This window comes from Acidisoma sp. S159 (assembly GCF_009766125.1).
In the GTDB taxonomy this organism is placed as follows: Bacteria; Pseudomonadota; Alphaproteobacteria; order Acetobacterales; family Acetobacteraceae; genus Acidisoma.
This window is the reverse complement of the sequence record NZ_LMUG01000104.1, coordinates 27,934-85,604: the sequence shown is the minus strand read 5'-3', so window position 1 is coordinate 85,604 and position 57,671 is coordinate 27,934. Positions and strand designations below refer to the sequence as shown.

Sequence of the window (57,671 nt, the reverse complement as noted above, 5' to 3'; positions counted from 1 at the left end):
GTAAGTTCAGGACTGACACCGCGCGATCGAGTCATCATCGATGGGATCGTGAGGGCAAATCCGGGCATGAAGGTGACGCCTCAGGCGGGCTCAATATCTTATGGCGCTTCTGACGATCAACACTAAATAGGCGAGGTCGTCCGCATGCGCTTTCCGCACTTTTTCATCGACCGGCCGATCTTTGCGATCGTACTCAGCACTTTTATCACCATCGTAGGACTTGGCGCTCTCGTTATCCTCCCGGTCGCGCAGTATCCGGAGATCGTGCCTCCGACCGTCCAGATCACCACCGTGTATCCGGGGGCTTCAGCTGAGACGGTGGCGCGTACCGTCGCAACTCCCTTGGAACAGGAGATCAACGGCGTCGAAAATATGCTCTACATGAGCAGCCAATCGACCGGTGACGGGAAACTTACGGTCACGGTCACATTTAGACTGGGCACGGATCTTAACGTCGCCCAAATGCTAACGCAAAACCGGGTCGATAACGCGCTTTCCCGCCTGCCTGAAGATGTTCAAAGACAGGGCGTCGAGGTGCGAAAATCCACCCCAAGTATCCTGTTGGCCGTCCATCTTTATTCTCCTGATCGAACCAGGGACGTGCTCTATCTCTCCAATTACGCCACTCTGCATGTAAAGGACGCTTTGGCGCGCCTGCCCGGTGTTGGAGACGTCCAATATCTCGGAGCACGCGAATACGCGATGCGGATCTGGTTGGACCCAGGCAAGGTCGCCGCGCGCAACCTGAACGCGGAAGAAGTGCTGAGTGCCCTGCGCGCCCAAAACCTGCAGGTTTCAGCCGGCGTCCTCAACCAGACTCCGGTTGTCTCTCACCAAGCGTATCAACTGAACGTTGAGACACGGGGACGGCTGGCGACTCCTCAGCAGTTCGAGGACATTGTGCTGAAGTCAGGCGCCGATGGCCAGGTGACCCGGCTGCGGGATGTCGGTCGCGCGGAAGTCGGGGCCGCTGACTATGGCTCGACCAGCTATCTGGATCGAGGGCCCGGACTTCCACTTCTGATCTTCGCTGAACCCGGGGCAAACTCTCTGGCGGTCAATAGCGAAGTGTTGGGGACGATGCGGACACTGTCGCAGCAGTTTCCCGCCGGCGTCGCGTACAAGGTCATCTACAATCCGACGATTTTCATAGCGAAGTCGATCGACCACGTCGTTCATACGATCTTCGAGGCCGTACTCCTCGTGGTAGTGGTCGTCGTCGTGTTCCTTCAGACCTGGCGCGCTTCGGTGATTCCGGTCATCGCTATCCCGGTTTCCTTGATCGGCTCATTCGTTATACTTAACATTTTGGGAATCTCGCTTAACAACCTCTCGCTCTTCGGCTTGATTCTGGCCGTGGGTATCGTGGTCGATGACGCCATCGTCGTGGTCGAGAATGTCGAGCGCAATCTGCGGTTGGGCATGTCGCCGCGCGAAGCTGCACACAAAACGATGGACGAGGTTGGCGGCGCGATCATCGCGATCGCTCTGACGCTTTGCGCCGTCTTCATACCTTCCGCATTTATCTCAGGAATTTCCGGGCAGTTCTTCAAGCAGTTTGCGGTTACCATATCCGCATCCACGATAATTTCTTGTTTTGTTTCTCTCACACTGAGCCCAGCGCTCTGCGCCCTCCTACTCAAACCGCATGCATCGAATTCAGGTGTTCGCCGCGGCCTTCTGAGGCGAGCCATAGAAGGAGGTTTCGCCGGTTTCAATCGCGGCTTCGAAGCGACCTCGGACGGATATCGTGGCCTAACGCGCCGCCTTCTCCGCCTCAGCGCGTTTGTTTTGATCGTCTACTGTGGATTGCTGGTGACAACCGGGATCCTCTTCTCCCGCACACCTACTGGCTTCATTCCTGAGCAAGATCAGGGATACTTGATCACGATCATTCAACTGCCGCCCGGGTCAACCCTTGCACGCACCAACGCAGTGGTCGAGCAGGCGATAGAGATCATGCTTGACACGCCAGGCGTTCAGCACGTCGCGCCTTTTTCGGGCCTTGACGCCACGACCTTCACAATATCTCCAAACGCAGCGACCATATTCTCCGCGCTTCCATCACTATACGACATGCCCACACATGGTATCACGGCAGATGCGGTACTTGCGAAGTTGCGCCAACGCCTTGCAGTGATCAAGGCTGCATACGTCCTCACGATCCCGCCACCTCCCGTCCAGGGTCTCGGCAATGCCGGCGGTTTCAAGATGATGCTGGAACACCAGGGGGGGCTCGGTCCCAACGCCTTGTCGCAGGCAGCACAGGCACTCGTCGCGGCGGCAAACAAGGACCCCGCAATCGTGGGTGCGTTTACACTTTTCAGCACGCGCGCGCCCTCACTCTATCTGAATTTCGATCGTGAGAAGGCGGAGATGGTGGGTCTTACACCAACCGACGTCTTCAACACGCTGCAAGTCTATCTCGGTTCGCAATACGTAAACGATTTCAACTACCTCGGACGGACTTACGAAGTCATCGTCCAGGCAGACGGCAAATTCCGCCGGAGCACGGGCGACATATCCAACTTGAAAGCGAGAAATAGCGGCGGAGACATGGTTCCGGTCGGCACCGTGGCTTCGTTTCGGAGCCAGACGGCTCCCTATCGCGTGCCTCGATACAATCTTTTCCCAGCCGCGGAGGTCCAGGGAGCGGCTGCTCCTGGCATAGCCACCGGCACGGCCTTGCTCCACATGGAGAGGCTGGCTCACGAAATACTACCGCACGGGATCAGTTATGAATGGACTGATCTGGCCTTTCAGCAACAGCAGAAGGGAACTCCAACTTGGCTGGTCTTCGGCGCGGCTGCACTGTTTGTGTTTCTCGTTCTGGCCGCGCAGTATGAGAGCCTGAAATTGCCCCTCGCCGTCGTGCTCATTGTCCCGATGTGCTTGCTCGCTTCCGTTCTTGGGTTACGATTGAGGGGGATGCCCATCGACATCCTGGCTCAGATAGGTTTCGTTGTGCTGCTGGGGCTCGCGGCAAAAAACGCTATTCTTATCGTCGAATTCGCTCGCCAAGCGGAAGAGGAAGGCCTGACAGTAGCAGACGCAACAGTGAAGGCGGCGCGGACAAGACTGCGGCCAATCTTAATGACATCCTTTGCTTTCATTCTCGGGGTGGCTCCACTCGTTGTATCGAAGGGAGCAGGATCGGAAATGCGTCAGTCACTCGGAACCGCGGTCTTCTTTGGAATGCTCGGTGTCACGATGTTTGGGCTCTTGTTCACACCGACCTTCTACTACGTCGTTCGCCGCATCGGCCGGAAACGCGTTCCGGCTCCGCCTCTCAAGGAGGCAGCTATTCACGAATAGGAGGCCTCAGTTCTCTCGCTCCTCGATTTCGGTCGGCGAAGCGAGCGCTGATGTCAGGTGCAGGCACGACACCTAAGTGCCCGTCGCCTCCACGACCGCAAGAAGGCCTGACGCCTGGACATCGCCGCCCCGCTTGTTTCACCATCTTGCCTGCTCTCATGTCGCGTTCTCATTGTAGAGCCCGAGAAAGAGATCGCCCATTGCATAGCGCCGGCGATAGGTGATCCAGCGTTGCGCAAGATGATGCGGCCGGTCATGCAGCATGTGACATCGCTGGCAGAGGCTTTTGAGGTTGGCCAGCCGATTGTTAGAGGGATCATTGTCAAGATGCGCGGCGGCGAGCACGACGCGAGTGCTGCGGCGCTCTGGCGTTTCCAACAGGTTTGGCCAGCGCGCAGGACGGCCGCGCTGGTCGCGCCATGTGCGCGCGTCATCATCAAACCAGCGGCCATCCGGTAGGCAACGGACCCGCGCCAGATGTGGTCGGAAACAACCTTGGCAACGGCCTCCGGCCCGTTCGAACCGCACGTATCGACTCAAGTCGCGCCAATGCGGAGGATAGAGAGGCCGCAGGTCAGGACGGATCGGCATGCTCAACTCGTTTGGTCACAGGCACCTCGACACCGTGCGGGAGGCGAGCTTCGTTGCCGAAGCGCTGACAAATCCGACCCGATATAGATAGGCCCACTTCTTCCGCACCTTCAAATAAGTTTCGCCGACGCGCCGACGCGCGCCGGATGTGTAACCCTTGCCATACCGGCGCCTGCGCTACGCGTCGCCTGGGATCGGCAGCACCTTCGCCCACACGTAGACAGAGCAGGTGGGAGCGAGCCTCCGCCGCCGCCGTCCCGGCAGGTTATCAGGACGAGGCGAGTAACGCATGAACGATCGGGCGGATCAACGGCCAGCATTGAGCGCCGTCACGATGGCCGTGGCGGCGTCGCTGGTCCTGGAGCGTTTCGCCCGGGTATCCATGGGAAGATGCAGATACTACTGGCGCCGCAGGGACCGGCTTGTTGGGGGAGCTTCCCGAAAGCTGGGACGATCCGCGCCGTGACCTGTTCATAGCTGCTGGCGGCCGCTACCGTCGGCGGCGCTTCGGGCCCTTCGCTATGCGGGAGGGCGCCGCGCAGCACAAAGCCCATCGGTCTCTCGGAGAAATGCGGAACGCAGATCTAGTCTAAGACGTGATATAGGCACGCATTGAAGCAACTTCGAACTCGGCCTCTTCCAGCCGCGCCTTCACGAGATCGCCGATGCTCACCATCCCTACGAGGGCTTGATCCTCGAAAACCGGCAGATGGCGGCAACGCTTGTTGGTCATCAGCAGCATTGCGTCCAGGATCGAACTCTCGGGCGTGCAGGAGGCAATGAGCGTCGTCATCAGGTTCGCGGCTACCTGGTTCTTGGTATCCTCACCGAGTTCGCCAACGAAACGCATGATGTCGCGCTCTGAGAGCATGCCGAGCACGACCCCGTTATCGTCTACCACCGGCGCCGCGCCGATCCTCTTGGCGGTCAGAAACTTCGCGACTTGTGGAATCGTCTGGTTGGCGCCGAGTACAGTCGAACCCCAACCCTTCTGGTCGAGAATATGGCGGACGGTTGTCATCATTCTTCTCCGCGTTTCCTGCCGGACGCGATCAAATACCAGTTCGTGTCTCCCTCCGGCACAGACAGTTCTGGCAACCTTTTTAGAGTGATCGATCCTGCAGATAAGTGCACAACATCAATCCACTCGGCTATGCACCGGCGGCCACCCAAACGGTTTCGCCATCATACGCTTTCTGTCGCCCCTAATCTAGCACAGCAATGTTGCAGAGGACGCTCGAGTTATGCGGAATGCACTGCGGTAGATACGCCGAACCCCCAGATGAGCCTTACCCGGAAGTAAAGCCGACGGTCATCCGGATTAGCGCGATCGCCGGCGCTGGATAGGCGCCTAGCACGACCAGTAGCACCAGGAGCGCCGCGATCAGAGCATTGCCATAAAACGGCGTGGCCTTGTGAGGGGCGTCCGCACGCTCGGCCGGCACTGGCATCGCCATCGCAACCAGCACGCGCAAGTAATAATAGAGCCCGATCACGCTGCCGACCACGAGGGCCGTCACCGGCCAGAACAATCCGGCCCCGACGCCCGAAACCATGAGATAGAACTTGCCGATGAAGCCCATCGTCGGCGGTATTCCCGCCAGCGAGAGCAGCATCAGGGCTAGGCTGCTCGCCAGGAAAGGGCGGGTGCGGAAGAGGCCGCGATAGTCCTCGATCTGGTCGGCATCCCGCCCGGCCCCCGGCGCGCTGAGCAGGCCGACGATGCCGAAGGCGCCCAAAGTCATGACCGCGTAGGCGGCGAGGTAGTAGGCGGCCGCCTCCTGCCCCAAAGATCCCGTTGCAAGAAAGGCGACCAGGAGATAGCCGAGATGGGCGATTGATGAATAGGCGAGCAGGCGCTTCACGTTGTTCTGCAGCAACGCGAGCAGGTTGCCCCCGAGCATGGAGAGGATCGCGATCGCGGCAAGGCCGGTGCGCAGCGAGGTGTCGGCATGGCCTTCAGCGAGAACGAAATATCGCAGGATCACCGCGAACACCGCGATCTTCGAAACCACCGCGACGAAGGCGGTGACCGGCGCCGGCGCCCCCTCATAGATATCGGGCGTCCACATGTGGAACGGCACGAGCGAGAGTTTGAAGGCGACCCCGGTCAGAATCATGGCGACGCCGATCACACGATAGCGATCGAGCGGGTCTCCCGCATGGATCAGCGCGCCGATCCGCGCGAAAGACATGGTGCCAAGATCGGCATAGATCAGCGCCATGCCGAACAGGAGGAAGGCGGAAGAGGCGCCGCCGAGTATGAGATATTTGGTGCCCGCTTCGGCCGCTTCCCCGCGCGGGCTCGCATAAGCGATCAGGCCGAGTAGTGAGATGCTGAGCGTCTCTAGACCGAGGAAGAACGAGGCGAAATGGACGCTTTCCGGCAGCAAGGCGGCGCCGAGCGTCGCAGTCAGCAGCAGCAAATAGTATTCCTCGCGAGGCCCCTGCGTCCATCCGTCGAGATAGATGTAGGAGAGGATGGCAACGATCACCGCCGAACCGAGCACCAGCCCGGAATAGAAGAGAGCCGTGCCATCGACGACGAAAAGCGGCGTTACCGCCGTGGGTGACGCTGGTGCCGCGAGCGGCAGTGCGATGCAGCAGAGCAACAGGCCGACGATGGTCGACAAGGCTATGAAACGATGGTCGCGGCGAACCGCTATCAGCAGCATCACCACGATCGTCACCGTGCCGAGCAGGGTGAAGGGCGCGAAGGCCGCGAAAGCCGCCGCGCTCATTGTGACCCCTGCGCGGCTGCGCCCACAGACGGGGCGCCGTTGTGCTGCAGTACCGCCAGCCCCGGCGCCACTTGGTCGAAGATCGGCTGCGGATAGAGACCGAGCCCGATGATCGCGATCACCAGCACCGCCATCACCGCCAGATGCGGAGCAGTGAGATCGATCGGCTTCGCCGCGTCGGGGTGCGGTGACGCCTTGCCATGAAAGGCCCGCTGTACCAGGAGCAGTGCGTATGCCGCTCCCGCGACCAGGCCCCCGGCCGCAATCACCGTAAGCGGCACACTGACGCGGAAACTTCCGAGCAGAATGAGGAACTCGCCGATGAAGTTGCCAAGCCCGGGCAGCCCAAGCGAGGCAATCGCGAAGACCATGCCGAAGGCCGACAACCGTGGGACCGCGCCCCACAGCCCGCCCATGAGCCGCATGTCGCGGGTGTGGATACGCTCCTGCAGGGCACCAACCAGGATGAAGAGCGCGCCAGTGCTGATACCGTGCGCCAGCATTTGCACCACCACTCCCTGAAGCGCGAGTGTGTTCCAGGCGAAGACGCCGAGCAGCACGAAGCCCATGTGGCTCACGCTGCTATAAGCGACCAGCCGTTTCATGTCGTTCTGTCCAAAGGCCATCAGCGCGGCGTAGAGAATTCCGATCACCCCAAGCGCCATGGCGACCGGCGCGAAGGCATGGGCGGCATCGGGGAATAACGGCACTACGAAGCGGATGAGACCGTAGGCTCCGGTTTTCAGCAGGATGCCGGCGAGTAACACGGAGCCCGCGGTCGGCGCCTCGGTATGGGCATCGGGCAGCCAGGTGTGAAACGGCACCGCCGGCAGCTTGACCGCAAAGGCGATGAAAAAGCCGAGCATCAGCCAAAACGCGGTGGAGGGGCTCATCTTCGTGCCGAGCAGCGCCAGATAGTCGAAGGTGAGGTGTCCGGTCGCGTGCTGGTGAACGAAGACGAGCACCAGGATCGCGACCAGCATGATGAGGCCGCTGCCCTGGGTGAAGATGAAGAACTTGATCGCGGCATAAAAGCGGCGCTCGTGGCCCCACAGCGCGATCAGGAAATACATCGGCACCAGCATCAGTTCCCAGAAGAAGAAGAAGAGGAACAGATCCAGGGCGAGGAACACGCCGATCACGCCTGTCGTTGCCCAGAGCAAGTTGGCGTGAAAAAGGCCAACCCGATCGGTGATCTCGGTCCAGGAGATCACCACCGAGACGAAGCCGAGCGCGATCGCGAGCAAGATGAGGACCAGGCTCAGACCGTCGAGACCAAGCTCGAAGGAGATGCCCAGCTGAGGAATCCACGGTAAGTCGAGACTCGCGATCCATGAAGTGTGACCGGAAGCCACGGCGGGGCCGATGAGGGTCAGCGCGAGGATGAAGTCAATCGCGAGCACGAAAAGCGCGATCCAGCGCGGCCAATCGGGATGGCGCGCGCCCGCGATCCAGGCAAGAACGCCGCCGGCCGTCGGCACCAGGAGAAGCCAGAGCAGAATCATCGCAACACCGCGATAGCGATCAGGCAAATCGAGCCGATGGCAAGACCGGCGGTGTACCAGCGGACGCGTCCATTCTGGGTCCGCCGCACCTCCTGATGGGCCACCCGCGTCGCCCAGACAATGCTGTCATAGACCCTGTCGACGACGTCATTACGACCGACCCGAGCCGCCCACAGCACGGGCCGGACCAGCAAGCGATCGTAGAGCCAGTCGAAGCCACCGGCGGCATGCCAGAAACGCCAGAGTGGCGTCTCGGCCGGCGCGCGCGTAGGGCGCCAATAGAGCACCGCGGCAAGCGCGATGCCGAGAAGGGCGACGAGGCTTGCAAGCAGCAGCGGCGTCAGGTTGGTGACCTCCCGGGTTGCCGGCAACACCGGGGCGAGCAGATTCGAGAGCAGCGTGACATGCCCGAAGACGGGCGGCAGCTCGATCAGCCCACCCACCACCGAGAGCACAGAAAGCACAGTGAGTGTCACGATGACGCGCCAGCCATAGGTTCCGCTGACATGGGTGTGCTCCTCGCCGAAAAAGACGATGAAGACTGCGCGAAAGATATAGAGGCCGGTGATGAAAGCGCCGAATATGCCAGCGACCCACAGCACGCGCCCGCTGGTTCCGTCCGCCCAGGCACCAGATAGAATTGCCTCCTTGCTGTAGAAACCGGCCGTGACCAGCGGCAAGGCGGCAAGCGCGGCACTGCCAATAAGGAAACTCCAGAAGGCGGCGGGCAGGCGCCGCGCGAGGCCACCCATCTTGAAGATATTCTGCTCGTGATGAATTCGCATCGTGATGGCGCCCGCGGATAGGAAGAGCAGCGCCTTGAAAAAGGCGTGGGTCATCAAGTGAAACAGCGCAGCGCTCCACGCGCCGACACCAAGGGCCAGGAACATGTAGCCGATCTGGCTCATCGTCGAGTAAGCGAGGATGCGCTTGATGTCATTCTGGGCGAGCGCGCTGAAGCCGGCGAGCAACAATGTCGCCCCGCCCACCACGCCGACCGCGAGCTGCGCCGACGGAGCGATCAGAAACAACGCGTGGGTGCGGGCGATAAGATACACGCCAGCGGTCACCATAGTCGCGGCATGGATCAGCGCGCTCACTGGTGTCGGGCCGGCCATCGCATCGGGCAGCCAGGTCTGCAGCGGCAGCTGCGCCGATTTGCCGACCGCACCGCCGAGGAGGAGGAACGCGGCTACCGTTGCGACAGGGGAACCTACTTGCCAGGTCTGCGACGCATTCTTCATCGCGCCCGCGATGTCGAGCGTGCCGAGGCGGCTCGCGATCAGCAGCAGGCCGATCAGGAGCGCGGTATCGCCGATGCGGGTCACGATGAAGGCCTTGCGCGCGGCTAGGCCGTTGGCGGGGTCGCGCCACCAGAAGCCGATCAGCAGATAGGAGCCAAGCCCGACGCCTTCCCAGCCGGCGTAAAGCGCGAGGAAATCATCCGCCAGCACCAGCAGAAGCATGGCGGCGACGAATAAATTGAGATGGGCGAAGAACCGGCCATAGCCTTCCTCGCCTTCCATGAACTCGGTCGCGAATAAATGGATGAAGAAACCGACGCCTGTGATGACCAGCATCATCACCAGAGAAAGTGCATCGAGGCGCAGGCCGATCTCCGCCGAGAACCCGCCGACATCAAGCCAACGCCACAGGGTTTGCTCATAAACCGTGCCCGCTGGCGCATAGAGCAGGAAACCGGCGGCGATCGTGAAGGCAATGATGGCTGCAAGCCCGACCGAGAGCGCGCCGATCATGGCCTCCACACGGGTGGAAAGCCGCCCGGCGCCGAGCATGAGAATCGCTGAACCGAGCAGCGGAAGCGTGGGAACCAGCCAGAGGAGTTCGCGCATCGCCTACCCCCTCAGACGATCGCCGGCATCGGCATCAAGGGTGGTGATCCGCCGGTGCATCAACAGGATCAGGGCAAGGCCGACCGAAACCTCGGTCGCGGCGAAGGTGAGCACGAGGATGAACATGATCTGGCCATCCGGCGACGCCCAGCGCGCGCCGGCAACGATGAAAGCAATGCCGGCCGCGTTCAGCATGACCTCCAGCGACATCAACATGAACAGGAGGTTGCGCCTGACCAGAACGCCGGCGAGGCCCAGCGCGAACAGGATCGCGGCGAGCAGCAAACCCTGATCGAGCGGAGCCGTCGCCACCGCGCTAGTCTCCCCTCGTTACAGAGCGGCCAAGATGGAACGCGGCGACCAGGCCGGCCAGCAGAAGGAAGGAGGCGATCTCGACCGCGAGCATATAGGGGCCGACCAGCGCGATGCCGACCGCTTGGGCACCGACCACCGAGCCTGCGGGACGAGCAAGGCCGCCAGTCACGGCGAGCGAGCCGAGTTCAATCGCGAGCAGCAGGGCAAGAACAGAGGGGCCGATCCAAGCCGATGGTTTCAGCATGGTGCTTTCGAAGGCCGCCGCGGCTTCCCCGATATTCAGCATCATGATCACGAACACGAACAGAACCATGATCGCGCCAGCATAGATGATGACCTCGAGCGCGGCGGCGAAGGGTGCGCCGAGGACGAAGAACACCAGCGCGGCCGCGAGCAGGGAAACAGTGAGGTAGAGAAGCGCGTGCACCGCCGAAGGGCGTGTGATCATCATCAGGGTTGCGAGCACCGCGACGATCGCCGAGATCTCGAAGGTGGCGTTCATGACCTGACGTGCCTCCCCTGCGGTCTCTCGTTCACGGCATCAAGCTGCGAGTGTCGATCGGCTTCCGCTCGTGCTCAGCCTCGCCCTTGTCCTTACCCGGAATCGCAAGGCCGGCGACGCGATAGAAGTTGTAGTCCGGATATTTTCCGGTGCCGCTGATAAGCAGATCTTCCTTCTCGTAGACGAGATTCTGCCGGTCATATTCGCTCATCTCGAAGTCGGGCGTGAGCTGGATCGCGTAGGTCGGGCAAGCCTCTTCGCAAAAGCCGCAGAAGATGCAGCGGGAGAAGTTGATGCTGAAGAACTCCGGGTACCAGCGCCCATCTTCCTCGGTCTTCTGCAGGCTGATGCAGTCGACGGGACAAGCGACCGCGCAGAGATAACAGGAAACGCAACGTTCCTCGCCGTCGGGATCACGCGTGAGCACGATCCGGCCGCGCGTGCGCGGCGCGAGATAGGGCATCTCCTCGGGATAGGAGACCGTAACATTGCGATGGAACAGGTGCAGGAAAGTATACCAGAGTGTACGGACCGAACTCAGCACCACTTCCTCCTCTATGACGGCGCTGGTCCGGCAAGCATGAGCGCGCCGGTAACCAGGATGTTGAGCAGCGTAAGCGGCAGCAGCAGCTTCCAGCCGAAGGACATGAGCTGATCGTAGCGCGGACGCGGCAAGGCGGCGCGCAGCAGGATGAAGAAGGCGATGAGGAGGCCGGTCTTGATGCCGAACCAAAGGAACGGCGGTAGGATCGGCCCGTACCAGCCGCCCAGGAACAACACCGTCGTCATCGCGGAGACCAGCATGATGCCGATATATTCGCCGATGAAGAACATGCCGAATTTCATGCCCGAATACTCGGTATGGAATCCGGCACCAAGTTCGCTTTCGCCTTCGGGGAGATCAAACGGTAGCCGATGCGTTTCGGCAATGCCGCCCAGGAAGAAGATGATGAAACCTACGAACTGTGGCACCACATACCACAGATGCCGCTGGCTATGGACGATATCGGTGAGGTTGAACGACCCGGCGAGCATCACCACACCGACCAGCGCGAGGCCCATGAACACCTCGTAGCTCACCATCTGCGCCGCGGCGCGCACACCTCCCAGAAGAGAGAACTTGTTGTTCGACGCCCAGCCCGCGAGCACGACCGAATAGACACCGAGCCCACCCATGGCGAGGAAGTAGAGCAGCCCGACATTGAGGTTGCCAATGATGCCAATTACAGGTGTGGCTGGAATCACGGCCAATGCAAGCATGACCGTGACCATCGAGATTGCCGGCGCAAGAACGAAAACACCGGGATCGGCGAAGGGGGGAATCCAATCCTGCTTGAACAGGAGTTTGATGCCATCGGCGACAGCCTGCAGTATACCGAAGGGCCCGGCCCGGTTCGGCCCATAACGGTCCTGCAAGAAGCCAAGCAGCCGTCGTTCAACCCAAGTAAGCAAAGCCGCCATCGCCAACGCGAAGGCAAGGCCAAGCACGATATTTAGCAGGCCCCCAATGATTGTGTGGGGATGGCTCATGCAGCACCCCGCTCGGCTTTGGTGATGCGGATCCAGGCCGGCAGCGCGTGGGCCTTCGCCGATAGACCTGCGATCCCCGCCATGCCACGTGGCAGCTCGGGATGAATCTCGAGCGCCAGGCTTTGGCGCCCACCGTCGATCTCACACTCGAGCACTTCGCCAGAGACGGCGCCCATGAGCGTCGCATCCTCGCCATTGAGTACAAGCGCCGGTGGCGCCATACGCTCGCGGACCGGTTTCGCGCGCGCGCTCTGTTCGTCATCGCCGAACACTCGGGGCAACACGACTGCGAACCACATCCCTTCGCGTCGAGCAAAGGTCTCGGGTACGCCGGTATAGTAGGGAAGCGCCGCTTCCGCGCGCGCCTCCAACAGGCGCACTCCGGGATCGCCTCCCTCAAGCGCGCCGCCGATCTCGGCCTGGAATTTGTTGACCGACTGCACCGAGTTCCAGCTCGGCGCCCAGAAGAACGGTACCAATGCTGGGGGCACTTTGCCGTGGAAGCCTTCCATGGTGGCGCTGAATGGCGAATCCGCGCTCACCGGCGGCTTCGGCTCCCGAACGTTGCGGACCGCGTTCATCGCTGTGCGGCCGGAGAATCGGTGTGGCTCGCTGGCAATCCGGCGACCCGTGATGCGGAACTCTTCGGACGGCGCAGCGCGGGGAATCGCCGCGAAACGGGGCAAGGCGCCGGCCAGAGCGGCGACGATATCGTCCTCCGTGCTCCAGCCTTCGCAGGTAGTGCGATCGGCCGCGCGGCCGGCATCGCGGAGCCAGCGCCAGGCCTCGCTTATGTCGTTCTCGGCGAAGATCGGCTGGTAGAAGCGCTGCGCTCGCCCCTCGCTGCTCACCAGCGTACCACCAGACTCGGCGAAACTCGCGGCCGGCAGGACGAGTTCGGCGCGATGCGAGGTCGGGCCCTCACTATGATCGAGCACCACCAGGTGCGCGGAGCCCAGCGCAGCCTCGATCGCCGGCCTCGCCGCGCGCCGGTAGAGATCGTTCTCGAGCACGATCACCAGCGCGGCCGGCTCACCAAGCGCCGCCTCGAAGCCAGCCTGCCCATCCGCCATCAGCGCAAGCCCAAGGCTGTTGCATTCGGGAACGTTCAGCATCAGCGAAACAGACTTGCCACGCGCGCGAAGCGCAGCGGCGATGTTGGCGGCGGCTCGGATCACGTTCTCGTCGCCGGTCTCGACGCCGGAGACAATCAACGGACGTTCGGCCGCAAGAAGCGCCGCCGCACACACGCGTGCATGCGCCACAAGGTTGTCGGACAGATTGGCAACCGCGGGCGCCGCGGGATCGATGACGGCGGCGATTGCGAAACCCAGCCGTGCGATATCAGCAGGCGCGGCGCGCAAAGTGGCTTGCGCGACATCGTCGAGCCGCGTCGCCGTCGGTGTCGCGATAAATAGCGGGCTGCGCACCCCGCCCGCGAAGGTGCGAACCGCGGCATCCTGCCACTGCGGAATCTTCACTGTGGCGGCATGCGCGAATCCGGCTCCACGCACCGCCTGGCGCAGCGCGAGAGCCGCGCGCGGCGCCGCATCGGGCAAGTCCGAGCCAAGCACCAAGGCGGCATCCGCTCGCTCCACTTCGCGGAGCGACGGCACGTGCACCGCACCGCAGCCCAGAATCTCGGCGACAAGACGCAGCAAGCGATCTTCGCCTGCGCCGACTCCAGGAAAGAAATTCTCCGCTCCGACGAGGGCGCGCAGCGCGTAGTTGGATTCTAGCGACGCGCGCGGCGAGCCGATACCAACGGCTCGGCCACCGGCGCGAAGCAACGCGGAGAAGCGCGCGATTGCGTCGTTGCGACTAATCGGCGCCTGTCGCCCATCCGCTCCACGCGCAAGCGGCGTTCGGATTCGGTCCGGCGCATTGACGAAGCCATACCCGAAGCGGCCACGGTCGCAGAGAAAATAGCCGTTCACCTCTCCGTTGTAGCGATTGACGATGCGCCGCAACTCACCCGCTCGCTCGTTCGCCGTAGTATTGCAGCCGAGCCCACAGTGCGAGCAAATCGAGGGGGCGCCGCGCATATCCCATTTGCGCGCATAACGCGCCGAGAAGGGCTTATCGGTGAAGACCCCGGTCGGACAGACTTCGACCAGATTGCCGCTGAACTCACTTTCCAAGGTACCGTCGGCATGGCGGCCAAAATACACGTGATCATGGGCTGCGAACACATCGAGATCGCGGCCGCCGGCATAGTCGCCATAGAAGCGCACGCAGCGATAACAGGCGATGCAGCGGTTCATCTCGTGCTTGATGAACGGCCCGAGATCCTGGTTGCGATGCGTGCGCTTGGTAAAGCGGTACCGCCGGTACGCGTGCCCGGTCATCATCGTCATGTCTTGCAGATGACACTCGCCACCTTCCTCGCAGACCGGACAATCATGCGGATGGTTGACCATCAGCCACTCGATCACACTAGCACGGAACGACGACGCCTCCGGATCGGCAAGTGAGTACCGCGCGCCCTCGGCGATTGGCGTCATGCAAGCCATTACCAGCTGCCCGGTCTTATCCGCCTCGTTCGCGTATTGCTTGACCGCGCATTGACGGCAGGCGCCGACCGAGCCGAGCGCCGGATGCCAGCAGAAATACGGAAGATCGAGCCCCGCACCGAGGCAGGCCTGGAGCAGGTTCTCATCCGGCTTTGCGGTATATGCTTTGCCATCGACCAGGAACGTCGTCATGCCCAGCTCTCCGCCGTGTCGTGCCAGGGGCAACGTTTCTCGCTGATATGCTGCTCGAACTCCGCGCGGAAATGCTTGAGCCCGCTGCCGAGGGGCGCCATCGCCCCTGGTGCGAGATCGCAGAAGGTGAAGTCCGGGCCGAGGAAGGTGACGTGGCGGGAGAGTGTTTCGATATCCTCGGGCTCACCCTCGCCAGCCTCGATCGCAGTGAGAATCCGCTCAACCCAGGGCAGGCCGTCGCGGCAGGGTGTGCACCAGCCACAGGACTCCTGGGCGAAGAAATGCTCGAGGTTGCGCAGCAGGCCGATCGGGCAGCGCCGATGGTCCAGCGCCATGATATTGCCAGTGCCGAGCGAACTGCCGACCTTCTGAACGGATGTGAAGTCCATCGCGACGTCGAAGCTGTCGCTCATGACAAAGGCGGTGGAAGCACCCCCTGGCAGCACCGCCCGGCACTCGTAGCCGTCTTGCATCCCGCCCGCATGCTCCTCGAGAATTTCATTGAGCGGGGTGCCGAGCGGGAGCTCCCACAGACCCGGCCGCTTCACCCGTCCGCTGAAGCCATAGAGCTTGCTGCCGCCGTCGTCGCAGCGGCTGAGGCCGAGGAACCAATCGGCCCCACGCTCGATGATGTGCGGAACATTGCACATCGTCTCGACGTTGTTGACCACGCTCGGCTTCCCCCACAGCCCGCTCAGCGCGGAGCGGGGCGGCCTGGCGCGCGGCAGCGGGCGGCGACCCTCGAGCGCCGTGAGCATGGCACTCGACTCACCACAGATATAGCGCCCGCCACTCGCATGCACATGGACGGAGACCGCGAAGCCGGAGCCCAGGACATTGGCGCCGAGGTAGCCGCGAGCTTCGGCCTCCACGACCGCACGGTTGAGCCGATCAATCGCGAGCACGTATTCGGCGCGCACGAAGATATAGACGATCTCCGCCTGGATCGCGAAGGCGCCGATGATCACCGACTCGATCATCTGGTGCGGAGTTTGTTCGAGCAGGAGCCGGTCCTTGAAGCTGCCGGGCTCCATCTCGTCGGCATTGACGACGAGATAGCGCTGCCGTGGCGCATCCGCACCTTGCGGCACCGCCTCCCACTTGCGCCCGGTCGAAAATCCGCCGCCGCCGCGACCACGCAGTCTCGAGCGTTTGACCTCCGCGGTGATCGCTTCCGGCGCCATGGTGAGCGCTTTGCGCAACGCCTGATAGCCGCCGGCACGCTCATAACCGGCCACATCGAGCGGCTTGCCGTCAGGCTGGATCAAGGCGGTGAGCGGCTTTTCCATCACTCTCACCGATACCGATCGAGAATTGCATCCAACCGCTCGGCGTCGAGATCGCCGTGCTGGTCCTCGTCCACCATCATCGCCGGCGCGTGGTCGCAATGGCCGAGGCAAACGATTGGCAGCAGCGTGAAACGGCCATCGGCTGTTGTCTCGCCCGGGTTGATGCCCAGGCGTTCGCGGATTTGCGCGCGCGCAGCCCTTTCGCCCATCACCCAGCACGCCACGCTGTCGCACAACAGGATGACGTGGCGGCCGACCGGACGCCGAAAGATCAGATTATAGAAGGTCGCGACGCCATCGAGTTCGGCCGGTGTCATTTCCAACAGCGCCGCAACCTCGGCGAGGTGCGGATCGGAGACATAACCGAAGCGCTTTTGCACAACTTTCAGCGCGTCGAGGCCCGCCGCGCGCTTATATTCGGCGTGCTGCGCGACGGCCGCGATCTGCTGCCGCAGCGCCTCCTCAAGCGGGGCTTCCGACAGATCTTGTTCAGCGGTCGACATCGGCCATCACGAAATCGATGCTGCCGAGGATCGCGATCAGGTCAGCGACGTAGGCGCCGCGACTGATCAGCGGGATCATTTGCAGGTGAGGAAAAGAGGGCGTGCGAATACGGGTGCGGTATGAGACGCTATCGCCGTCAGCCGTGAGATAGTAGCCGTTGATCCCCTTGGTCGCCTCGATGCTGACCATCGCCTCCCCCGGCGGCAACACCGGCCCCCAGCTCGCGTTGAGAAAATGGGTAATCAGGGTTTCGATGTCGTGCATCATCCGCTCCCTGAGCGGCGGAGTCGCGAGTTTGTGCTCCGACCGGTAAGGACCCGCCGGCATATTGTCGAGGCATTGCCGGATGATGCGCAGGCTTTGGCGCATCTCCTCGATATGGACGACCACGCGATCGTAGCAGTCGCCATTGTTGCAGGTGGGGATTTCGAAGTCGAGCTGGTCATATCCGGAATAGGGGCGCTGCTTGCGGTAGTCCCACTCTAGGCCGCAGGCGCGCAAGGCAGGGCCAGTGACTCCCCAATCATACGCCTCCTCCAGCGTGTAAGCACCGACGCCGATCGTGCGCGCCTTGAAGATGCGGTTGCGCATGACGAGCTTGTCGTATTCGTCGAGGCGCTTCGGTTGATAGTCCAGGTAGTCACGGATCATCTTGTCCCAGCCCTGGGGCAGATCGGCGGCCACGCCGCCGATCCGGAACCATGCCGGATGCATCCGGAACCCGCAGATCGCCTCGATAATCTGGAAAACCCGCTCGCGGTCCGCGAACATATAGAAGACCGGCGAAAGCTGGCCGAGATCCTGAGACATGGTTCCGTAGAAAACGAGATGGCTCGCCATCCGAAATAGCTCGGCGAGCATGATCCGTATCATCTGCGCCCGTGGGGGCACCGTGATGCCGGCAAGCTTCTCGACCGCCATCACATAGGGGAAGTTGTTCATCACCCCGCCGAGATAGTCGATGCGGTCGGTGTAGGGGATATAGGTGTGCCAGGTCTGGCGCTCGCCCATCTTCTCCGCGCCGCGATGATGGAATCCAATCTCCGGCACCGCGTCGATAATCTCCTCGCCTTCGAGCTGAAGGATGATGCGGAACACCCCGTGCACGCTCGGATGGTTGGGTCCGAGGTTGAGGAACATGAAGTCGGCGGTCTCGCTGTGCCGCTTCATGCCCCACTCCTCGGGACGAAACCGCAACGCCTCCTGCTCCGCGAGTTCGCGCTCTTCTGTTAGCACGTAGGGACCCATCTCGGTCGCCCGCGCGACATGGTCCTTGCGGAGCGGGTGGCCAATCCAGGTCGGCGGCGTCAGGATGCGACGCAGATTCGGATGGCCTGCGAAGCGGACGCCGAACAAGTCCCACACCTCGCGCTCGTACCAATCCGCGTTGGGCCAGATATCGGCAGCGGTCGGCACCTCGAGCGCGTCTTCCTTGAGTGGCACCTTGATGCGGATATCGTCGTTCCGCTCGAAAGAGATGAGGTGATAGACCACGGTGAAATCGGAGGGCGGCAGCCCCTCACGATGGACCCGCATCCGCTCGTCGACCGCGGTCAGATCGTAGAGGACGCGAAAGGGCCGCTCGGCGCCGCTCCGCAGATGTTTGAGCACGTCATGTGCCGTGTGCCGATCGATCCAAAAGGTCGGTATCTGATCGATCGTCCTCTGCGCGGTGATCGCGATTGGCCCGAATCGCCGGTTGAGGTCGCGCAGGATATGCTGCTCGGCTTCCGTAACGGGGATGCTGTCAGCTTCGGTCAGCATCCCGGCATTCCCTACACGTGGTCCGGCGTGGGGAGATCTGTTGCGGCCCGGCGTTCCTCGCGCTTGAGGTCGCGGAAGCTCGGCCGGTCGACCTTCTCGATGCCCTGCGGCCCGACCATCCAGCTCAACGGCCGGCGATCGGTGCCGATCGAGCGCTGCAGCAGCATCAACCCTTCGAGAAGCGCATCCGGGCGCGGCGGGCAGCCTGGTACATAGACGTCCACGGGCAGGAAACTGTCCGCGCCCTGGACCACGGCGTAGATATCATACATTCCGCCCGAATTGGCGCAGGCGCCCATCGAGATCACCCAGCGCGGCTCCAGCATCTGGTCGTAGAGCCACTTGATGACCGGCGCCATTTTCACGAACACCGTGCCGGAAATGACGATCAGGTCAGCCTCGCGCGGGGTGGCCCGCAACACCTCTGAACCGAATCGCGCGATGTCGAACTTGCTCGTGAAGGCCGTCGCCATCTCGACATAGCAGCAAGAGAGCCCGAAGTTGAACGGCCAGACCGAGTATTTCTGGCCCCAGGCAACCATGTCCTCGAGCTTGGTGAGAGCCATGTTGCGGCGCACAGCGTCGGTGAAAGTTCCCCCTTCGGCCGGCGACTCGATCTGTTTGCCGGCCGGGGTGCCGCGCAGATGGGGAGCAGTGGTCGAGACCAGACGCCCAGATGTTGCCTTCGTGATCGAGAAGCGCATGCGTCAACCGGGCCTTTGTTTGGGGAGCAATCGCGGACGCGGCCCCCAGTCGAGCGCGCCGGCTCGCCAAAGATAGGCGAGCGCTGCGAGCAGGGTGACAATGAAAATCAGCATGACGACGTAACCAGTCCATCCCGCAGCCCGCACCGCGGTGGCCCAGGCGTAGAGGAATGCGGCTTCGAGATCGAAGATGACGAAAAACATCGCGACTAGGTAGAACTGGATCGGCAGCCGGAATCGCGCGTAGCCGACCGAAACGATCCCAGACTCAAACGGCTGCCGGGTTGCATGCTTCAGGTGACGCTGGCCGAGAAAATAGGACACACCTATCATCCCCGCGACCAAACCGATCACGGCAACGGCGTAGACCAGCAAAACCCAATAACGGGCCGTATCCTCCATGGTCCGTGTCCATCTCGGCAGGTTATCTTGGAAACCAACGAGCGCGGCCGAAACCGCAAGACGACTAAACCTTCGTTGAGTATATGTGACCCTATTGTGTGAGCGCCTGTCAAGCGAGGCGGCGGCGGCGACGCGTCAATCGGCTCGGTCAGGGTCCGCGCCTCCGTCAGGCCCACGAACCCGCGCGTCGCGGCGTTCGTCCGCCTGGAGCGGAATGTCGCTCTCACAGGCGTGAGCGACAGCAACACATGTACGATTCCATTTGGCTGGAACATGCCGGGCTATTGTAACCGTGCCGTCTATGAAAAGTAGAACTGGCGCTATTCTGAAACATTTTCGAAACGATTTCGTCCGTCGTGTCTTTCAGCTATCCTCGACGCCGGCGGTTCCAGCAATTCGGCGCACAGCCACGAAGCCATCCCCGGACGGGCGCTGTCCGCAGGCAGCAGCTTCACAAGCTTATCAGATTTACGCACCCACCCGCAGTTCCTCCCTGCGACCGAAACGCGCGCTGGAGAGCCAGCGCCTGACGCGAGTCTCGATGAGCTGCGCGATCAACCAGGAGACAATGACAAGGGCGACAACCGTGAGGCCATAGGCAACCAACTTGTCGTATTTTCGCCAGCCATCGGTCCAGTTTTTGAGGATGTAGATGCACGGCATGTGAATGACGTACAGGGGATAGCTCAGCGCGCCCAGAGCTCTTGCGATGCGGGCCCGAAAGCCCTGCAACTCCCAGCCAGCTATGGCCGCGATGCTGATCGGGAAGAGTAGCACAACCATGACCGGGTCGTAGACATTGTGGATGTTTGCAGGGATCGGCAGAACCAGAACCAAAGCCACAATAATAGCGACCAATGGTCCGCCGCTTCGCAGACCTCCGGGGAAGCGCCGGTGGACTAGAACTCCAGCAAAAAACGAAAATAAACTTCTGGGCAAACCGTAGACGAAGTGGTCGGTATTCCAGCCGACATGCAGATTTCCATGGAACATCGCCACGCCAACGAGACTCATCCCTGAAAGAAAGAGGATGGCGATAACGGCTCGGCTCGTGAGATACCTAAAGAAGGTCACAAAAACCAGGTTCACGAGAAGCTCGAAGAAGAGCGACCAGGCCGGTAGGTTGAGGGGGAAGATCGGTGGATTGTCGGTGAGCGGAACCGGTAAAGGAAGAAACACCAGGGCCGAACCGAGGGAGACAAAGAGCTTGGTGGACGAGAATGGCGACCAGGTGATGAGATAGGCCGTCACGCCCAAGGCAAGACCGACGAGATAGGCGGGATAAAGTCGGATGAGGCGCAGGCGCATGAAATCGAGCGGCTGCATTCCATCGCCCAGACGCGTGCTGTAGGCCGCTGATAGGACGAAGCCACTCAAGGCAAAGAACAGATCGACGCTCAAGTAAGCGCTAGAAAATGGTAGTTTTGGGTTGGTGAAGGCAATGATGTGAAAGGCAACGACTCCAATTGCAGCAAAGCCGCGTAGGCCATCAAGCGCAAGATAATGTTGTCTCATATACAAATCCCGTGAATAGAGCCTCTTCGGCCGGGCGAATTGTTAAAACAACATGGCCGAAAGATACCCTACTGACGATCTAGCCTCGGAATATTGCAGATCGAACGGGGAGACTGTTCGGCCTTGCAATTAGACCACCAGGGTTCGAAATCATTACTCAATGCTTTTGGGCCTGGTTCAATATACCGCTTGTGGTTTCCAATGAGGGTTTTCCGTCTTCTGAATCGCTCTCGCGTACCGCTAACGCGCTGGGATGATGAACCACTTTGGGTGGCCATCATCCTTTCTCCCCTGGTCCGGCCGTCAATATTATTGGCTAGCGACTGGACGGCGTGGCCCCGCTTCCGGTCGCCGCACACTTCATTGACCTGCGGGCGCCAGCCGAGCGACTAACGGCTGCTCATATACTTTGCGAGAGCCTCTATCACGCGAACGACCGCCTCTGGCTGAGAGATGAAAACAGCGACCCATCCGTGTATTGCGACAACGAGGCTGAAAGGCATCTGGTCAGCAGCTAGAAATCCATCAAGCTCTACGTCTCGGGGCCGGTAGCAGCGAGCCCGCGCTACACTGCTTCGGGCAAGACCGCGTGCCTTAAGCTCCGCACCGGGACGTCACGATAGAGGTGCTAGCTCCGGACCGCTCGCACTGCCTCAGACAGAGTTTCCGACGAGACATGAAACATCCCAGAAAACGGGGCCCTAGCATCAAGGATCAGAAAGATGGCGCTGGCGACCGCGGTCGCGCTCAGCAACAGACCAACAAACGCGGTGACGTGGCGGGGCATGAACAGGCCGTAGGTGCCAAACAGAATTGAGAGCCAAAACACCAAGACGACTTCGCCTGCTTCCGACACCACGGTATGGCCCTGCTCCGCGATTGTCCACCGGGCTACAACGATCAGCGTCGAGACTACCAGCGCCTGTGATTGCTCCCAACGTTGTGCATCGTCTTGGGGCTCTAATTTCAAAATCTCGTCCTGGACCCGCCCCAAAATCGCTGCGGTTTGAGAATTCGATGGATTAGGCTCCCTCCCCGCGCTCCGCGGAAAGAGGTCTTCCTGCTTCTCCACGGCATAATGTATCAGGTCGGCTCTCGCATTGTTGGCCGCCGGTCCAAACCGCCGGAGCAAGTCGTCGGTTCGAACGATATCGGAGGAGAGCAGCGCCAGGTCGTTTATCATCCCCACGCGTGCTGTATTGGCGTTGCTGATGGCAAGTCCGAGCACGAGGGCGGTGAGCGTCGCTACCACAGCAATCGTCGCAGTGAAATGCGAGTGAGTGCCGTCAGTCAGATGACTCTTAGGAAGCAGACGGCTTAAGACTGTACCGAGAAGGCCGGCGGCTAAAATCACGCTCAGGACGAGCAGGCTCTCGGTAATTGGGGTCATTTCAACCTAATAGGGCTAATTGAGCGTGATGTTCGCGGTCGGCTCCGACGACACGCCTAACGTCATCCATCAAGCCAATCGCAAACCCTTGAGTAAGTCTCAGAAACACCGCCCTCAGATTGCTAGGTCGCAAATCTATCCTAGAAACAACACTGGTGATACTCTCCCGCGCAAGGAAATTGATCAGGGACGAGATCGACCGGACGTGGCGCTGCGGCGGAGGCATTGTAGAGGCAACCCATCCGCGCCGCGACACGTTTTGCCGAGAGGAACTAGCGGGGCGAATACATTCCAAGTGATATAGGGACGATATTTGCTCTCAGAAATCCATAGCGCGGTCGCGTCTGATGCCCTACCGTGTCTTTCCAAATTATATGGTTTAGGAACAGCGGCAATGAAAGCTATCTTTCTGGCCCTGCTGCTTACTGCTGGCCCTCTATCCTCGGCCGCGATGGCGCAGACGGTGATGCAGGCTTGCGGGCCCGACGTCCAGCGTCTCTGCGGCAAAGTCGAGCCGGGCAACAATCGAATCAAGAAATGCATGAAAAAGCATATGCGCGAAGTCTCGCCCACCTGCCTGCAAGCGCTGTTAAACGCCAAGGAAAGCGAGATGTCTCAATAAGTTGGAAGACTGTTGCCGCGAAATGATCTGCGACTCAAAGTCAACTTCCGGAGGTGGCACGAAAAGCGTCGCCTCGCGGAATTCGAAATGTACCCCACTCATAAAGCCCGCTTGTTGCGGCGGGTGATCTCAGCTGCCGGCGATCCTTTAGATGGAGCCAGGACATGAATCGCCTAATCGTTTTTGTCTGCCTGCTGCTTGCTACCGCACCAGCGGCATTCGCGTCGTGCGGTCAGACTGCCAATTTTGCCGGTTGTAGCGGCACGAACGGAACGGCGACATATAATAAAAACTCCGGGGCGGGCCACTCCTACAATAGGAACACGGGCCAATATCATTCGTCGCAAAGTGGCAGTTATTATCATCCCCCGCAGGGCGGCTACTATCATCGGGTTGCACCAGGTACGAGCGCGACTGGCTGGCGCGGCAATAGCGCGACCAAGGCCTTCCAGCAAGGATGCGCCTACGTGAATGGTCATCGGGAATGCCGTTGATCAAAGACGCGGTTCGGGCCAACTCATCATGCTGATACAGATTTCTAAACTTTCGGCTTGGTGTCTGGCACGAAGGCATGAGCTTGTTGTGGACTGGAACGGCGATATGAGCAGGCGAAAAAGCCTTGGCTGGCACTTGATTGGGCTAATGCTTCTTGGAGCTGTCGCCACGGCGACGCCTTGCCAAGCGCAAGGTCTTGTCATCTATCCAGCCAAGGGCCAAAGCCCCGCGCAGCAGGATCAAGATCGCTATGCATGCCATAGATGGGCTGTGCAGCAGAGTGGATACGATCCGTCTCTCGCCGCGCCCCAGCCAGCACCCTACGGTGCCACACCCATGCGAGGAGCGGTGCGCGGTGCCGCCGTGGGTGCCGTTGGAGGAGCGATCGGCGGAAATGCCGGCAAGGGAGCGGCAATCGGGGCCGCCTCCGGCGCTCTGATAGGCGGGATACGTCGGCGGGATCAAAACAGGCAACAGCAGTCATCGGCGTCTCAGCAGCGTTCCCTCTACAATCGGGCGCTTGGGACCTGTATGCAAGGACGCGGATACACCGTTGGATGAGACACTTTATGGGAGCTTTATCGTTCTTCGCTGCACTCGGTATGGCGAGCAGCAATGCTGAGGCGGCATCCCCTGCGACAGACGACTCGACCCTCATCTGCGCAATAGTGGATTTAGCCTCCTGCGTTCCGGGGGAGGGTTGCCGACGTGAGACTTCCGAGTCGATCAACGCCCCGCAACTTCTCACGATTGATCGCAAAAACCATACCATTTCTGCTCGCAGGCCTGATGGGGCGTCCCTGTCAACGAACATCGACCGCATGACTCGGGATCAGGGGCTTGCTGTGCTCGACGGCGTGCAGAATGGTTTGAGCTGGACCATCACAGTCGCGGATCAGGACGGTGCTTTTAGTCTGGCGGCAATTGGCAATGGTCAAGCCTATACGGCGTTTGGGAGTTGCGAGCCTAAGTAAGAGATACGTCAAGGGCGCAGCCCCCCGTTCCTTGCTACTCTTCCTCAGAGTGAGCGCTCTCGACGGGATACGGCTCTTGCATAACGGCGTAGCCGGTCTCCAGCAGGGACTTCAGGTTGGAGATGATTTTCGGCCAGCCGCCGGACACCGCTTCGATCAATTTTGAGGATTCGCGCTCGATGGTGTGGGTGATAGAGAGCTTGACCGCCGTGCCAATCGGCTCCAGTTCCATCGTGCATTGCGAGTAGCCCTCGGCCTTGAGTTCGGGCTTGTTCTGGTGCTGCCAGTGGATGACCAGGCGCCGTGGCGGATCGGCTTCGACGACCTCGCCGGCGTCGAAGATCTGGCCGTCAGCGGATACCAGCTTCCATGAGGCTCCCGCTGTCCATTGGCTTTCGCAGCGCATGCCGAACCAGTATTGCTTCATGAACTCCACGTCAGTCAGCGCTGACCAAAGCTTCTCCGGCGTGGTGCGGATATAGGTCACATAGACAAAGGTCGATCTACTCATCGGCTTTCTCCAGGCTTTGTTTCAAATCCGAGAGCGCCTTCAGGCGCGGTTTTTCGAATTTGGCAATCCAGCGCTCATAGATCTCCTGTAGAGGCACTGGATTCAGGAAATGCAGCTTCTCGCGGCCGCGGCGCAGGGTGGCGACCAGATTAGCTGCCTCCAGCACACCCAGATGCTGCGTCACGCCCTGCCGCGTCATATCGAGATGCTCGCACAAGTCGTTGAGCGTTTGACCGTCATTTGCATGCAACACGTCCAGGAGCTTACGCCGGCCGGGATCGGTAAGGGCTTTGAACAGCAAGTCGGTATGGTCTCGGCGCTCAGCCATCGGCAGCTTATGCAAGTGATTACCTGCATATAGATAGGCAAGCATCGACTTGCATGTCAAGCTTGCTTTCGGAGTCTCGCCGGGGAAATGATGGATGCTCGCATCCCACGCCTCATCTCGTATCCTGGAGCCGAACGCTAACTGTCGCGGGATGCGGCGGCCTGACAGTCTGCCGCACCAACGGCCCCGCTAGGGCGAGATAAGGAAGGAAGGCGATATGATTCGAAGGGTACTCGCATTGGGTTTCGCGGCCTTGGGACTGTCCGGTTGCGCCCTGAACGCGTCGCCTGGCTATGAGGTGCGCGATGCGACCCCAACCGCAATCACAATCTTGGCGGATCCCGCCCTGCGGAGTACTGACGAGCTGCAGCAGGTCGCACAATCGCATTGCACCGAATATGGAAAGAAAGCCGTCGAACAATCTGTCGGAGCGAATACTGGAGGCCGCGTCCCCGTGGACTTCGCATGCCAGTGAAAGCTGAGAAGACAGGGCCACTCTGGCGAGCGAGAGACCCGTCTTCTCACCAGAAACCAGGTACCATCCGGTACCTGACGCGCCGGGTGTACTCTTCGTAGCCTGCAAGTTCGCCACACAGCATGCGTTCCTCGCCCACCGCTCGAAAACCAATTCCCACGATGGCGAGTGGAACGACCAGCACCCCCCACCAGGAGCCCAGCAGCAGGGGCGTCCCCACGAACATCAGCAGGGCGCCGGCATACATGGGATGGCGAACGATGCGGTAGGGCCCGTCACTAATCACGCGCTGCTTGCGCTCGCTTTGCACGCGTATCTGCGGGGCCGCGAAAGTATTGAAACGAAACGTCTGCCAGACGACAACCATACACAGCGCGATCAACAACGCTCCGACGGCCTCCACCCAAAACGGAACGACCGACCACCTGAAGCGACGGGCGTCAAAGGCGCTCGCCACCAACCATGTGACGAAGACGAGCGCGGCGGCGGCCATGAAGGCGCGGTCCCATGGTCGCTGATCCGGCTGCACAGGCGCCGAAAGACGTGTCGCGAGGAGGGCCGGGTCATGGCGCGCCAGCCAGAAGCCCAATGCGAAACTCGATATCGCGATCTCGCCCAGGAAAACCCAGCCCTGCGGCCAGCCCCAGTCGCCGGCTGCGAGGAAAAGGATGGCCCCCATCCCCGCCAGCCAGCTGGTCGTCTGAACCACCATCCTTGTGATCATCGGCCTATTGTCCGTCACTGTCCCGCCATCGAAGCATCTGGCGATTGGCCCCCGTCCGGCAAACCCACAATAGCCTTCTCCCAGTTCGCGGGCACTGGCCAGATCACCCATTGCGATACCGCGTGGCTCGACGCACCCTCTGCCGCGAGACGAAACTCTGCGCTTCTGCGACGTGGGGTGATGGACCGGACGCGAAGAGGACTTCACCGATGCTGATAACCCCGATTGATCGGGCAACGAAGTGGGACTCTCTCAGCCGAAGCTGGCTTTTCTCCGTGCTGCACCCGCCGGAACGGGAGCGCTTGTTCGATTGCGTCAAGGAACGCCGGTTCCGCAAGGGCGAGACCATGCTGGAACAAGGCCGAGAAGGCTCGAACATGATGGTCCTGGTCGCCGGCCGGGCACGGGTCACGGCCACCTCCGCCGAGGGCAAGGAGGTGACTCTGATGATCCACGAGACCGGCGCGACACTCGGCGAGTTGGCGCTGCTGGACGGCGGACCCAGAAGCGCCAATGTGGTCGCGATGGACAATTGCCTCGTTTTACTCATCGAGCGCCGCGACTTCCTCCCCCTGCTGACGCAGAACCCGGACCTCGCCCTTCGCCTGATAGCGGTTCTATGCGACCGGCTGCGCACGACCAGTCTTGCTCTGGAGGAGGTCGCGCTGATGGACATCCCGATGCGCCTGGCGAGCCTGCTGCTGAAGCTGAGCAGCCGTTACGGCATGGAGGGCAAACAGGGTCGGCGGATCCAGTTGAAGCTCTCGCAAGCCGATCTGAGTTCGCTCATCGCCGCCACCCGGGAAAGCGTGAACAAGCAGCTGAGATCGTGGCGCGAACAGGGCATTCTGGACGAGGAGGATGGGCACATTATCCTCCGCCAACCCGATGCTCTTCAGGCGATAATGGATTGAACCCGCCAACGTTCCGACCATGCCGGCGCGAACGGGAAACACCCGCGGTTTTCGCAAGACCTGAAAGCCCTCATTGAGGTCTTGGCTATTTCATTTCGGTAGTGAGCGTCTCCCGAATGGCGACGCGGCTTTGGCCGGTGACTTGCGATCTCGACTTAATTTCGGCACTGTCCATGCGCGTGCAGCGCATGGCTCTCAACAACGCCAATCGACCAACCGCTGCCAGCGAGACAGGCGCGGTGCTATCGGAAGCATAATCATCCGCTAGATCGACGTTGAACTTGGCCGTGACTGCATCCTATGGCTAGACACCGGGCTCATTGAGCCTCCGGGGATTTGAGTGGAAGACTGGCTTAGGTCAATTGAACTGGGGCATTATATCGATTCTTTCCGCGCCGAGCGGATCGAACATGCGCAGCTGCGTGACCTGACCGAGGACGACCTCAAGGAACTCGGCCTGACCATCGGCGAACGGCGACGTTTCCGCCGCGCTGTGCTTGAGCTCCAGCCCGACCCGCCTCCCCCACCGCCCACCACGCTTGCCGAGCGACGGCCGCTAACAATCGTGTTCATCGATCTCGTCGGCTCCTCCGAACTGGGCGAACTTCTGGAGCCGGAAGACCTGATGGAGGTGATCCGCCGCTACCGCGATGCCTGCGGTGCGACGATCCGGCGCTATGGCGGCAGCATCGCCAGGCAGGTCGGCGATGGCATCTTGGCCTATTTCAGCTACCCGGTTGGGACCGAAAACGACCCAGAGCGAGCGGTGCGCGCCTCGCTCGACATCGCGCGCGACATTGCGCAACTGGCGACCCCCGCCCCGGCGCCGCTTCGCGTACGCATCGGCATCGCCACGGGCCGCGTCATCATCAGCGACATGCTGGCTGGCGGCACCGCTGACCTCCGCACCATCATCGGCTCGGCCCCCAATCTCGCGGCACGGGTCCAGGCGGTCGCCGAGCCCGGCTGGGTCGTCATCGCGGCAGAGGTCCATGAGCGGGTCCGCGACTTATTCGCCTGCGAGGATCTCGGTCAGATCGAGATGCGGGGGTTCGCGGCCCCTCGGCAAGTGTGGCGCGTGCTGCGGGAAATGCCGCGGCCTACACGGGGCGTGAATGCCTCGGGGCAACACCTCACTTCATTCTGCGCCCGGGTAGACGAACTCGCCTTCCTCGGTGACCGTTGGTCGCTTGCCATGAAGGGCGTCGGGCAGACCGTGCTGGTCAGCGGCGAGGCGGGCATCGGCAAGTCACGGCTGATCGAGACATTTCTGACTCAGCACTGCGCGCTGGGCGGTCACGTCGTGCAGCTCGGAGCCTCCCCCTTCGACGTGGATAGCCCGCTCCTGCCTTTCGCCGCTTGGCTCCGCGCCGAGGCAGGCGCCACCGCTGGCGCCGCTGGGCCGGTTTTGGAAACCGACCTTGCCGAGTTGCTTGGCGTTGCACCGGCCGCTCCCGGCATCGGCGACTCGCCAGCACAGCTCCGCGAAACAATCCTTGCGGCGCTGGCCGACCGACTTCTCGCGCTGTCGAACGCTGCGCCGCTCTGCGCGGTCGTGGAGGATCTCCACTGGCTCGATCCGAGTTCGCTCGAGGTGCTGGAGCGGCTGGCCGCCCGGATCGAGGATCGGCGGGTGATGCTGCTGGTCAGCGCGCGCGAAGGTTCCCCGGCGCCGTGGCTGTCCGATACATCCGTCGCGAAGTTGCATCTCGTCCGTTTGGATCCCCGGGACGTAGCCGAGATCCTGCGCGGCCTGCCCGGCCGCAGCAGACTGCCGGCAGCGCTGGTCGAGGAGGTTGTGCGAAAGTCGGACGGCGTGCCGCTCTTCGCGGTCGAGTTGCTGCGGGCCCTCCAAAACCCGGATGGCAGCACGATAACGGCTCTACCCGCCCCTATATTGCCTGATGAGCCCAGCGCGGAGATCCCGGCCATCCTGCGGGATTCGTTGATGGCACGGCTCGACCGCGCCGGGATCGCTAAGGAAGTAGCCCAGGTGGCCGCGGTGATTGGCCGCTCGGTACAGGCGGATTTGCTGGCGGTAGTCGCGGGCTGGCCGCGCGCGGAGCTAGAGCAACCGCTCGCCGCCCTCACCAGTGCCGGGGTGCTGCGCCTCGACCACGCGGGGCCAATCGAGACCTACACATTTACCCACGCACTGCTGCGCGACGTGGCCTACGACAGTGTGCTGCGCGATCAGCGCCGCAGCATGCATCTGCGGGTGGCCGATGCGCTGCCTCGACACGAAGCGGATTCGGTTTCACAGCGGCCGGAATTGCTAGCCCTGCATCTGAGCGAGGGTGGCCGGCCAGACTTCGCCGCGCCTCATTGGATGGATGCGGCGCGCCGCAGCCTGGCGCGCTCGGCCCTCACGGAAGCGACGCGACTTCTGCAACGAGGCATCGGTGCGCTGGGCGAGGAATGGACCGACCTGCGGCTACAATTCATGGCGCTGCTTGGCCCGGCGCTGATCGGCCTCAACGGACCGGGCTCGGCCGAGGCACGCAACCTCTACGAAACCGCGACTGGGCTCTGTGACGACCGGCCAGAGAATGCAGCCTTCTTTCCCATCTACTGGGGATGGTGGCGGACCACCAAGGAATACGCCGCGAAGCCCGATCGCGCCGAGTCGATGCTACGGCGTGCACAATTGCTCGCCGATGACGGAGCGCTGCTGGAGGCTCACCACTGCGCCTGGGCGAGCCACTATTTTGTTGGCGCGCTCGAACAATCACGCCTGCATGCCGAGGCGGGCTTGGCGATCTACTCGGGCGGGGATTATGAAGACCACGCTGGGCTCTACGGTAATCATGACGCGAAGGTCTGCGCGCATGGCGAGTTGTGCGAGGTGCTCTGGCAAAAGGGCCAGCTCACGGAGGCCCGCGCGCAGGAGCGTCTGGCGCTCGAATGGGGGCATGGCCTGAACCACCTGGGCAGCATCGTCCACGCGCTCGACTGCGCGGTTATGCATCGCGCCTACGCTCGCGACGTGCGCGGGGTGCTTTCCTATGCGAACGAGTTGGCGCGCATGACGGCTGAACACGGTTTCACCGACCATCAGGCGAAATCGCTCATCCTCACAGGTTGGGGACAGGCCGTCAGCGAAGACCTCGATGCTGGGCTGCGAATGCTTCAGGACGGTATCGCCCGGCAGCGCGACATCGGCACCGAGGAGGATTTTCCCGTTTATATGTCTCTGCTCGGAGAAGTGCTGCTCCGCGCCGGCCGCGCCGACGAGGCGGTCGCGCAGTTGAAGGAAGCGCACGAGACCTTCGTCGACAGCGGCCTGAAGGTGATGGTTCCGGACATGTTGCGCGTGCTGGGCGAGGCGACAGCCGCGCGGGATCCCACCGATGAGAACACGCCGCGCGCCTGGCTCGCTGAAGCGGCGCGGATGGCCGAAGAGCATGGCGCGAGCTTTCTCAGTCTGCGCATCGCGCTGAGCGCGGCGCGACTGGATCTGCGACGCGGCATGACGCCCGAGGCTGGCACGGCACTCGCGCGGGCGCTCGCCGAGGTGGAGAATGACGATCAAATACCTGAAATCGCCGAGGCCGCCGAGTTGCTTGCGCGCTATCGCCAGAATGCCCACGCCGCTGGGGGATTCGTGTGAAGGATTGGCTCGGCGCTGACCTGACGCCCGCAACGGTAACGGGTGGTCCGCATCGCGACGTGCCTCCCGAAGCCACGCTGGCGCGGCTACGTCCCATCCTGGGCCAATTCGGCATCACCCGCGTCGGCGTTCTCACAGGACTAGACATCGTCGGTATCCCCGTCGCCGCCGCCTATCGGCCGAACTCGCGCTCCATCGCCGTGCATCAGGGAAAGGGCCGCACGCTGGCCGCCGCCAAGGTCTCGGCGGTGATGGAAGCGGCGGAATGCTGGCACGCCGAGAATGCCGACTTGCCATTGCGTCTGGGCTACGCCAGCGAAATCGTTCGCCACGGCGCAGCGGTCACGCCGGACCGGTTGCCGCTGACTGGTCAGGGCGACCCGGCCAACGCCCGGTTCCTATGGACTGTCGCCCACGATCTCCTGGCCGGCGCGCCCGTTTGGGTACCGTATGAACTGGTCAGCGCTGACTTCACCGTGCCGGCACCTTCCGGCTTTGGCCTGTTCCGTCAGACCACGAATGGGCTCGGCGCTGGGAATACGCCGGTCGAAGCCATGCTTCAGGGGATTTACGAGGCCGTCGAGCGCGACGCCGTAGCGCTATGGCATGCCGCGTCGCCGGAATGCCAGGCGGCACGATGCATCGACCCCGCGGGAATAAATGGCGAAGTCAGTCGCTGGATGCTCGCGCGGTTCGCGGCGGCATCGGTCGATGTCCATATCTGGGACGTGACGACGGACATCGCACTTCCGGCCTTCCTCGTCTTGATTTGCGACGCGGATGGCGTGGCCGGGGTAGAGCCCGAATTCGGTTCCGGCTGCCATGCCGGCGCCGACGTGGCCCTGTCTCGTGCGCTAGCCGAGGCCGCACAGGCGCGCCTGACCCGGATTTCCGCCGCGCGCGATGATTTCTTGCCGGAGAGCTTTGACTTCGCAGGTCGCACCGCCCGAGATGATGCGGCCCGGCAACTCATGCGAACGATACCTGCCGCCCGCTTCCGCCCGCGAAACCGCGACGCGACGCCAGAAGCCGACCTCGACGCAGCGCTGACCGCACTCTCACATTGCGGGATTTCCCAGGTGGCCTGCATCGACCTCAGCCGAGCCGAGATCGGCATTCCCGTCATGCGCGTCATCATCCCCGGCTTGGAAGGCCCCTGGCAGAACGACGCGCACCCGCTCGGCCCCCGCGCGCGAGCCGCCGCGTGACGGCAATCGTCTTCACAGGCCCGACCCTGCCCACGGCCGAGGCGGCAGCACTGCTGCCCGCCACCATTCTGCCTCCGGCGCGGCAGGGCGACATTTGGCGCGCCGTGCACGAGCACCGGCCCGTGGTGATCGCCCTGATCGACGGCGTGTTCCTGCACGATCCTGCCGTATGGCACCGCGAGATTCTCTGGGCGCTAACCGAGGGAGTACACGTCTTCGGCGCGGCGAGCATGGGCGCGCTGCGCGCCGCCGAACTCGCGCCGTTTGGGATGCAAGGCGTCGGCAAAGTCTTCGAAGCCTATCGCGATGGTATCTGGCCAGGATTTGCCGAACCCTTCGAGGATGACGACGAAGTCGCGGTGATCCATGCCCCGGCGGAACTGGCCCACAAGCCGTTGTCGGACGCGATGGTGGACCTCCGCGACACTCTGCGCGCAGCTGCGGATGCGGGGCTCCTGACCGCTCCGGAGGCTCTGGCAATCACCACGCAACTCAAGGCGTTGCCCTTCGGCGAACGCAGTATCGCGCGCCTCGTCGCGCTGGCCGCCGATACTCTTGACCAAGCGACGACGACCAATCTGCGAGCGTGGCTGCCGCATGGAACAGTGGCGCGCAAGCGGCTCGATGCGTTGGCGCTGCTGGACAAGCTCCGCCAATTTTTGGCCGACCGCCCAGCGCCCTTCGCCGCGCCATTTCGGTTCGAATACAGCCAGGCGTGGCATGACTTCGTTACAGCCGGCGATGCGCTCGCGCTCGATGAGACGCTCGTGCTGGAAGAGGCACGGCTGCGGACGGATGACTGGCACGACACGGCCCGCGCCGCGCTCGGACGCCTCTGCGCCATTGCCGCCGCCCCAGAACCCCGTAGCGACGATGCCCGGTTGGCGCTCGACCGGTTCCGCCTCGCGCGGGGCCTCACCCGCCGCGCCGATCTCGATGCCTGGCTCGCCGGCAATGCCGCGACGGCCGAGTGGCTGCGGCGGGCAGTGCGTGACGAGGCAGGGATCAGCGCCTCCCTCACGCTGCCTCCGCCTGGCCTCGACAACGCCATCATCGATCACCTCCGCCTCACCTGCAGATTCGCTGAGCTTTTGCAACGGGCCCGAGCCAAGCACGCCAAATTGGCTGAACGACCGGCGCCGGAACCCGGACCGCTGCTTGATGCGGCGCTCGGCTGGTACGCGGAAAGATCAAATTGGGACGGTAGCACGCCGGCACCGTTCGGCTGGACAGACGAGGCGGCATTCCGTCTCGCTGTATGGCGCGAATACACCTTCGTCCGGGCGCAGGCATGATGAGGCCGGGGCATCTCCCTCGACGCACAAGCGACATGATACCGCGCGTCGGCGGGACCCGCTTCCGGCTGTTTCCCGCCTTCGCCGAAGACATGCCTCCCGATACTGTCGAGATCCCCTCACCTGCCGGCAGCATCGGTCCCGGCCCCTCGGACCATGCGCTTTACGTCGCCGATGCCGCCGCCAAGAGCGAGCCATATGAGCCGCCAGACTATGGCCCGCCCTACCGAGGCTCGCTGCTGCTGCCCGCCCTGCCGGACCAGGCTGGACATTTCGATCACCTCCCCCTGGACACCCCCCAGTTCCTGGCGGCGCACCAGTTCGGCTCGATGCGCTACACGCTGGATATCTGGGAGCGCTATCTGGGTCACCCGATCGAGTGGTGGGACCGTGACGAACATCCGCGCACCGAACTGATCCCGGTCGTGGACTGGCCAAACGCGCAGAGTGGCCCAGGCTTTCTCGAGACCGGCATCTGGAAGGGCCCCGATGGCAGCATGCAGCCCTACGCCCTGAATTTCGATGTGATTGCCCATGAGACCGGCCATCAGATTCTGTTCTCGCAGGTCGGCGTTCCGTCCATGGACAAGATCAGCGCGCCGTTCCTGGCATTTCACGAATCCTTCTCCGATCTCGTGGCGCTGACCGCCGTCATGCACTTCCCGTCTGTTCTGACCCGCCTGTTGGAACAGACCCGGGGCAACCTCTATGTGCTCAACCTCGTCAACCGCATCGCCGAGACTTCGGCGCATACGCAGATTCGGCTGGCCGCGAACACGACGACAATGGCCGAGGTCGCGGATATCGAGCTGGCCCCGGACGGCTCCTGGATCGATCCGACTGGAGAGAATCGCAACCAGCATTGGATCGCGGCCCCGCTAACCGGGGCGATCTTCGATGTCTTGGTGGAGATCTATCAGGATAGGCTGGTCGCGTCGGGGCTGATCCCGCATGACGCGAATGCCCAGGGCTGGACACGTGAGGAGGTGGAAGACGCCTTCACGGACTTGAATCAGGTCTTCTCCTCAGCTCTCACACGCTTCAACGAGGAGTTCGCCGCCGTAATCGGCTCCGCGCGCGACGCTGTCGGCCTGGCGCTCGCCCACGTCATGCTCAGCATCCGCCCCGAAGAATTGTCGTTCGAGGAAGTAGCGGCTCGGTTCCTCGAATCGATGTTGGAGCAAGGCTATGGCCCTCTCATGCCCGCGATGCTGGCGCATTTTCTTTGGCGAGGGATCGATCCGAGCCCGTTCCTGCAGTTCAGGCCGGTGCCTTTGCCGGGGCGGTCGATGCGCCGAGCCGGCCGATTCAGCGTGCAGATCAGCCCGTGCCATGGCGGCTGCGCCGGATGCAGTCCAGGCGGCGCGTTGCATGCTTCCCAAATGATCCGCGCGGCGCATGCCAATGGGGTGCATCGCCGCAAGGTAAGTGGCTGAATAAGACGCTTAGTGAATCCGAATTGAGCGGCTACTCTATTTAATTATGCACGATCTGGAGGCGTAATATGTCGGACTCGACTTTGGCAGAGACACTTTTCGCGGGCAGCACGGTTCGTCTGTTTGGGCACAAATTTGAGGGTCTCCAGCTAGAGACGGAAGACGAAGAACGGACACTGAAGGGCGCACCGCCAATTCTGCGCGCCTTACAGGAGCAACTAAAGTATCGAAACAAAGATGGCGATTTAAAACCAGGACTAGCCCGCATTTACGGCTTCAGCTACCTCGGCAATTACTACAAGCTCGCGCAGCCGGCGGTGTTGCTTGTGTTCGGTGAAGGCGACGCTATTCACGAGCCACTCAAGGATGAGGCGCTCAGCCTCGTAGGGGTGGAGTTTATGAACGAGACCTTCACGCCGGGCGTTCGGATGTGGGCTCAGGACCAAGCCGACTATACCGTGCGCATCGATATTTCGGCGGGCTGGTTGGCCGATGTGTTGCTGGAGCCAGAGATGAGCGACGGGACCAACATGACGACAGGCCAGACGCCAGCCACAGCCGGTCGGGGTCCAGTCGTCGGACGCGCCGCGATGGTTGGGCGGGCGGCGATGGTGGGTCGCGCGGCCATGGTTGGCCGCAACAATTCGGGCTCCTGAGGCCGGTTCTCAAACTCGGCGGGCCCCGCCGGCCACTATAGGCGTCCGGTCTGCCGCTGGCGGCCGGTTTGCGGCGTGTGGGGCGCCGCCCTGATCTCTGCGCGTAAATAAGCCTTGTCGCCGGGCGAGCGCGCCTAATGATGCCCCGCCCTACGAGTCCCCGCGCCAATGAATGCGCCGGTGTGAAGCACTTCATAGTCCGCCCTAGCCAAATGTGGCGTGATCCCCCCACGGCACCTGCCACCTAAAGGCTTATCTCTGAACAGACTTCGGTCAAGTTTTGGCATCATCCAGGCACCACATCACAGCGTAAACGGACTGCGCTGCACGAAGGAACCGCCATGAGACAAGATGAAACCTCTCGCTTCGAGGACGGCATGATCTCCCAACGCGCAGGTCTTGAGCGCGGTAGGAACCCCTACTCCCGCTGGACCTCCGAATGGATTGCGTGGCTCGCGGGATGGAATGTCAGCGCGCAGGAGCACTCCCACGGGGGAGAGCCATTGGCCTGCTGAATTAGTCGCACAACTTCCCGATGCCAGTCAGATCACTCGCCATGTCCGCAACGAAGGAGACAATGACCGTGAGCGGCCAAGTCCATGAACAATCCACTCGATATTTTGGCGTCCTGAACGGCAAGGTGTATCGAATAAGCACCAATATGGACAGTTCCGAGAAAACGCTCGAACTGGTGCCATTTGCATTGCAGCCCCCGGCGACTATCGACCAAGGCGAGCCGGAGAACGCATCTCATCCTGCGGCCGCGGATCACCAGGCCGCGTCACTGGCCATTGCTCCTCCCTTAAAAGTCGCTTCGCGACGCGTGGCGAGGACGGAACCGATTAACGATGAAGCGCGCGCAGAACAGAAGGAGCGGGCCGCCCGACTCTTCAGTCGAGAAGACAGCGATCCGCTTCCCGCCGGGCACCCCGATCTCTGGAATCTTTTGGTCGCCGGCACTTGCCTCGAAGGCAGTACTTTCAGGTCCGCGTGATGGTACGAATACTCAGCCCGCTCGATATTCTCGCTGACGAGCCCGCCGTACTTTCTGCCGCAGCGACATCAGGCGCCGCGTTATGGTGTGATCAGTCCGGAAAGCTGCTCGACAATACTATAGACGACAGCCGAATCCCGGTCGCCCTTGCCCTGCGCGCGCGCCGCACGAAGGATTTCCAGCGCGGCCGAGGCTGCCGGTGCGGCGGCGCCCACGGCATCGGCGAGCCTGAGGGCCGTGGACAGATCCTTGTGCATATTGTCTGCCGTAAAATGCGGCGAGAAGTCATTTGCGATCATCCTTGGGCCCCGCGTCTCCATGGCGCCCGTTCGCGCCCCTCCGACACTCGTGATTTGTCTCACGCAGTCGGGATCGATGCCCGCCTTTCGCGCTAGCACAAGCGCTTCCGCCACGGCCTGAATGGCGACACCCAGGATCAGGTTGTTGACGAGCTTGAGGGTGGAGCCCGCGCCCGACGGGCCCGCATAAACGATCAGCGCTGAGATCGCCTCAAGGATTGGCCGCACGCGATCGACGGCCTCTTTCTCACCCCCCACCATGATGCCGAGCTTTCCGGCTTCCGCGACTTTCGGATTGCCGGTGACCGGGGCATCCAGCATCGCGATGTCCCGCGCCTGAGCGCGGAGCCCGATTGAACGCGACATTTCGGGTGCGATCGATCCCATGTCGATCAGGATCGTCCCCGGCTTCGCTTTGTCGAGAACGCCATCCTTGCCGCAGATCACGGCTTCGGATGCCGCGGCATCTGTGACCATGGTCATGACCACATCGGCGCTTAGGGCAAGTTCGCCGATATTTTCCGCCCACCCCGCGCCCGCTGCCAAGACGCTCGCCGCCTTGGATTTCGTGCGGTTCCAGACCACCACCTCGAACCCGCCACGCATCAGATTGAGGACGATGGGCGTCCCCATCAAACCGAGACCGATGAAGCCGATGCGCATGTGATCATCCTTCTCCGAGGACTAATGGCCGACATTACCAATGAGTGCCAACCTGCACCAATTTGGTTGGCTTAGACCTGACGGATTGTCAAGCGGAGCCGTCTACTCGCCGAACATGTACCGCCGCACATAGAGGATGTGGTCGCGAAGCCGCATCCGCGCCGCATCCCGGTCGCGATCACTGAGACTGGCGACGATGGCCCCATGCTGGGCCTGAAGTGCTTCCCGGTGCTCGGTCGTCATGCTCCGGGCTTTGAGCTGGCCCCACTCGCCGCGGGTCCGCACAACGGCCAGCGCCCGGGCCATCGCAACGATGGTTTGGTTGTGGGTGGCCAGGGCGATCGCCTCGTGCAGCGCGCCGTCCCAGTGCTCGAAATCCTCGACACTCGTCGCGGCGTTTCCGCCACGCAGGCAATGCGCCAGCCGGTCAAGATCCACCTGTGTCGCCCGCGCCACCGCCAAAGGAGCGAGTTCTGGCTCGAAGATGAGGCGGCATTCGACGACACCGGCAGGACTTAGCGAGTCGGCGCTGGGGAGGAAGGCCGCCTCTGCCGAGATGGCATCACCGGCCTTGAAAGTGCCACGCCCGACGTGCCGGATGATCAACTTCTCTTGTTCGAGGACCTGTAGCGCGCGGCGCACCGTATTGCGGGCGACGCCGTAGGTATCGCCAAGCTCACGCTCAGTCGGGAGCTTGTCCCCGATACGCCAGCGGGTAGAGCCGATTTCACGGCCCAAAAGTTTGCGCAGAGCATCGGCGTCGCCCCGCGCGGGCCTGCTGTCGCGATTGTTCGGCATTGAATCGATTGAGTCGGAACTCATGGCACGGCCTTGACACACCGGACCCATATACTGCAACTTGGTTCTCGATTGGGAGCAGAAAAATTAAGAATTGGTCTAGATTGGATCACATATGAAGCTCGCGACGATCCTTCACAAGGGCCGTCCTATGGTGGCGGTGGTCGATCCCGCCGGCAGCTATTACTGGCCACTGGATGACGTCATTCCTGGGCTCCCGGACCGGGTTGCGCAGGACATGGTCGTGGCGATCACCCACCTCTCGCATCTGTCCGGGATGGACATGCCCGAGACCCCCGGTCATAGCCTGGACAGCGCCCGTATATTGGCGCCGATCCCGGCACCACCGCACAACATCATGTGCGTCGGCAAGAACTATCGCGCGCACGCGCATGAGTTCAGCAAAAGCGGGTTTGACGCGGGCTCGACGGCCGCCGACGCGATCCCCGACTATCCGATCATCTTCACGAAACCGTCCGGCTCCATCTCGGGACCGACCGACGACATTCCCTTGTGGCCAGGAACCGACGCCGCGGTGGATTACGAGGCCGAGCTTGCCGTCGTGATCGGCAAAGGCGGTCGCGCGATCTCGCGCGCCGACGCCCTGTCTCACGTCTTCGGCTACACCATCATCAACGATGTGACGGCGCGCGATCTACAACGCCAGCATAAGCAATGGTTCCTCGGCAAAGGGATCGACGGCTTCGGTCCCATGGGTCCGTGGATCGTGACGGCCGACGAGATCGACGGCAGCGACCTGCGCGTGACCTGCCGCGTCAATGGCGAACTGCGGCAGAATTCTTCGACAGCGGACCTGATCTTCGATGTGCCTTACTTGATCGAAACGATTTCGCGGAGCGTCACGCTTTGCCCAGGAGATATCATCGCAACCGGCACGCCCGAAGGTGTCGGAATCGGCTTCGACCCGCCGCGTTTCCTGGCGGAAGGCGATGTGGTGGAGGTGGAGATCTCCAGAATCGGAAAGCTGCGTAACGTAGTGCGCCGAGCGCAGGTGGAATCCACAGACTCCAAGCGCACCCTGATGGACGCGAAGTAGAGGAGTGCCGGTCATGAGCCAGAAAAACAAGGATCGTTTTGTCGAGGAATTTGGCGGCCAGGGCGAGTTGCTGATCTTCGTGCATGGACTCGGTGGAAGCACGAATACTTGGTATCCTCAGGCGCAAATCTTGAAGCGCGATCTTCGTCTGGTCGCATATGACCTGCCCGGCTCCGGCCGGACACCCGTGCGTGACAAAGTGACGATCGAGAGCTTCGTCACCGACCTCAATGAGGTGGTGGAACAGGCGGGCGGCGGTCGTGTGCATCTCGCCGGCCATTCCCTCGGGACCATCATTTGTCAGCATTACGCAGCACTTCATGCCGACCGCGTGGCGAGCCTCGTTCTGGTCGGCGGGTTTCCTGAGCCGCCGCCGGCCGCACGCAACGCCCTGCGCGACCGCGCCGCGAAGGTGCGAGCCGAGGGGATGGCCGCCATCGCGGATGCCATCGTCGCGGCCGGCACATCGGACGACACCAAGGTGAATCACCCTTCAGCCACAGCCTATGTTCGCGAAAGCATCATGGGGCAGCCCGCTGAGGGCTATGCGCGAGCCTGCGAGGCCCTTTCCGCGCTCAATCGCGCCGATCTTTCAGCGATCCGGTGCCCGACACTTCTGCTGACCGGCGACCAGGACCGAACCGCGCCGCCGGACACGGCCAAGGCGCTCGCGGCTGACATAGCGGGCGCCGACCTCCGCGTTCTGGATGGCTGTGGTCATTGGGCGACCATCGAGCGGGCAAAGCAGGTGAACTACGCAATGACTCTCTTCTACTCACGGCAGCGTTCCGCCAAAGCGGCTTAGCCTGCCGTGTGCCGCATCTTCATTTGCACGACCTGCAACCGCTACGCGCCACCCCGCGCGGATGAAACCACGCCCGGCTTGCGCCTCGCGCGAATCGTCAAGGCGGCGGCCGCGCAGGACAAGGCGATTGCCGTGCGCATGGTGGAATGCCTCAACACCTGTCCCAATCCCTGCGCCGCCGCGTTCCGCGAGCCCGGCAAAGCCGTGATCCGTTTTGGCGGGCTTGAGCCCGGCGACACATCGGCGTTGCTCGCTGCCGCGACGACCTATGCCCAAAGCACGGATGGTATCCTATCGCCGAACACGCTGCCCGAGCGTCTGCGGAGCAAGATCGCAGGCTGCATCACTTTGGGCATTCCAGAACTGGCGAGGCGCTGATCGACGAGAGAACGACGATTAGAACCATGGGGAGAAAACGAAAATGGCGAGAACGCTATTTACCAACACGATGATTTTTGAGGGAACCGGCAAGACGCTGGTTCCAGGCGAAGTACTGGTGCAAGGCAACCGCATCCACTCCGTCGCCAAACCCGGCGAGACACTGCCGCGCGAAGGCGCCCAGGTTGTCGATGCGGGGGGCGCCACGCTTATGCCAGGCATGGTCAATAGCCATGCTCATCCAACCTACAACAACGGCACGTCTGTTGCCGAGCTGACCAATCTCCCGGTTGAGGAGCATGTGCTGCTCTGCATGCATACTGCGAAACTCAACCTGGACATGGGCTTCACGGCCCTCATCGGCGCCGCATCCGCCAAGCCTCGGCTCGATATTGTGATCCGCAATGAAATCAATAAAGGCCGCATTCCAGGTCCGCGGATGCTGGCAGGCTCCCCGGAGCTGACGGTAACGGGTGGTCTGGCGGATGATAACCAGCTTGACGCCAAGCATCCCTCGATCTCGATCATCTGCGACGGACCGGAGGAATTCCGCAAGACGGTGCGTATGCTCATCCGCGAAGGTGTCGACGTCATCAAGTTCAACAACTCGGGCGATAGTTTCTGCTATCCACGGATGGCGGCATACGACAATCCGATGACTGATGCGGAAGTCGCTGCAATCTGCGAAACGGCAAATAATATCGGCAAGCGACTCGCGGCGCATGCCCACGCCGACAGCTCGGTTCGGCAATGCATCAAGCACGGCGTTGAATTCATCTTCCATGCCAGCTTCGCGACCGATGAGACGATCGGGATGCTGGAGCGCGTCAAGGACAAGCACTACATCTCGCCCGCCATCGCCGCCCGCTACAATACGACCTATGAGGCCAAGGACTGGGGAATCACCACTGATGTCGCCGAGATGATCGGCAACAAGCGGGAGCTCGAAGAAGGCATCAAGGTGATGATCAAGATGCACAAGGCCGGCATCAAAGTGCTGCCTTTCGGAGACTACGGGTTTGCGTGGCTCCCCCACGGCACTGAGGCCCGGGACCTGGAGCACTTCGTCAACCTGTTTGGCTTCGAGCCATGGGAAGCGTTGCGTGCGGCGACGGCCTATGGCGGGGAAGCCTGGGTCGGCAAGTCGGGCGAGAAGATGGGCCGGATCGCCGACGGTTATCTGGCGGACATCCTGCTAGTCGACGGAAACCCCCTACTCGACCTCAGCCTTTTGCAGGACCGGCACGCGCTTCTCGCGATCATGAAGGATGGCCAGTTCCACAAACCGTTCCAAGGACGCGTGGCGCAAGAGCAACAGATCGCGGCCGAATAGGACGTGAGGCGAAGGCGGGAACCGAAGCTCCCGCCTTCGCGCAATGCATCACCCCGGCACGGAGTCAAAATACCGCTCGACCCGCCCGATATGCTTGACCATCAGCGCTTCCGCCCGATCGGCATCCCGTTCCTCTATTGCCTTCACCATGCCCACATGCTGCTTATGCGATGCCCGGCACCGCGCAGGTTCGGCGAAGAACAGCTCACGCCGGGTTCGCGATATCATATAGAATGGGGTAACCAGCCGAAGCAGCACAGCGTTTTGGGTCGCGCGGAAAATGTCGATATGGAATTCGTAGTCCAGAGCCGAGGTGATAAGCGGCCCTGCGGATGTCTCAGAGAAAGCACTATTGGTTTGCTTTAATTTGGTGATGTCCTCTTCGCTTCGTCTTTCGCAGGCGAGTCGTATGGCCTGTACCTCGATGATTGTTCTGACTTCCACGCACTCCGCATTTACGCGCTTGTCTTGCGGCAAGCCCAAATCGCTGTAGAGCACAAGCGTCTCGAGGCTGGTCATGTGAGGCGATCGCGTGAGGAAGACACCGGAATTCTTCCGTCGTTCGATCAGCCGCATATTCTCAAGCTTTGCGAGCGTTTCCCTCAGCGCGCCACGTCCGACTGAAAAACGCTCAGCCAGTTCGCGTTCGGATGGAAGACGATCACCGGGCTCGTATCGGCGATGCTCGATCAGCGACAGCACGGCCCCCGTAACGCGCTCCTGCTCGTCGCTGTCCATTTCCAAGACTCAAATCCTCTCTGGCTCAGTTACCACGCCCGCTTCAATCGTTGATCGGTGCATGATGGCAACCACCAACTCCTCCTCGGTCACCGACTCAGCGTCAAACTCGCCGGTGACAATCCCCTGTTGCATGGTCAGAATCCGGTGACTGAGCCCCATGATCTCAGGCATTTCGGATGAGATGAGGAGCACCGCGAGTCCCTGCTCAGCCAAGTCCGAAATGAGAGAATGCACCTCGGTCTTTGCGCCAACATCGATGCCGCGCGTAGGCTCATCCAATATCAGCAGTTTCGGCTTCGTTGCGAGCCATTTCGCCAAAACGATTTTCTGTTGGTTGCCGCCACTCAACGTCCCAACCTTAGCGCTTGAGGTAGCGGATCGAATATCGAGCTTTTTTCGATAGCTCTGATAGATCGTCTCCTCACGCTCATTCGCGACGAAGCCGAATTTGCTTATCTGGCGAAGCAACGCCAAGCCTGTGTTTTGCCGGCTACCCATAGTGAGGACTAAGCCCTGCTTTTTTCGATCCTCGGGCACGAGGCCCAATCCAAGCCGCAAGGCATCCTTCGCTGATCGAACTTTTACTTCGCGCCCATTAACAAAAATTTCGCCTGAGGTTTTTGTGCGGAGGCCAAAGATGGCCTCGGCCGTTTCGGATCGGCCGGCGCCGACCAGACCGTAGAGTCCTAAGATCTCACCCGCTCGCAATGAGAAACTGACATTCCGCGCGAAGCCAGTAACGGACAGGTTTTCAACACGCAACACCTCCGCCCCAAGGCGTCGCTTCGCACGATGGAAATAGCGATCCAGCGTGCGCCCGATCATCAACCGCGTCACTTCATCTTCGTTCGTCTCACGAGTTTGTAGCGTTCCGCGAACCTCGCCATCGCGAAGAACGGTGACGCGATCCGATACGCGGAAAATCTCCTTCATCTTATGCGAAATATAGGCAATGGCGACGCCCTGGTGCCGCAGTCTCTGAATCGTCTCGAAGAGAGCCTCCGTTTCCGTTTCGGTAAGCGATGCTGTCGGCTCGTCGAAGATCACAACCTGGCATTGAAACGCGGAGGCACGGGCGATCTCCACCATCTGCTGCTTCGCGATGGATAGCTCGCCGGCAATCGCCTTTGGCGACACCCCGACATCATTGCTCTCGAGCACCTCTTTCGCCCGCCGCAAAAGAGTCTTTCTATCGACACGACCAAAGGAGAGCAGCGGCAAACTTCCGAGGAAAAGATTCTCCGCAACCGAGAGTTCCGGGACAAGCGAGATCTCCTGATGGATCAGCAGGATCCCTTTCTCCTTGGCCTCAAGCGGGCTCGCCAGCACCACAGGGCGCCCCTTGAACAGGAGCACCCCCGTATCCGGCGCCTGGCTGCCCGCGAGGATCTTCATCAGGGTCGACTTGCCCGCCCCGTTTTCCCCACAGAGAGCGTGAACCTCGCCCGCCCGAAGGTCGAAGCTCACGCCATTGAGCGCAACCACGCCCGGGAAGTTTTTCCTGATACCCTCGACCCGCATCACCACGCCGTCGCCTTCGGCGTTGGGCGACGAGCTGCGCGAAGAACTTTCCGGGGCGTTCATGTGCTAACCGTGAGCGACCCTGCAGCCCCTTCCTAGAAGCTCGGCCGGGCGACATTGCCAATGGTCGCACTCGTGACGATCGGCATCGGAAGAAACACCTCCTTCGGCACGCTCATTCCTTCAGCCGCCATGACGGCCGTGCGCAGGGCGGTCTTCGCGTCATCCTCCGGCGACTGCACCACCGAACCGTAGTAGGACCCTGCCTTGATGGCGTCGTAAACACCCCCGAAGATCGTCGCATCAACCATCTGCACGTGACCTTTCTTCAGCTTGCCCTCGGCTTCCGCCGCCTGCACCGCGCTGAGCGCACCCGCGCCCACGCCGGAGTCGACCGAGAAGACACCATCGATCTTATTGCCATAATGCGTGATATAGTTTTCCATCAAAGTTTGCGCCTTCTCCTGCGAGAAATAGGCGGGCTGTGAATCAATGATCTTGATGCCCGGATGATCTTTGACGGCATCGGTGAAGCCGTTGATCCGAAGCTGCGTCACCGTATAGCCGGGAATGCCGTTAAGCATCACCACATTGCCCTGACCGTGCAGCGCGTCGACCATCATCTTTCCGGCGAGGTTGGCCTCATGATAGTCGTCGGGCCCCGTATAAGCCGTAATATATTTAGCGCCCGAAGGATCGATGTTGGAATTCGTAATGATGACGGGTATTCCCGCCTGATAGGCCCGCTTCACAAAGGGGACCACGCCTTTTCCGTTCACAGGCCAGACCACCATTGAGTCGACTTGCTGCGCGATCAGGTCGGTGATCTGACTGGCTTGCTTCGCCGCATCCGCCTGCGAATCCAGAACCACGGTTTTGATCCCGAGTTCCTTGGCATATTGATTGAACACCTTGGTATAGGTGGCGGAATAAGCATTGACGCCAGGCCCGAGATTGGCAAAGCCGACTGTAATCTCGCCCAACGGCTTCCTCGGGGACTTCAACCAGTCCGGATCCGCAGCATGCGCTGCCGTTGCGAGCCCAAGCATGAACGCCGCCGCCGCCAAGATTTGTATCCGCATTGTCGCAATCCTCCCTTTATAACGTTTGCTTTTGTGTACTTACTCTTCCGCTCGGCCGCGGGCTCTTCGGTCGATCACGAGCGCCACGATCAACGCCCCACCCATGATGACCGGTATATAGAACGGCGAGACATTGGTCATGTTCAGGCCGTTCTGGAGAATCGCCAGCACGGCAATGGCAATAACCGTGCCTGTTACTCCTCCCGTCCCTCCCCGCAGCCGAGTGCCCCCCAGGACGACCGAGATCACAGCCCAGAGCTCATAATTCGTTCCATAGCTGGGCGTGGCAGCGCTGAGATAGGCGGCCATCGCGACACCGCAGATCGCAGCCATCAGTCCGGATATGACGAAGTTTATGATTACATGTCGCGAGACCGGAACGCCGGCCTCCAGGCTCGCGGTTCGGCTTCCTCCGATCGCGTAGGTATTTCGGCCATGCCGCGTGTAGCGCAGCATCCAGCCGATGCCGATGGCACATAAGACAAAGAGGATAATCGTCACTGAGATCGGGCCGTAGGACCAGCCAATGTAGTCCGCGAAGCGATCATCCGTGGAAGCGAGCGAGGTGTCGCCTGCATAGAGGAAAGCCAGACCCCGCACACCTATCATCCCGCCGAGAGTGACGATGAATGAACTGATCCCCAGCCGCTCGACAAGCACGCCATTGAGCAGCCCTATCCCCGCTCCTGCCGCAAGCGCCGCCATTATCGCCAACACCAATCCATAACCCTGAAGGCCCACAGCCAAGCAAGCTGAGAGTGCGACGACGGATCCGACCGTCAGGTCGATATTCCCACTGATAATGACGGGCGTGAGACCGATTGCGAGGAAGCCGGACAAAGCGGCCTGGAACCCGATATCGCCGAAGTTGAATGTTGTTAGGAAGTGTTGGCTTTTTGAGGCGAATACGGCAATCAGCACCAACCCCACAAACCAGAAGGGATTGCGCACGAGCCAAAGTCGAACCGCTCTGGCCTTTGTCGCGAAATCGGATGTTTCGTCCGCATGCCGAGGCGCCTGCTTCGAGATCTCCCGCGCAAGACCCGTCATGCGAAGACGCTCCCGCGCTGCCGCGCGACGTCACCCCACACCGCGACAATGATGACAACCCAGGTCACCAGCCATTGCGTGAAGTAGGGCAGTCCGAGGAGAACGAGGATGTTCTGCACGAAGCCGAGAATTATGATGCCGATGATCGTCCGCCCGATGCCGCCGGAACCGCCGATAAGACTCGTTCCGCCTAAGATTATGCCTGACAGCACAGCGATTTCGTAACCAGTGCCGGAATCGTTCCGCGCGGTCATAACGCGAGAGGCAAAGACGATCGCGGCGACCGCGGTCATCGCGCCGGATAGAAGATAGCTGGTAAAGATGGTCGCCGTCGAATTGATCGACGAAAACCTGCTCGCCGTCTCATTGCCGCCGACAGCAAAGACCCGCCGACCAAAGGTAGTGCGGGTCAACAGAATCCACAGCAGAACAGCGAAGACCGCCAGAATCAGGACCGGAACCGGAATGGGACCCAGGTAATCCCGGCCAAAGATTGCGAACCCGCTGGTCTCGGGATGGTTGACTGGCCAGTTTTGTCCAGCCGTGTAGATCAGCGCAATGCCGTGAAGCAGGGACAGCGTCCCCAAAGTGGCGATGAGCGAGTTCAGCCTCAGCACCGCGACGAGGGTGCCATTGACGCATCCGGCGACCACGCCAACCGCGATCGTCGCGGCGACGGCCGCGACGGGACCCGCCGCATTCTGCACATGAACCGCAACGACAGCACAAAGCGAAAGCAACGACCCCACCGACAGATCGAGACGACCGCAAATCACGACGAAAGTCACCCCGATCGCAATGAGGCCCGGCACCGCAATCTGACGCAGCACCTCGCTGATGTTGGAGGGGCTCGCGATCTGGGGAATCCAGAAGCAACAGACGACAAAGGCGCCGAGCGCGGCTGCAGCCAAAGCCACATGCCCGAACGAAAACCGGCGGAACAGGCTATTTATCGTGACCTCCCGACCGGCTCGACCTTGCATGGGCTATGCCACTCCACGAACCTCAGGCGACCTGCGGGATTCGCGCCTTTTCGAGAAGCGGCATGACCTCCTTCGCCAGAAGACGCATGCTGTCCTCCTCACGCTTGCGGTTGACGCCTTCCCAGTCGGTCAGTGCCAGCATCAGATTGTCGAAGGGTCCAACGGATTCCCGGAGTGCGACAAGCTTCTCGGCGACGGTCTTCGGGCTGCCATAGATGACAAGATCCTGCAGCAGCATGTCGATCGTCACATCCTCATCCAGCATCTTTGGATCGGCTTTGAGGATGACCGTGTAGTTCGCGAGGCTTAGAGCCTGCCAAAGATAGTCGAAATAGAAACGCTGACTGCAACGCGGATCGAACAGGAACTCGCGCGCCTCCTCATCCGTTCGCGCGACGAGCACGTTGCGCGCCACACGCCAGTCCCCCGGGCGCGGCTGCTTTTTGGCTTCATCGCAGCCCTCGAGATATTTCTGCCAATGCGTGCCAACGATATAGCTCGTGACAAAATTGGCGGACATCATCGACCAGCCACGCATGGCCGCTTTCTTTGCTGTCCCTGAGTTTGGACTCATGACAGACATAGCGATCGGCGGCATCGGATGTTGAAAAGGTTTCGGCATATACCCAGTGCCGAGATGCGGATGAATATTGTCCTCGACGAGGACGGAATAGTATTTTCCCTCAATCCGGTAAGGTGGATCCTGGGTCCAGATCTTCTGGATCGTCTCGACGCTCTCTAACAGCCGCTCCTCACGCTCCTTCGGATTCGTCATCTTGAAAAGCGCGAAGTCTGTCGCGAGGGAGCCCGGCCCGATCCCGAACATGAGGCGCCCACTGCTCATGTGGTCGAATTGCGCGAGTTCAGCGGCCACGACAGCCGGGTTGTGGCAAGGTAGGTTGATAACCCCCGTGCCGAACTTGATCTGCCGCGTCTGGTTGATGAGCGCCGCCATGAACATCAGAGGAGAGGCGATTGGCTCGGTGGTGCAAGTGAAATGCTGCCCAACCCAAGCTTCGGAAAAGCCTAGCTGATCGGCAAGAATGATTTTGTCCGAATCTTCCTTATACGTCTCGCTCACCGGTCTCTGTGGCGGATGCAAAGGCATCATGAAGAGCCCGAGATCCATGGTCATTTCCCCTTAATCGCTTCACGCGCTTTGTCCGGCTCGTGTCAGTTATGAACGATGAGCTTCTTCGTCATATAAACCTCAACGCCCTCGATCCCGCCCTCGTGGCCGTCACCACTATATTTTATCCCGCCAAACGGTGCTTCCGGTAGGGAGACCGTGACGTTGTTGATCGCGACCATCCCGGCCTCCAGCCGATCGCCGACAGCGCGCGCCGTAAAGTCGGACTGCGTGAAGGCATAAGCCGACAAGCCAACCTTCAGCGAATTGGCGCGGCCGATGACCTCGTCGAGATCGTGGAAGCGGCTCACCGGCGCGATTGGCCCGAACGGCTCTTCGTGCATGAGTTTGGCGGCGTCATCGAGCCCGGAGACGACCGTCGGCTGAAAGTAGAAACCTTCATTGCCAGACCGCTCGCCACCCAGAGTAATCTCCGCGCCGCGCGTGCGGGCATCAGCCACGAAATTCTGCATGGCATCGACGCGCCGTGCATTGGCAAGCGGCCCCATGGTGGTCTCCGCCTGTAGCCCGTCGCCGAGGCGGATCTTCGACGCGAAGGCCGTGAGCTTTTCGACAAAAGCATCATGAACCGTGTCATGCACGAGGAACCGCGTTGGAGTCACGCAAACCTGCCCTGCATTTCGAAACTTTGCCGCGGCCGACAGCCGGACCGCCAGATCGAGATCAGCGTCGGGGAAGATGAGAACCGGCGCATGCCCGCCCAGTTCCATCGTGACCCGCTTCATTGTGTCCGCCGCCAGCTTGCTCAGGTGGATGCCGACCGGAACGGAACCGGTAAAAGAGACCTTGCGGACCGTGTCAGAGGCCAGGAGATGGCGGGACACGCGATCCGGAACGCCGAATACGACCTGCAAGGTATCCGTCGGAACACCCGCCTCATGAAACGCTTCCGCGATTTCAATCGCGGTCCCGGGTGTTTCCTCGGAAGGTTTGAGAATGATCGAACACCCGGCTGCCAACGCGCCGCCGATCTTTCGCATGATGGTAAGGGCCGGAAAATTCCAGGGCGTGAAGGCCGCAACCGGGCCAATCGCCTCCTGAACCACCATGACCCGCCCGTGCCGAACCCGGCTTGGGATTAGACGCCCATAGGTTCGGCGGCCTTCATCCGCGAGCCAATCGACAGTATCGACAGATAGGGTCAACTCACCGACCGACTCCTGGAGAGGCTTGCCTTGTTCGAGTGTCAGTATACGTGCGATCCGAGCGCTGCGGTCCCTGATGAGATCGCAGGCACGCCGCATAATTATCGCGCGATCGAAAGGCGACGTGTCCCGCCAGCGCGTGAAGCCCTTCAGCGAATGCTCGAGCGCCTCGTCGAGATCCGCTGGCGTGGCGTGCGGTAGGGTGCCGAGTGACTGTCCAGTCGCGGGATTGACGACCTCCTCTCCGTCACGTTCCTCCGCAGAGATCCCGCGGCCGCCGATGAGGAGATGAAGCTTGGTGTACATGTCGCGCATTCCAATTCAGACGAAGCTATTGCCGGGAATGAATGGGTGGGCTTTGAGGAAATCCTCATCGACCGGAAGTCCGATGCCGGGTTCATCTCCGAGCTCAACCGTCCCGTCTTCCGATAGTGAGAACGCCCGCCCGGTGATCCCCTCGCGGAATGGATTGCCAGAGACGTCCGCCTCAAAATAGCCGGCATTGTCGATCGCCATGAGAAAATGGATCGAGGCTGCCATGTTGAGTCCGGTCAGAGACGAGTGTGGACAGATCGGCAGCTTCCATGCGGAAGCCATCGCAGCGATTCTCAACCCTTCGGTGATGCCGCCAGTTTTCGAAAGGTCCGGCTGAAGGAAGGCGACCGCGCCATCTTCCACCATGCGCGTGAACTCGAACCTTGTGTAGTGATTTTCTCCGGCCGCGAGGGCCAATTTTCCAAGGCTGGCGGCAGCGAGGTAGCGCTTATGATCGTGCGGAGGAAACGGCTCTTCGAGCCAATAAACCGCCAGATCCTCGAAAGCGGGCATGACGGCGCGAACGTCCTCGAGGGTATAGCCGGTATTCGCGTCGACCATGATTCGCAGGTCGCTGCCGAAGGCTTTGCGCACGGCGGCAACCCGCTCCGCGTCTCGCCGCGGCGTATCACCCACGCGGAGCTTTACGGCTTTGAAGCCAAGCTCGACCTGAACTGCGACTTCATCGACGAGACGTTCGGGTTCCTGCCATCCCAGCGCGACACCGCCGGCATAGGCCTTGATCCGCTTTCGCTTTCCTCCGAGCAGCTTGTACAGCGGCCACCCGATCGCCTTCGCCCTGATATCCCACAGCGCCATGTCGATGCCGCTCATGGCCATAACCGCGGCCGCTCCCAGACCGTGACTACGCAACTGCCAGTTATAAATCCCGGACCAGATATCGACGACATCTGCCGCCGAGGCGGGCAATATGAGGTCTCTGAGCGTGGTGTTGACGATCTGAGCGACTATTCCCGCGGAGCGCGCATGATGTGACTCGCCATATCCCACAAGACCGCATTCCGTTCTGACACGCACGACGACCGTATCGCGCTTGACAGCGGTGCCGATCGAGAGTCGCGCACCGTTCTCGACCCTCACTGAAAGCGGGAAGGCCTCAATATCCGCGATTTGCAATTCGGTTCCCGGCATTTCTCTGCCCCAGCCGCCCATCTCTGGCCTCCGAAAGCTCTCTCTCTCGGTTAACCAAAGTGGTCCTACCATAAACGAGCCTGATCTTTTGTCAACGGATGCGGTCGCCCGCTTACATGAGGAAAACGCCTTTTCCATGCGTTTGAGTATCGAATACGGAATAGGCCTCGTTTCCCTGTTCCAGCTTCCATCGATCGGTAAACAGGCTTTCCACGGGCAAATTCTTCTCGACCACCATGCGCGCGAGATCGCCAAGCCCCATGACCGAGAATGACCAGCTTCCCATCAGCGTCCGCTGCTTGCGCAGAAGGTCGGAACTTACGTCAACGGTCATCTCGTTTCCTTCACCCAGGAAGCAGGTTCGCCCCCAAGCGCCGGTACTCCGCACCGCAAGTAGCCGCCCCGGAGGGGAGCCCGAGGTATCGAGAGCGAGCTCCGTGCCAAGGCCATGCGTAAGGTCCTTGATGACGGCTGGTGCATCTTCCTGAGCCGGATTGATAACGAAGGCAGCGCCGAAATCCTTCGCACGCGAAAGACGCTCCGGGCTGATATCCAGCGCAATCACCCGCACTCCCATCGAGGCCGCGATCATCGTCGCCGACAGTCCGACCGGACCCTGCCCGACAACTGCAATTGTATCGCGGCCCGTCGCCTCAAGCCGCCGCAGCGCGCCATAGGCAGTGCCCGTGCCACAGGCCAGCGCCGCCCCTGTCACGAAGGAAAGCTCGTCTGGCAGTTTCACGATATTGGCGGCAGTCGCTCTGAAATAATCGGAATGGGAGCCGTGGGTCGTGATGCCGTAAATATCCTCAACCCCGTTATCGCACATTTGGGGCCATCCTCCGCGGCAATTCCGGCAGGTCTCGCAGCCCTGGGCATGGTGAACCATCACCCGGTCGCCCGCCTTTGCTTGCCGTGGATCGACGGCGCTGCCCACGGCGACGACGATGCCGCAAGGCTCATGGCCGCCGACGATCGGGCCAGCAAGCTTCAATCCGAAACCGGGATCCTCGCCCTTCGGCGTGCGGTAAAGCTTCAGGTCGCTGCCGCACATCCCCGAGGCCTTCATCTCGATTACGACATCCTTCGGGCCTGGGCTCGGATCGGGGAAGATTTGGAGATCCACCTCGCGGCTGCCGACGAAAACAAGACCTCTCATCCTGCGTCCCTTCCCCCCCTCGCTCTTCGCTGGTGCTCAGCGTTGCGAGGACCGATAGCACAAGGGCGGCGGATCGTGGTAGGGCCAATTTGGCCGGCGAATGTGGCTTACCCATTGCCCCGCGCAAGCGCTAGACCTGCGGCAAGCGCTCCGAAGTCACGGCACTAGGCTAAGTCCACTCGCGGAGAGCGCTTCGCAGCCGTAACCGCACCAACAGCTTTTCTGCTGGAACCCGTGGGCTTTCTTGACTGCGCATAGTAGCTCCACAGCAACAAGGCCGCGACACCCCGGTAGGGTCGCCAAGCCTCGGCTCGGGCATAGAGCGCCTTTTCCGTCATTCTGACTGTCGCCCCATCGGCCAGCCTCACTCCCTCTTGGAGCGCCAGATCTCCGGCCGGAAAGACATCGGTCCGTCCTTCGCAGCCCATGAGGTAGACCTCGGCTGTCCAGCGGCCGACACCCTTCACCGCCACTAAATGCGCGGTCGCATCGCGATCGTTCAAGTCTTTCAGCAAGTCAAAGTTGAGGCGCCCTTCTCGCTCAGCTTCGGCGATTGCCAGGACGTAGCGTGCCTTTGGGCCGGAGAGGCCGTACCGCTTGAGTTGTTCGACGTCGTGACGCAGCGCGACCTCGGCGGTAACCTGACCCAAACCGGCCTCAAGTCGCTGCCAAATCGCCAAGGCCGAAGCGATCGATACCTGTTGCTCGAGCACCAGGCGAACGAGGCCGGCGAAGCCGCGTTCCTTCACTCGCCATGCAAATAGTGGCGCCGCGTCGTGGGCACGGGCTAAACCCGTGTCAAGTTTGGCGAGTGCAAGGCGCGCGATCCGAATTTCTTCCGCAAGATGTCGCTTCATCTAAGTCGGACCCACGCTCTCCGTCGTCAGGATAAGCGTAACACCGACATCGGCTTACCCGATACTGAATTGCAATCTCCCTCTGCGGCGAAGGCGTCCAAACGTCCATTTTCCCGGCGGCGACAAAAGTCATGCTCCTCTACACGTCCGGCCGACACCAACAAGAGCACCCGCCAGAACAAAGCTTGATCGAGACAATGCGCTGGTTGTATTGGAGGCGCCAGTATAGCGCGGCTTGGCGCCGCCCACCGAGCGGATCGACCCACTCCGAGGCCACGCCATATTGCCCGCATCCGGTAATGTGGAGCTAGGTGAGGTTCTGCGATGTCGCACCATTACGGCAAATCGACCGCGCTTGAAGATCCGCCCATAAACACCTGTGATATGTGCCTATTCAGCGGCCGCCCCGGCACCACCGTCGTGGCGGCGACGCAAGGCTAGTCACGACAGGAAGCTGAGGTCTCACGACATGAAACCGCAATCCGAGCAATATGAACGATTCCGCGCTCTTCACGAGCAAAAAGGCGGTTTCATCATGCCAAACGCATGGGACGGCACCTCGGCATTGCTGCTGAAAGCGGCGGGTTTCGAGGCGATCGGAACGTCCTCCGCCGCAATTGCGTCCGCGCTAGGGAGGCTCGATGGCCGTCACACCATTCCCCGGGAAGAGCATATCGCCAATGCCGAACTTCTCGGTAGACTTACCGACCTCCCGATCAATGGCGATTTCGAGGATGGCTACGGCACGACCTCGGCTGACGTTGCAGCGACTGTCGAGATAGCCATAGCCGCCGGTCTGGCGGGGATCGGCATCGAAGACACCAGCGGCGACCCTGCGGCTCCCATCCGGCCATTCGACGAAGCCGTCGAGCGCGTGCGCGAAGCCGCGAAAGTGGCGCGAGGGCGAATTCTGCTGACCGGCCGCACGGATAATTTCCTCCAAGGCCGTCCAGACCTAGACGACACGATCAGGCGCCTCGTGGCCTTTGCTGAAGTCGGCGCGGATGTCCTCTATGCGCCCTATCCTGCGGATATGGATGCGGTCAAAGCGATCGTTCGGGCCGTAGCGCCGAAACCGGTCAACATAGTCGTCGGAACGATGGCTGGGGTCGAACCTTGGACTGAACTCCAAAAAGCCGGCGTCAAGCGCGTGAGCCTGGGCGTATCGCTCTACACGAGGGTCATGGGTGATCTGCGCCTCGCCGCGAAGCAGCTTGCTGCCGGTGATCTCGCTTCAGCATCAGCGGGAATGAGTTTTCGGGAAATTTCGAAGTTGATCAGCGAAGCGGTGAATACGAAGTCGATGTAATTCGCGCATGGACACGGAGCGATCGATGCACTGCCACCGGTCGCTTCGTCTTGGACCTCTGCGTATTCGGAAGAGGAGTTTCCAATGGACGACCTATCCAACGAAAAGTCGGTTGAACTTCACGAACTCTGTCTGTGGTCTATGCTTCCAACCCCCACCACATCCCGACCAACACGCTTCCAAACTCTAACCCTGAACGACATCATCGCTCTGCTGAACTCAGACAGGCACAAAACTTTCATATTCTATTCTGAGCAGGCAACAGCGGAAGCAGCCTTGGTAACGTCCAGCACCGCGACTGAGCAATCTGATCCTTCAGCCGCCAACGAAGATGAGACCAGCCTCGCCAACGACCAATGCAGCGGATCTTCTACAGCGTCGCGAAGCCCGCCGCTTGCGCTGCAAACATGGCGTCTGCGGCGGGTCCAGGAATATGTCCGCGCTCACATTTCGGACACCATCAGACTGACGGATTTGGCAAACGCCGCTGGCCTCACCCGCATGTATTTCGCAGCTCAGTTTCGCGCTAGGATGGGAGTTCGTCCCCATGACTATGTCATCCGACAGCGAATAGCACGCGCGCAGGCGCTGCTCATGGTGCCAGAGACGAAAATATCCGACGTCGGCTATTGCGTCGGCTTCGCAAATCAGGCGCATTTCACGACAGTGTTCCGTCGCTACACGGGGATCACGCCGCATCGCTGGCGGCTGCTGCAGTCCCCGGAGGATTTGGCCAGCCAGACCCGAGCAGGTATGCGTCTATCTGAGCGACATTACTCATCAAGGGAAAATCGCCGCTCGCAGGCTGAGCACGCTGCGAGCAACTGACTCGAGAGGCTATCCGTGGCGACGAAAAGCCGACGTGAGATTTCGTCGAAGACTAAAGAAGCTCAATCTCCATCGGATAGCCGGAGAGCAGCTCCGGCCCATCCGGTGTTACCCGGATCTGTTGCTCGAGCTTAACGCCCGCACTTCCGCCGGGTTCGCCAATATAGCTTTCCACGCATAAAACCATGTCTGCCTCGACCGACCCATCATAGCCATCGGAAGGGAAGTGCCGTGCCTGCAGGATCAACGGATATTCGTTCACCAGCCCTATGCCGTGCGCAATGGCTGGCAGCGTGTTTTGGAGGTAGGGTTCGGGTGGCAACCATGCCTTCTCCGCGATCTCGCGGAACGATGCACCGACCTGGAACAAGTCCATATTGCGCCGCACCTGCTCATGCGCCAATGCGTAAAGTCGCCGCTGTGCACTCGTTGCGGGCCGATCGCCCGCGATCCAGGAACGCGAGATATCCGCGGCGTAGCCATGCGGTCCCACAAGGTCGCTGTCGAAGGAGACTAGATCGCCGTCCTCTATGATCCGAGCGCTGCACTCCTGGTACCATGGATTCGTCCTCGGCCCTGATGTGAGCAGGCGCGTCTCGATCCACTCACCACCGAGTTCGATGTTGGTCTGATGCAAACACGACCAAAGGGCCTGTTCGGTGATCCCTGGTTCGAGCGCCGCCCGCATCCGCCGCATCCCCTCCTCGCACACACCGATCGCATTCTGAATCGCAACGAGTTCGAGCGGCAGCTTTGTTTTCTTGGCTTCACTGATCAGTTGCTGGCCATCCGTGATCTCAATGCCCAAGGCCTGCAGGGCCCAAGTGCCGACCGGGTCCAACCGATCGACAGCGACGCGGCGCTGCGCACCTCCATAACGAGATACCAAATCCGCGATCTCCGCCGCCCAGACCGATGCTTTCTCTTGGACGCGTGGCCCGGTGACGAAATAGTAGAAAGGAATGGCCGGGCGAATCTCAGCAACCCCGGGATGGCCTAGGACAAGGTGCTCGCAACCGCTAAATTCGAACAGCACCACTGGACCATTCGTCGGCACAAAAACATACCGGCAGGCATTGTGCAGGCCGTAGACCTGCATGTTGGACGTCCCCGTCGCATAGCGAATATTGGTGGGGTCGAAGAAGACGGCGCCCGCCAGATCGGCCGTATCCAACACTTGCCGGAGCCGAGCCAGCCGCTCCAGATCGAGCGCCGGTTCATCTAGTGGTAGGGGTCGAAATACCGACAGGTGTAGCCCCTTCTCTCTCGTGTAGCTGATTGCGGAACGCTTGCCTGGCAATCCTAGGCCCTCTTGAGGAAGCGCTGCAAATTTCACTGGCGACAGCGCAGGCTTCCGGGGCCATCCGTATACCCTGCCATATGCGACCAGTTCGGTGATTCCTTCGCCTCCGTCAGTACATTTGTATTGCAGGCTAAGTTTTGCTCAATAGCGGCCCCGAGGGCAGCCTCCGGTAAGGCCAATTCTTCAAGAAGAGCTTGGAGCCTTGGTGGCTCCCAGGTCCCAAAACGATCGAGAGTCATCGATCTGTGCATCGCCGCGGGACAAGCCGATGTCAGCAACCGTGCGGGCGCTCATTTCTCAAAGCTCGTCCCGTTCGCGGGAAATTCGTCTCGCGCGCATCAGAACGCCCCATAATCCTCCGCAACGATCTGCCGCGTCGCGCTTTAGCCGCATTAAAGATCGATACTCCGAAAAAAGTCCGCATGGATTTTGTGTACGATGACATGATTCTCTACTCCCTTTGGCCGGGTTCCGGCGTCTGCAGCGCAATTGAATGCCCGGGAAGTGCGGCACCGGTTCATTGTCCGGGCCGCTCCAGGCCTCATCTATTATGGGTGCCGCGCCCGGGCCTCGGCCCAATCGAGGAACACCCGGGCTATGCCTACGCCCTGCCTATGGACCGCCCGCGTGTGGGCGGAATTTCGCGCCGGAAACCTGACCCGCCACCTGCGCGACGTGCTGCTGACCTTCCGCGGCCACAGCGGCGCTTCCTGGCCGAGCCATGCCACCTGGCCAACCGCGCCAAATGCTCCGTGAAGACGGTGCAGCGCGCCCTGAAGCAAGGCGACCATCTGGGCCTAGTTGTATCGTCCCGGGTTTTGATGGTGCATTCTTTACCCGTGAGTGGAAGGAAGCGCTATGGGCCAGGTTCTCCAC

At 61.3% G+C, this 57,671-nt stretch carries 51 protein-coding genes (1 of these 51 running past the window's edge); 18 read left to right on the top strand and 33 right to left on the bottom strand.

Annotation, left to right across the window (positions count from 1 at the left end; all coding sequences use genetic code 11):
• Positions 1-126, top strand: the final stretch of a protein-coding gene (locus GSQ92_RS29575) for an efflux RND transporter periplasmic adaptor subunit (RefSeq protein ID WP_216850119.1). The gene continues 1,125 nt to the left of window position 1, outside the view; only the last 126 of its 1,251 coding nucleotides appear in the window; the start codon falls outside the window, past its left edge; the stop codon is at positions 124-126.
• 18 nt (positions 127-144) lie between these two features.
• The gene (locus tag GSQ92_RS29570) at positions 145-3,315 is read left to right on the top strand and encodes an efflux RND transporter permease subunit (protein ID WP_159014900.1); all 3,171 of its coding nucleotides are present in this window, start codon (positions 145-147) and stop codon (positions 3,313-3,315) included.
• A gap of 156 nt (positions 3,316-3,471) precedes the next feature.
• Here the strand turns inward: GSQ92_RS29570 and GSQ92_RS31340 are convergent, their stop codons facing one another.
• From GSQ92_RS31340 to GSQ92_RS29485, 17 genes are all read right to left on the bottom strand, one after another.
• Entirely contained in the window at positions 3,472-3,693 is a 222-nt protein-coding gene (locus GSQ92_RS31340; RefSeq protein ID WP_254065659.1) for a hypothetical protein, read from the bottom strand.
• An 802-nt stretch (positions 3,694-4,495) separates the two neighbouring features.
• Entirely contained in the window at positions 4,496-4,930 is a 435-nt protein-coding gene (locus tag GSQ92_RS29560; RefSeq protein ID WP_254065658.1) for a CBS domain-containing protein, read from the bottom strand.
• A 265-nt stretch (positions 4,931-5,195) separates the two neighbouring features.
• Positions 5,196-6,647: an NADH-quinone oxidoreductase subunit N gene (locus GSQ92_RS29555; protein ID WP_158803304.1), complete on the bottom strand. Its 1,452-nt coding sequence runs from the start codon at positions 6,645-6,647 to the stop codon at positions 5,196-5,198.
• Positions 6,644-8,152, bottom strand: coding sequence for an NADH-quinone oxidoreductase subunit M (gene nuoM / locus GSQ92_RS29550; RefSeq protein ID WP_159014899.1), 1,509 nt, complete (start codon positions 8,150-8,152; stop codon positions 6,644-6,646). The genes GSQ92_RS29555 and nuoM overlap by 4 nt, the downstream gene beginning before the upstream one ends.
• Positions 8,149-10,005 (bottom strand): NADH-quinone oxidoreductase subunit L, encoded by a 1,857-nt coding sequence (gene nuoL / locus GSQ92_RS29545; RefSeq protein ID WP_158803302.1) that lies wholly within the window; start codon positions 10,003-10,005, stop codon positions 8,149-8,151. The genes nuoM and nuoL overlap by 4 nt, the downstream gene beginning before the upstream one ends.
• Positions 10,006-10,008: 3 nt before the next feature.
• The gene (gene nuoK / locus GSQ92_RS29540) at positions 10,009-10,317 is read right to left on the bottom strand and encodes an NADH-quinone oxidoreductase subunit NuoK (protein ID WP_158803301.1); all 309 of its coding nucleotides are present in this window, start codon (positions 10,315-10,317) and stop codon (positions 10,009-10,011) included.
• A gap of 4 nt (positions 10,318-10,321) precedes the next feature.
• The gene (nuoJ, locus tag GSQ92_RS29535; protein ID WP_158803300.1) at positions 10,322-10,822 is read right to left on the bottom strand and encodes an NADH-quinone oxidoreductase subunit J; all 501 of its coding nucleotides are present in this window, start codon (positions 10,820-10,822) and stop codon (positions 10,322-10,324) included.
• A gap of 31 nt (positions 10,823-10,853) precedes the next feature.
• The gene (nuoI, locus tag GSQ92_RS29530) at positions 10,854-11,366 is read right to left on the bottom strand and encodes an NADH-quinone oxidoreductase subunit NuoI (protein WP_158803299.1); all 513 of its coding nucleotides are present in this window, start codon (positions 11,364-11,366) and stop codon (positions 10,854-10,856) included.
• A gap of 11 nt (positions 11,367-11,377) precedes the next feature.
• Positions 11,378-12,352, bottom strand: coding sequence for an NADH-quinone oxidoreductase subunit NuoH (gene nuoH / locus GSQ92_RS29525; protein ID WP_158803298.1), 975 nt, complete (start codon positions 12,350-12,352; stop codon positions 11,378-11,380).
• Positions 12,349-15,057 carry an NADH-quinone oxidoreductase subunit NuoG gene (nuoG, locus tag GSQ92_RS29520; protein WP_159014898.1) on the bottom strand — a complete coding sequence of 903 codons (2,709 nt, stop codon included), beginning with the start codon at positions 15,055-15,057 and terminating at the stop codon, positions 12,349-12,351. Before nuoG ends, nuoH begins: the two co-directional genes overlap by 4 nt.
• Positions 15,054-16,346 (bottom strand): NADH-quinone oxidoreductase subunit F, encoded by a 1,293-nt coding sequence (locus tag GSQ92_RS29515; RefSeq protein WP_158803296.1) that lies wholly within the window; start codon positions 16,344-16,346, stop codon positions 15,054-15,056. Before GSQ92_RS29515 ends, nuoG begins: the two co-directional genes overlap by 4 nt.
• Positions 16,347-16,351: 5 nt before the next feature.
• Positions 16,352-16,849: an NADH-quinone oxidoreductase subunit NuoE gene (gene nuoE / locus GSQ92_RS29510; protein WP_158803295.1), complete on the bottom strand. Its 498-nt coding sequence runs from the start codon at positions 16,847-16,849 to the stop codon at positions 16,352-16,354.
• Positions 16,836-18,614, bottom strand: a complete 1,779-nt coding sequence (nuoC, locus tag GSQ92_RS29505; protein ID WP_158803294.1) for an NADH-quinone oxidoreductase subunit C/D — start codon at positions 18,612-18,614, stop codon at positions 16,836-16,838. Before nuoC ends, nuoE begins: the two co-directional genes overlap by 14 nt.
• A gap of 11 nt (positions 18,615-18,625) precedes the next feature.
• Positions 18,626-19,318, bottom strand: a complete 693-nt coding sequence (locus GSQ92_RS29500; protein WP_158803293.1) for an NADH-quinone oxidoreductase subunit B — start codon at positions 19,316-19,318, stop codon at positions 18,626-18,628.
• A gap of 3 nt (positions 19,319-19,321) precedes the next feature.
• The gene (locus GSQ92_RS29495) at positions 19,322-19,720 is read right to left on the bottom strand and encodes an NADH-quinone oxidoreductase subunit A (RefSeq protein WP_158803292.1); all 399 of its coding nucleotides are present in this window, start codon (positions 19,718-19,720) and stop codon (positions 19,322-19,324) included.
• Positions 19,721-20,188: 468 nt separating this feature from the next.
• Positions 20,189-21,235 (bottom strand): acyltransferase, encoded by a 1,047-nt coding sequence (locus GSQ92_RS29490; protein ID WP_159014897.1) that lies wholly within the window; start codon positions 21,233-21,235, stop codon positions 20,189-20,191.
• A gap of 628 nt (positions 21,236-21,863) precedes the next feature.
• Positions 21,864-22,625, bottom strand: coding sequence for a hypothetical protein (locus GSQ92_RS29485; RefSeq protein WP_159014896.1), 762 nt, complete (start codon positions 22,623-22,625; stop codon positions 21,864-21,866).
• A 394-nt stretch (positions 22,626-23,019) separates the two neighbouring features.
• On the opposite strand from GSQ92_RS29485, the gene GSQ92_RS29480 reads away from it, so the two are divergent.
• From GSQ92_RS29480 to GSQ92_RS29470, 3 genes are all read left to right on the top strand, one after another.
• Complete coding sequence (locus GSQ92_RS29480) at positions 23,020-23,247, top strand: cysteine rich repeat-containing protein (RefSeq protein WP_158801494.1); 228 nt, start codon at positions 23,020-23,022, stop codon at positions 23,245-23,247.
• Between the two features lie 471 nt (positions 23,248-23,718).
• Positions 23,719-24,303 carry a glycine zipper family protein gene (locus tag GSQ92_RS32085; protein ID WP_371417947.1) on the top strand — a complete coding sequence of 195 codons (585 nt, stop codon included), beginning with the start codon at positions 23,719-23,721 and terminating at the stop codon, positions 24,301-24,303.
• 260 nt (positions 24,304-24,563) lie between these two features.
• The gene (locus GSQ92_RS29470; RefSeq protein ID WP_158801493.1) at positions 24,564-24,716 is read left to right on the top strand and encodes a hypothetical protein; all 153 of its coding nucleotides are present in this window, start codon (positions 24,564-24,566) and stop codon (positions 24,714-24,716) included.
• A 34-nt stretch (positions 24,717-24,750) separates the two neighbouring features.
• Here the strand turns inward: GSQ92_RS29470 and GSQ92_RS29465 are convergent, their stop codons facing one another.
• From GSQ92_RS29465 to GSQ92_RS29455, 3 genes are all read right to left on the bottom strand, one after another.
• Complete coding sequence (locus GSQ92_RS29465; RefSeq protein WP_216849902.1) at positions 24,751-25,203, bottom strand: SRPBCC family protein; 453 nt, start codon at positions 25,201-25,203, stop codon at positions 24,751-24,753.
• A 16-nt stretch (positions 25,204-25,219) separates the two neighbouring features.
• Positions 25,220-25,570 (bottom strand): helix-turn-helix transcriptional regulator, encoded by a 351-nt coding sequence (locus tag GSQ92_RS29460; protein ID WP_216857039.1) that lies wholly within the window; start codon positions 25,568-25,570, stop codon positions 25,220-25,222.
• Positions 25,571-26,076: 506 nt separating this feature from the next.
• Positions 26,077-26,754, bottom strand: a complete 678-nt coding sequence (locus tag GSQ92_RS29455) for an isoprenylcysteine carboxylmethyltransferase family protein (RefSeq protein ID WP_159014894.1) — start codon at positions 26,752-26,754, stop codon at positions 26,077-26,079.
• 209 nt (positions 26,755-26,963) lie between these two features.
• On the opposite strand from GSQ92_RS29455, the gene GSQ92_RS29450 reads away from it, so the two are divergent.
• The 7 genes from GSQ92_RS29450 (at position 26,964) to GSQ92_RS29420 (ending at position 36,867) form a co-directional block, all read left to right on the top strand.
• Positions 26,964-27,668, top strand: coding sequence for a Crp/Fnr family transcriptional regulator (locus GSQ92_RS29450; RefSeq protein WP_158801491.1), 705 nt, complete (start codon positions 26,964-26,966; stop codon positions 27,666-27,668).
• A gap of 340 nt (positions 27,669-28,008) precedes the next feature.
• The gene (locus GSQ92_RS29445) at positions 28,009-31,278 is read left to right on the top strand and encodes an AAA family ATPase (RefSeq protein WP_159014892.1); all 3,270 of its coding nucleotides are present in this window, start codon (positions 28,009-28,011) and stop codon (positions 31,276-31,278) included.
• Entirely contained in the window at positions 31,275-32,486 is a 1,212-nt protein-coding gene (locus GSQ92_RS29440; RefSeq protein ID WP_159014890.1) for a YcaO-like family protein, read from the top strand. The genes GSQ92_RS29445 and GSQ92_RS29440 overlap by 4 nt, the downstream gene beginning before the upstream one ends.
• The gene (locus GSQ92_RS29435; protein ID WP_159014888.1) at positions 32,483-33,781 is read left to right on the top strand and encodes a TfuA-like protein; all 1,299 of its coding nucleotides are present in this window, start codon (positions 32,483-32,485) and stop codon (positions 33,779-33,781) included. Before GSQ92_RS29440 ends, GSQ92_RS29435 begins: the two co-directional genes overlap by 4 nt.
• 35 nt (positions 33,782-33,816) lie before the next feature.
• Positions 33,817-35,217, top strand: coding sequence for a hypothetical protein (locus tag GSQ92_RS29430; RefSeq protein ID WP_159014886.1), 1,401 nt, complete (start codon positions 33,817-33,819; stop codon positions 35,215-35,217).
• Positions 35,218-35,285: 68 nt separating this feature from the next.
• Positions 35,286-35,873, top strand: a complete 588-nt coding sequence (locus GSQ92_RS29425; protein ID WP_159014884.1) for a hypothetical protein — start codon at positions 35,286-35,288, stop codon at positions 35,871-35,873.
• 583 nt (positions 35,874-36,456) lie between these two features.
• On the top strand, positions 36,457-36,867 hold the full coding sequence (locus GSQ92_RS29420) for a hypothetical protein (RefSeq protein WP_158801485.1): 411 nt from the start codon (positions 36,457-36,459) through the stop codon (positions 36,865-36,867).
• Positions 36,868-36,947: 80 nt separating this feature from the next.
• On the opposite strand, the gene GSQ92_RS29415 is transcribed toward GSQ92_RS29420, so the two are convergent.
• Both GSQ92_RS29415 and GSQ92_RS29410 read right to left on the bottom strand, forming a co-directional pair.
• The gene (locus GSQ92_RS29415) at positions 36,948-37,829 is read right to left on the bottom strand and encodes an NAD(P)-dependent oxidoreductase (RefSeq protein ID WP_159014882.1); all 882 of its coding nucleotides are present in this window, start codon (positions 37,827-37,829) and stop codon (positions 36,948-36,950) included.
• Between the two features lie 102 nt (positions 37,830-37,931).
• Complete coding sequence (locus GSQ92_RS29410) at positions 37,932-38,651, bottom strand: FadR/GntR family transcriptional regulator (RefSeq protein WP_254066747.1); 720 nt, start codon at positions 38,649-38,651, stop codon at positions 37,932-37,934.
• Positions 38,652-38,742: 91 nt separating this feature from the next.
• Here GSQ92_RS29410 and GSQ92_RS29405 point away from each other — a divergent pair, with 91 nt between their 5' ends.
• From GSQ92_RS29405 to GSQ92_RS29390, 4 genes are read left to right on the top strand one after another with little or no spacing between them, the layout of a single operon-like run.
• On the top strand, positions 38,743-39,684 hold the full coding sequence (locus tag GSQ92_RS29405; RefSeq protein ID WP_159014880.1) for a fumarylacetoacetate hydrolase family protein: 942 nt from the start codon (positions 38,743-38,745) through the stop codon (positions 39,682-39,684).
• A 13-nt stretch (positions 39,685-39,697) separates the two neighbouring features.
• Positions 39,698-40,489, top strand: a complete 792-nt coding sequence (locus GSQ92_RS29400; RefSeq protein ID WP_158801482.1) for an alpha/beta fold hydrolase — start codon at positions 39,698-39,700, stop codon at positions 40,487-40,489.
• A 6-nt stretch (positions 40,490-40,495) separates the two neighbouring features.
• On the top strand, positions 40,496-40,867 hold the full coding sequence (locus GSQ92_RS29395; protein WP_158801481.1) for a DUF1636 family protein: 372 nt from the start codon (positions 40,496-40,498) through the stop codon (positions 40,865-40,867).
• 43 nt (positions 40,868-40,910) lie between these two features.
• Entirely contained in the window at positions 40,911-42,200 is a 1,290-nt protein-coding gene (locus GSQ92_RS29390) for an amidohydrolase family protein (RefSeq protein ID WP_159014879.1), read from the top strand.
• A 48-nt stretch (positions 42,201-42,248) separates the two neighbouring features.
• On the opposite strand, the gene GSQ92_RS29385 is transcribed toward GSQ92_RS29390, so the two are convergent.
• From GSQ92_RS29385 to GSQ92_RS29335, 10 genes are all read right to left on the bottom strand, one after another.
• Positions 42,249-42,938 carry a FadR/GntR family transcriptional regulator gene (locus tag GSQ92_RS29385; RefSeq protein ID WP_254066750.1) on the bottom strand — a complete coding sequence of 230 codons (690 nt, stop codon included), beginning with the start codon at positions 42,936-42,938 and terminating at the stop codon, positions 42,249-42,251.
• Between the two features lie 9 nt (positions 42,939-42,947).
• Positions 42,948-44,462 carry a sugar ABC transporter ATP-binding protein gene (locus GSQ92_RS29380; protein WP_254066749.1) on the bottom strand — a complete coding sequence of 505 codons (1,515 nt, stop codon included), beginning with the start codon at positions 44,460-44,462 and terminating at the stop codon, positions 42,948-42,950.
• A gap of 95 nt (positions 44,463-44,557) precedes the next feature.
• Positions 44,558-45,529 carry a sugar ABC transporter substrate-binding protein gene (locus GSQ92_RS29375; RefSeq protein WP_159014876.1) on the bottom strand — a complete coding sequence of 324 codons (972 nt, stop codon included), beginning with the start codon at positions 45,527-45,529 and terminating at the stop codon, positions 44,558-44,560.
• A gap of 54 nt (positions 45,530-45,583) precedes the next feature.
• Positions 45,584-46,594 (bottom strand): ABC transporter permease, encoded by a 1,011-nt coding sequence (locus GSQ92_RS29370; protein ID WP_159014875.1) that lies wholly within the window; start codon positions 46,592-46,594, stop codon positions 45,584-45,586.
• Entirely contained in the window at positions 46,591-47,577 is a 987-nt protein-coding gene (locus GSQ92_RS29365; protein WP_159014874.1) for an ABC transporter permease, read from the bottom strand. Before GSQ92_RS29365 ends, GSQ92_RS29370 begins: the two co-directional genes overlap by 4 nt.
• Before the next feature lie 22 nt (positions 47,578-47,599).
• Positions 47,600-48,706: an LLM class flavin-dependent oxidoreductase gene (locus tag GSQ92_RS29360; RefSeq protein WP_159014873.1), complete on the bottom strand. Its 1,107-nt coding sequence runs from the start codon at positions 48,704-48,706 to the stop codon at positions 47,600-47,602.
• A gap of 44 nt (positions 48,707-48,750) precedes the next feature.
• Positions 48,751-50,178, bottom strand: coding sequence for an NAD-dependent succinate-semialdehyde dehydrogenase (locus GSQ92_RS29355; protein ID WP_159014872.1), 1,428 nt, complete (start codon positions 50,176-50,178; stop codon positions 48,751-48,753).
• Positions 50,179-50,193: 15 nt separating this feature from the next.
• On the bottom strand, positions 50,194-51,360 hold the full coding sequence (locus tag GSQ92_RS29345) for a mandelate racemase/muconate lactonizing enzyme family protein (protein ID WP_254066746.1): 1,167 nt from the start codon (positions 51,358-51,360) through the stop codon (positions 50,194-50,196).
• Between the two features lie 91 nt (positions 51,361-51,451).
• Positions 51,452-52,498, bottom strand: a complete 1,047-nt coding sequence (locus tag GSQ92_RS29340) for a zinc-binding dehydrogenase (RefSeq protein WP_159014871.1) — start codon at positions 52,496-52,498, stop codon at positions 51,452-51,454.
• A gap of 164 nt (positions 52,499-52,662) precedes the next feature.
• Positions 52,663-53,355, bottom strand: coding sequence for a DNA-3-methyladenine glycosylase (locus tag GSQ92_RS29335; protein WP_159014870.1), 693 nt, complete (start codon positions 53,353-53,355; stop codon positions 52,663-52,665).
• Positions 53,356-53,824: 469 nt separating this feature from the next.
• Here GSQ92_RS29335 and GSQ92_RS29330 point away from each other — a divergent pair, with 469 nt between their 5' ends.
• Entirely contained in the window at positions 53,825-54,664 is an 840-nt protein-coding gene (locus GSQ92_RS29330; protein ID WP_159014869.1) for an isocitrate lyase/phosphoenolpyruvate mutase family protein, read from the top strand.
• Positions 54,665-54,748: 84 nt separating this feature from the next.
• Positions 54,749-55,492, top strand: a complete 744-nt coding sequence (locus tag GSQ92_RS29325; RefSeq protein WP_159014868.1) for a helix-turn-helix transcriptional regulator — start codon at positions 54,749-54,751, stop codon at positions 55,490-55,492.
• Between the two features lie 52 nt (positions 55,493-55,544).
• On the opposite strand, the gene GSQ92_RS29320 is transcribed toward GSQ92_RS29325, so the two are convergent.
• Positions 55,545-56,792, bottom strand: a complete 1,248-nt coding sequence (locus tag GSQ92_RS29320; RefSeq protein WP_216857038.1) for a Xaa-Pro peptidase family protein — start codon at positions 56,790-56,792, stop codon at positions 55,545-55,547.
• Positions 56,793-57,671 lie beyond the last annotated feature (879 nt).

Coding starts and splice junctions, on each gene's coding strand:
- GSQ92_RS29450 (WP_158801491.1), top strand. CDS start 26,964: ATGCTGATAACCCCGATTGATCGGGCAACGAAGTGGGACTCTCTCAGC.
- GSQ92_RS29570 (WP_159014900.1), top strand. CDS start 145: ATGCGCTTTCCGCACTTTTTCATCGACCGGCCGATCTTTGCGATCGTA.
- GSQ92_RS29335 (WP_159014870.1), bottom strand. CDS start 53,355: ATGAAGCGACATCTTGCGGAAGAAATTCGGATCGCGCGCCTTGCACTC.
- GSQ92_RS29470 (WP_158801493.1), top strand. CDS start 24,564: ATGACTCGGGATCAGGGGCTTGCTGTGCTCGACGGCGTGCAGAATGGT.
- GSQ92_RS29425 (WP_159014884.1), top strand. CDS start 35,286: ATGTCGGACTCGACTTTGGCAGAGACACTTTTCGCGGGCAGCACGGTT.
- GSQ92_RS29340 (WP_159014871.1), bottom strand. CDS start 52,498: ATGAGAGGTCTTGTTTTCGTCGGCAGCCGCGAGGTGGATCTCCAAATC.
- GSQ92_RS29370 (WP_159014875.1), bottom strand. CDS start 46,594: ATGACGGGTCTTGCGCGGGAGATCTCGAAGCAGGCGCCTCGGCATGCG.
- nuoE (WP_158803295.1), bottom strand. CDS start 16,849: ATGTCGACCGCTGAACAAGATCTGTCGGAAGCCCCGCTTGAGGAGGCG.
- GSQ92_RS29480 (WP_158801494.1), top strand. CDS start 23,020: ATGAAAGCTATCTTTCTGGCCCTGCTGCTTACTGCTGGCCCTCTATCC.
- GSQ92_RS29485 (WP_159014896.1), bottom strand. CDS start 22,625: ATGACCCCAATTACCGAGAGCCTGCTCGTCCTGAGCGTGATTTTAGCC.
- GSQ92_RS29400 (WP_158801482.1), top strand. CDS start 39,698: ATGAGCCAGAAAAACAAGGATCGTTTTGTCGAGGAATTTGGCGGCCAG.
- GSQ92_RS29380 (WP_254066749.1), bottom strand. CDS start 44,462: ATGCGGGTCGAGGGTATCAGGAAAAACTTCCCGGGCGTGGTTGCGCTC.
- GSQ92_RS29500 (WP_158803293.1), bottom strand. CDS start 19,318: ATGCGCTTCTCGATCACGAAGGCAACATCTGGGCGTCTGGTCTCGACC.
- nuoH (WP_158803298.1), bottom strand. CDS start 12,352: ATGAGCCATCCCCACACAATCATTGGGGGCCTGCTAAATATCGTGCTT.
- GSQ92_RS29495 (WP_158803292.1), bottom strand. CDS start 19,720: ATGGAGGATACGGCCCGTTATTGGGTTTTGCTGGTCTACGCCGTTGCC.
- nuoJ (WP_158803300.1), bottom strand. CDS start 10,822: ATGAACGCCACCTTCGAGATCTCGGCGATCGTCGCGGTGCTCGCAACC.
- GSQ92_RS29330 (WP_159014869.1), top strand. CDS start 53,825: ATGAAACCGCAATCCGAGCAATATGAACGATTCCGCGCTCTTCACGAG.
- GSQ92_RS29360 (WP_159014873.1), bottom strand. CDS start 48,706: ATGGATCTCGGGCTCTTCATGATGCCTTTGCATCCGCCACAGAGACCG.
- GSQ92_RS29560 (WP_254065658.1), bottom strand. CDS start 4,930: ATGATGACAACCGTCCGCCATATTCTCGACCAGAAGGGTTGGGGTTCG.
- GSQ92_RS32085 (WP_371417947.1), top strand. CDS start 23,719: ATGGTCATCGGGAATGCCGTTGATCAAAGACGCGGTTCGGGCCAACTC.
- nuoM (WP_159014899.1), bottom strand. CDS start 8,152: ATGATTCTGCTCTGGCTTCTCCTGGTGCCGACGGCCGGCGGCGTTCTT.
- nuoC (WP_158803294.1), bottom strand. CDS start 18,614: ATGCTGACCGAAGCTGACAGCATCCCCGTTACGGAAGCCGAGCAGCAT.
- GSQ92_RS29385 (WP_254066750.1), bottom strand. CDS start 42,938: ATGGACAGCGACGAGCAGGAGCGCGTTACGGGGGCCGTGCTGTCGCTG.
- GSQ92_RS29415 (WP_159014882.1), bottom strand. CDS start 37,829: ATGCGCATCGGCTTCATCGGTCTCGGTTTGATGGGGACGCCCATCGTC.
- GSQ92_RS29325 (WP_159014868.1), top strand. CDS start 54,749: ATGGACGACCTATCCAACGAAAAGTCGGTTGAACTTCACGAACTCTGT.
- GSQ92_RS29430 (WP_159014886.1), top strand. CDS start 33,817: ATGATACCGCGCGTCGGCGGGACCCGCTTCCGGCTGTTTCCCGCCTTC.
- GSQ92_RS29515 (WP_158803296.1), bottom strand. CDS start 16,346: ATGGAAAAGCCGCTCACCGCCTTGATCCAGCCTGACGGCAAGCCGCTC.
- GSQ92_RS29410 (WP_254066747.1), bottom strand. CDS start 38,651: ATGAGTTCCGACTCAATCGATTCAATGCCGAACAATCGCGACAGCAGG.
- GSQ92_RS29455 (WP_159014894.1), bottom strand. CDS start 26,754: ATGATCACAAGGATGGTGGTTCAGACGACCAGCTGGCTGGCGGGGATG.
- GSQ92_RS29490 (WP_159014897.1), bottom strand. CDS start 21,235: ATGAGACAACATTATCTTGCGCTTGATGGCCTACGCGGCTTTGCTGCA.
- nuoG (WP_159014898.1), bottom strand. CDS start 15,057: ATGACGACGTTCCTGGTCGATGGCAAAGCATATACCGCAAAGCCGGAT.
- GSQ92_RS29365 (WP_159014874.1), bottom strand. CDS start 47,577: ATGCAAGGTCGAGCCGGTCGGGAGGTCACGATAAATAGCCTGTTCCGC.
- GSQ92_RS29355 (WP_159014872.1), bottom strand. CDS start 50,178: ATGTACACCAAGCTTCATCTCCTCATCGGCGGCCGCGGGATCTCTGCG.
- GSQ92_RS29405 (WP_159014880.1), top strand. CDS start 38,743: ATGAAGCTCGCGACGATCCTTCACAAGGGCCGTCCTATGGTGGCGGTG.
- GSQ92_RS29390 (WP_159014879.1), top strand. CDS start 40,911: ATGGCGAGAACGCTATTTACCAACACGATGATTTTTGAGGGAACCGGC.
- nuoL (WP_158803302.1), bottom strand. CDS start 10,005: ATGCGCGAACTCCTCTGGCTGGTTCCCACGCTTCCGCTGCTCGGTTCA.
- GSQ92_RS29555 (WP_158803304.1), bottom strand. CDS start 6,647: ATGAGCGCGGCGGCTTTCGCGGCCTTCGCGCCCTTCACCCTGCTCGGC.
- GSQ92_RS29345 (WP_254066746.1), bottom strand. CDS start 51,360: ATGGGCGGCTGGGGCAGAGAAATGCCGGGAACCGAATTGCAAATCGCG.